Raw genomic sequence first — 57,671 nt, 5'->3', positions numbered from 1 at the left:
ATTAAACATATACTATGTAGCCGCTGGAGAAACTATGCGCTCAGGTCTTTTGCCTAAAATTTTTGCTTATACAGGCTCGATTTCTATTGATAGAACATGGCGAAATGCTGGGAAAAATGTTAATAGACAAGTAAAAATGTCTGATATTTCTAATATTGGAAAAGCTCTTGATGATGGTTGGGTGGTTACTTTTCCACAGGGTACTACTACTGCCTTTAAACCTATTCGAAGAGGTACTGCTCATATTATAAAAACATTTAAACCTATTGTTGTTCCGATTGTAATTGATGGTTTTAGAAGATCTTTTGATAAAAAGGGCTTACAAATAAAAAAGCGAAATGTTTTACAATCTATGATTGTTAAAGGCCCTTTAGATATCGATTATGAAAATGACAATATTGATGATATTGTAGAGAAAATTCAATATGCAATTGAACAGCATCCTTCTTTCCTAAAAGTACTTACTCCTCAACAAATTAAAGAGCAGGAAGAATTAAATGAAAAACGTAAGTTTTGGAGTTAATATCTTAACAATTCAAGGATAATTTATATAATCATACATAAAAAATATGGCTTCAACATCAATTTTAAATCAGAAATCATTAGATTTTTTAGAAAAATACTTAAACAATGCAGCTCCTACCGGATATGAGTGGGAAGGTCAGAAAATATGGATGAATTATCTCGAACCTTATGTAGATGAGTTTATTACTGACACTTATGGTAGCGCTGTTGGCGTTATCAACCCAGAAGCACCCTACAAGGTTGTAATTGAAGGACATGCTGATGAAATTTCTTGGTATGTAAATTACATCTCTGATAATGGACTTATTTATGTTATTAGAAACGGAGGTAGTGATCATCAAATAGCTCCTAGTAAAATAGTTCATATTCATACTAAAAACGGCATTGTGAAAGGTGTTTTTGGTTGGCCAGCAATTCATACGCGTAGTAAAACAAAAGAAGAACCTCCTAAACCAGATAATATTTTTATTGATTGTGGCTGTTCTACCAAAGAAGAAGTTGAAAAACTAGGTGTTCATGTAGGTTGTGTTATCACCTACCCTGATGAGTTTCACATACTAAACGAAAACAAGTTTGTGTGTAGAGCATTAGATAATCGTATGGGTGGTTTTATGATTGCGGAAGTGGCTCGTTTGTTATTTGAAAACAAAAAGAAGTTACCTTTCGGTTTATACATTACCAATTCTGTGCAGGAAGAAATTGGATTACGCGGTGCTGAGATGATTACACATACTATTAAACCCAACGTAGCCATTGTTACTGATGTAACACATGACACAACAACACCAATGATCGAAAAGAAAAAAGAAGGTCATTTAGAAATGGGAAAAGGACCAGTGGTTGCTTACGCTCCTGCGGTACAGCAGAAATTGCGCGATTTAATTATTGATGCAGCAGAAGCTAACAAAATTCCTTTTCAGCGCTCAGCATTATCTCGAGCAACTGGCACTGATACAGATGCCTTTGCCTATAGCAATGGTGGCGTTGCTTCTGCTTTAATTTCACTTCCACTACGTTATATGCACACTACTGTTGAAATGGTTCATAGAGATGATGTAGAAAATGTGATCAAAATGATTTATGAAAGTTTATTAAAAATAGAAAACGGAGACGATTTCTCTTATTTCAAATAATTGATGGAAACATCGTTATAAACTAAGGCTTCTTTATCGAAAGTTTAATCTTATTCTTTGTTTATAATGATGTTTCTTCACTTGAAAAATTCTATGTCAAGATTTATATAAAGGAATCGTTTCTTATAAACTACTTAGAGTATCACTATTCGGGTAAAATACTACTTAAATGAAAGACCATCAGTTTTTAGGGCTTAGAACAACCATTTATAAGGTGAGTAACCTACTAGAAGCAAAACAGTGGTACACGGAAGTTTTTAACACCAAACCTTATTTTGATGAGGGTTTCTATGTCGGATATACTATTGGTGGATATGAATTAGGCCTACAATCCGATGATGGAATCATCAAAGACAAAGCGGAAAGTGTTGTTTCCTATTGGGGCGTTGAAAATATTTACGAAACATACAAACAAATGATTGCTTTAGGAGCAACAGAACATGAAAAACCTTATAATGTTGGCGGTGGAATCATAACGGCAACCGTAAAAGATCCTTTTGGAAATAGTATTGGTTTAATCTATAATCCTAATTTTAATCTGACAAAATAAGAGGGAAATCTAACAAAATGGATGAACTTATAGATATTCTCGATGAAAATGGTACATATACAGGTAAAACTTGTTTAAAGTCTGTAGCTCATCGATATGGTTACTTCCACCCTACAGTTCATATTTGGTTATACACTACAAATCATGAAATTTTACTTCAGAAAAGAGCATTAACAAAGACTGTATTTCCGGGCTTATGGGATATTTCTGTAGCTGGGCATATAGCAGCAGGTGAGCCAATACTTAAGGCCGCTGTAAGGGAAATTAAAGAAGAAATAGGCTATGATATTTTCTCTGAAAATTTAATTAAAATAGGCACACGAAAACACCAGATAACACATCCAAACGGAATTATTGACAATGAATTCCACCATGTATTTATAGCAGCGCTAAACACTTCGGTTGAAAGTTTAACACGACAAGAAACAGAAGTTGAAGAATTAGGTCTGTTTGATTTAGAAACTCTCAAAAAAACTCAAAACCTTACTAATGTTTTAATTCCTAAATACCACGATTATTATTGTTTTGTATATGATGAGATTATTAAACGAATCAATACGATAAAAAAAATGTATTGAAACATGAATATTTCAATACATTTTACTCTAGTTTAATACCATTTCTTACACAATAACTCTAGGTAACAAAATTGTTATCTTGGTTCCCTTTCCAAGTTGACTCTCAAAAACGAGTTGGCCATTGTTCTTTTTAATCAATGTTTGACAAAGTAACAAACCAAGTCCAACGCCCTTTGACCTATCAATCTTATCGATGGTGAGATCATTTAAAGCATTTATCTTTTGTAACTTTTCTGCTGATATTCCTACACCCGTATCTTGCACTGTAATGCATGCCTCTGTCTCTGAATAAACACCTGCCTTTATTATTATTTCACCTGATGGATTCATGTATTTAACTGCATTATCTAACAAGTTTCTCAATACAATTTTTAATGACTCCTTATCAGCTTTTACTAATACATTTTCTAATGTACTATGTATACTAATACCCTTAACTTTAACCAATGCAGTATAATCATGCAAAACATGTTGTACCATAGGCTTTATACCATAACTTTTAGTGTCAAATATTAATTGATTACTCTGTTCTAATGACCAATGTAATACATTGTTAAGCAAATGACTTGTACTTTCAGTAACTGCAATGGCTGCTTCGGTAGCATTTTCTATACCAGGGAAGTCACGATTAGCTATATGATTTCTTAGTTCTTCATGTTGAGATCTAATAGCATTTATAGGTGAACGTAAATCATGAGACACCACCGAAAACAAATAATCTTTTGTTTTATTGGCAGCATTCAAATCTTCTTTTTGTTGCGTAATCAGTGCATTTTGTTTTTTTAGTTTTCTATAAAAGAATCCTAAAACAATAATAAATATTATTAAACCAGAGGCACCTAATAACAAACTGTTTTGTACCACTTTTTGACGTTTTAATGTTTCATTTTGTATTGTAATTTCTTGTTGCTTTTCCGCCAATGCTAGCTTTTTATCCCGTTCGGCAAGCTCCCATATTCTATCTCGATTCCAAATAGAATCCTTCCATTTATTATACTCTCTATAATAATCAACACTTTGTTTATACCGTTTTCTATTGCGCTCTACAACAGCCATGTTCAGTGTTGTTTTTTCCTTTAAATCTAGGTCTGAAAAAGAACTAGCTAAGGCATAAGCTTCTTTAAACAAAGGAATCGCGTCTTCATCCAAATATTGATTATAATAAATATTTCCAAGTTCCATTTTCGACCTAATCAACGAAATAGTATCACGTTGTTTAATAAGTTTAAGTCCTTTTAAAAAATAATCTTTTGCCTTATCATATTTTTTAATGTGAATATAACATAGCCCTATGTTATGAAAAGCAATTTTTTGTAATTCTAAACTTACAACCTCACTTTTCTTTTCCCATTTCTCATAATGATCTAATGCTTTATTAAACTTTTTTAAACCTAAATAAATTCGACCAATTTTTTGATGCTTTAAAGACGTAAAATTATCACTTTCCGAGATTTGTAAAATACTCGATAACGCCTTTTTCAGCAGTCTCATTCTTATTGCCGAAGCTCCTTGAATATAATTAAGAATATCTTTTTTTTCAACATTATCATTTTTTAAAACCATTAAAGCCTTTGTACTGTAAGCATAACAAGAATCAAACTTTTTATCCAAGTAAAACTGAAATGCCTTACAAAAGACTTCTTCTTTTTCTTTTGCACAAAAATAACTACCTCTGCTCTTAAGAAAATCAAGGTCTTTAGCTACTTTATTTTGACTAAACCCATTTTTACTAAGTAAGAAAATCAATAAAGTTGTAAAAAAGAAAAGGAATTTTTCTCTACTCACCATCCGCAGGTGCAGTAACTGTACCCCTATCCGTTTCTGGATCATCATCTTGGTCACGAACTAAAATTGCATCTACAGAACCTGCTTCTGGTTCTAGTTCATAGGTAAATTGAACATAGTATAAATCATAGTCTTGAGTTTCTTCTAAACAATTGAATTCTACTCTAAAGTCTCTACATTTCATGGATACAGGGCTCCCATCTTTTAATATATTAACATCAACAGTACCATAATAGTTTAAATAAATTTCAGTACCTGATAATGCTAAACCTGTTCTGTTCTGTGGTTCTAAAGGATTTAATACTTGGTTTGGTAAATAAGCCAATACTGTAACAGTATACGGTTTATTTGTACTAGTTGCTGTTTCGTTTAAAGAAATATTCACCAAGGGTCCTTGGGGCTTATCCTCTTTTTTAATGTTGGTATCAAATTTTTTAAAATCTGACAAACTCAACACCAATCCGTTAACAGTAACGCTAGTCGTAGTTATCTCTGCGTTTTCCATAATTTTTATATCGTTTTGGTTTGACGTATTTACCAAATTTACAATAATATTTGGTATATCAAGTAAAAGTGCTTGTTTGTTTTTAGTTGCTTCGTGACTATAGTTGTTGAACGTATTTATACCTAATTGATTTTCAATGAAAAAACGGTTTTCATAGGTGTTTTTGAGCTTTTGTTTGATGTAACACCTAGAACTTCTTGTAGTTTTTCTAATCGGTATTGAATCTTATCTATTTCTATGCTATTTTTATATATTTTTAATAGGGTCTAATCACTTTTCAATAGTTCTAAAGGTTAGGTTAATTCGGGGTCTCTGCACTATTTTTGTGGGCGGTAATCTATGTAGCCAATGGCTTTGTGTTTCATCTTTCATCACTAATAAAGAACCGTGTTGCAATATAAGTGATACAACTTCTTTGGTTTCTTTATGCTTAAATGCAAACTTTCGCTCAGCGCCAAAAGTTACAGAAGCTATAGCGCCATTTTTTTTTAAATCTTTTTCCCCATCGGCATGCCAAGCCATTCCTTCAGTACCATCGTGGTATAAGTTTAACAGACAGGAATTATAAGTTTCGTTCGTTTCTCTTTCTATGATGGTTTTTAGCGCTATCAATTTTTCAGTAAAAGGCAAAGCTACTTTTGTGATGTTTGAATACGAATATTCAAAAGGTTGCGAAGCGTACCATGCAACCTTTCTTTTGGTAACAATTCGCTTTCCAAAAACAATTGCTTCGTCATTTCTCCATTCTATAGTGTTCAGCAAATAGTTATAATAGTCATCCGACTTCTTTTTATCCAGTATCAATCCATGATACAAAACGGTGCCTTGTTTAGGTAGCAAGTTTCTAGGTGTATCATCTAATTGAGAAAATAAATCCATCTTTTTACTTTTTTTTCAAAGATACTATTATATCACTTGTCAGCGATAATTGTCCATTGTTTACAACTTTCATTTTTCTCAATTAAATTTGTTTGTGAGTTGTTATTGGGTTTTCTATTTTTGTTCTAGTAAACAATTGTAATTAATGGAGCATTTTATAGTATCAGCGCGTAAATATCGTCCTCAAAATTTTGAAGACGTTGTAGGGCAACAGGCCATAACCAATACGTTAGAGAATGCTATAAAAAACAATCATTTAGCTCAAGCTTTATTGTTTACTGGTCCACGTGGAGTTGGTAAAACCTCTTGTGCTCGTATTTTGGCTAAACGAATAAATCAGGAGGATAGTAATGATGCCAACGACGATTTTGCATTTAATATTTTCGAACTAGATGCAGCTTCTAATAATTCTGTAGATGACATTCGTAATTTGACCGATCAAGTTCGAATTCCGCCTCAAACCGGAAAATATAAGGTATATATCATTGACGAGGTGCACATGCTTTCTCAAGCGGCATTCAATGCTTTTTTAAAGACTTTGGAAGAGCCACCTGCGCACGCTATTTTTATTTTAGCAACCACTGAGAAACATAAAATTATACCAACAATTTTATCACGCTGTCAAATATTTGATTTCAAACGCATCGGTGTTAGAGATGCCAAAGAGTATTTAAAAACTATTTGTGCTAAGGAAAATATTACGGCCGATGATGATGCTTTGCATATTATAGCACAAAAAGCGGATGGAGCAATGCGAGATGCACTCTCTATTTTTGATAGGGTAGTTAGTTTTTCGGGTAGTAACTTAACAAGAGAGGCAGTTACCCAGAACTTGAATGTACTAGATTATGACGTGTATTTTCAAATAACTGATTTGTTATTGGAAAATAATATTCCAGAGGTTCTTATGGCCTATAATTCTGTTTTGTCAAAAGGGTTTGAAGGACATCATTTTATTAATGGGTTGGCCAGTCATTTTAGAGATCTATTGGTTGCCAAAGATGCTGCTACTGTTTCCTTGCTAGAAGTTGGCGACAATACTAAAAAGAAATACCTAACACAAGCTACCAAAGCAAATATGCAATTTTTGCTTACTGCGATCGATAAAGCGAATGAGTGTGATTTGAAATATCGAAGTAGTAAAAACCAACGCTTGCTGGTAGAACTTACCCTAATGCAAATAGCCTCTATCACATTTGATGGAGCAAAAAAAAAATCTAGTAACTACATAATACCTGCTACGTTTTTCACCTCTTTATCACCCAAAAAAAGTAGCATTTCTTCTTCTACAAGTCAAGTAGCGGAAAAAATTAATAGACTTGCTTCCGAGACCAAACCAACCGAGCCCTTGGTTTCAAAAACACCCACTGAGCCAGCTCAAAAACCTTTGCTGAAAAACATTAAGCGTCGTACTTCTGCACTTTCTTTAAAGAGTATTCATCAAAAGAAGGAATTTAAAGGATCAAATGAAGAGGAAAATTACGACAATTATCCTAGAACAGCTTTTACTCATGACCTATTAAAGGATACCTGGAAAAAGTACTATTTTAAATTACAAGATATGGGAGAGCGCAGTATGGCGGCCATCATAGCTTCAGATGAACCCCAGTTATTTGAAAACTTTAAAGTAGGCATAACGGTTCCTAATGATTTAATGAAATCACAACTAGAAAAGGGAAAACCCAAACTTTTACGATTTCTACGTGAAAAACTCAACAATTACGGTATTCAATTAATGATCAACGTGAATGAAACCGTAGAAAAAAAGTTTGCCTATACTCCGCATGAAAAATACGAAAAGCTTAAAGAGAAAAACCCGCTTATCGAAAAACTAAGAAGCACCTTTGGACTCGACCTTTAATTCGAAGCAATACAACTATTTTTGTAACACAAACAACTTTACGCTGTCAAATAGATCAGAAATCAATCATTTATGAATTACGTTTTAGCAGTTCTCTTTATTCTTGTTTCAATATTTTTAATCAGTAATATTCTGAAAAAACAACGCTTAAAAAAAACAAGAAAACAGCTATGGAATAATTGGGGGAAGAAAAAAAGCGACGCTTATTTTAACTTCTATGTAATTGGAAAATATTTTCAAAATAATGTACATAAAAAAAACGCCTATCATATCATTAGTGATAAAAGTGCCATTGATCTTGATATCGATGCTGTTTTTCAATTTATTGATCGAACTTCTTCTAAAATAGGACAGCAATATCTATACTATAAGTTAAGAACTATTGGTTCTCTAGACAATTTATTAAAATTTGATGCTCTTACTTCAATCTTTAAAAACGATAAAGAATTGAGTGTTTCTTGTCAATTAGAATTATCAAAATTAAACAGCAACAACTCATATTATTTAGAAGAATTAATTAATGGTAAACAACTTGATCAACCTAAATTATTATGGTTGGTAAAATTAGTATCTGTTGTTTCAATACTATCTTTTATCGTAACATTTTTCTACCCGATAGTAGGGGTGTTTTTGATTCCTATTCTAGCAATCAATATGTTTATTCATTATAAGAACAAAAATAACATTACCTATTACCTCAATGGGGCTTATCAGTTATCTCGGGCATTAAAGGTCAGTAATAACCTAAGGAACAGTCATAAAATTGCCGATCACTTTGAAGATTTTTCTTTCCTAAAAAAAATAAAATCTATACAATTTAAAACTGAATTCATCGCTTTTGAAAAAAATATCGATAATGAGTTTTTATTTGCCTTTTGGTTTGTTGCTGAAATTTTTAAAATATTCTTTAATATTGAATACCTGGCTTTTTATAGTTTTGTGGGAGCTATTTCCAAAGAAAAGAAAAGTATTGAAGATATGTATATTTTTATTGGACGGATAGACGCAGCGATATCGACTGCTTCTTTGAAATCTAGTGACCTGACCATTTGCGCTCCTGTTTTTAATACACAAAACGAATTAAACATAACAGATATTTATCATCCTCTTATTGAAAACTGCATTCCTAATACGGTCAATTTATCGGAAAAAAGTATTCTTTTGACAGGCTCTAATATGTCTGGAAAAACAACCTTTATAAGAACAGTCGCTTTAAATAGTATTATTGCTCAAACGCTACATTTCTGTTTTGCTAAAGCATATCTAGCGCCATTTTATAAGCTATACTCATCCATCAGAATATCCGATGACCTTTTAGATAATACCAGTTACTACTTACAAGAAGTTTTAACTATTAAAGAATTGATTGAGGCATCAAAAAGCGAAACACCGTGCTTATTTGTTTTAGATGAAATTTTTAAAGGAACCAACACTATTGAACGAGTTTCTGGAGGAAAGGCTATCTTAACTTTTTTAAACAAAATTCAACATACTGTTATTGTATCTACCCATGATATTGAATTAACAGAATTATTAACCGAAGATGGGTATCAACTATTTCATTTTACGGAGCAAATTATCAATGAACAACTTATTTTTGATCATACGCTAAAATCAGGCAAACTAACCACTAGAAATGCTATCAAAATTTTGGGGTTGTATAACTATCCTTCTGAAATAATTGAAGATGCAAAAGAAGTAGAAAGTTCTTTTTTTAATTAAAAGCTAACCTTTTTTCCTAAATAAATAATACTATCACTTCCATTTATTAAAGTTATGTCTACTTCAGGAATTACTTCTATACTGTCTTTTTTCTTTACAAAAAGAGGGATTGCTTTTAATTCAGCATCGATTTTGGCTAATTTGTTTTTGAAATCATCGGAAGAATTTACTTTTATCTCATTTATCAATGGATAATCTCGTGCGCTTTCATTTAAATTAATATAATCGTCATTCGGCGTAAACAACATATCTTCATTCTCTATATTCTTCTCCTTCACTTCATTAAGAGTTGCCAATCTGTAGCTTCCTTTTTCTCCATATATTCCGGAAAACTGATTTACGGCATACATATTCACTTCATCACTCCCTGTCATGGCTATTAAATAACCCACATCATTAAGTTCTGCATCATCATCTAACGTATCATTATAAATATCTATATCAAAAGCCTCAATACCATTGTTTCTGGCCTCTTCAATATAACTCTTATTTTGATCTAATAACACCACTCTTCTTCCATTACCCATTAAATATTTAGCAATTACCCTAGCTGCGTCTGAAGCTCCAATTATGACAATTGCTTCAGAGCTTTTCAAAAATACACCTACCATTTTTGCAAACATTCTAGCAGTAGTAGCATTTAGTAAAACCGTGCCCAATACAATCATAAAAACCAAAGGGGTTATATATTCAGCACCCTCTACTCCATCTTTCATCAACTTTGTACCAAATAAAGAAGCTATCCCTGCTGCAACAATACCTCTTGGACCTACCCAACTAATAAACAGTTTTTCGTTTAACTTCAGCGTGGATTGGTAGGCACTTAAAAATACGGCTAAAGGCCTTACGATAAAAATAACAATGGCAAAAAGATATACTGCTTTCCAATTAAAAATAAGAAGCAATTCATCTATATTCATATTCGCTGCTAACAATATGAATAATATTGATATTAACAATACTGATAAAGACTCTTTAAAGTACAATAATTCATCTAAACTTTTAAGGTTACTATTGGCTATTACCATTCCCATAACGACTACTGATAATAAACCAGATTCATGTGCAAACAAATCCGAAAGAACAAAGACGAACAATACAATTGACAAAGACACCACATTTAATAAATAGTGTGGTACCAGCTTTTTATTTATAATAAAAATAAGCGCATGTGCAAATGTGAATCCGAAGGTAAAGCCGAATAACAAAATTTTACCAAACTCTATCAAGGCCGTTTTCGTAAAGCCACTACCTCCACCAACACTAATAAATTCAAAAACTAAAACAGCTACCAAAGCACCAATAGGATCAATTAAAATCCCTTCCCATTTCAATACGGCTGCTACATCTTTTTTCAAAGGTATATTTCTTAGTATAGGAGAAATCACCGTTGGTCCTGTCACTATAATTAAAGCAGAAAACAACATAGAAATTTCCCAACCTAAATCAAGCAAATAATGCGCTGCAACCGCAGAAATTATAAAAGTCACACCCGCTCCTAACGTAATAAGTTTCGTTATAACAGGTCCCACATTGGCAATTTCATTTTTCCTAAGCGTTAAACCTCCTTCAAAAAGAATAATACTTATTGCTAATGAAACGAAATAAAACAACCCATCACCTGGAAATAATCCGTTTTGTCCATTCCATACTGGTTCAATCCATTTACTACCGTCAGCACTAAAAAACTCTGCTGCAATTGGCCCTACCAATAAGCCAATCAAAATTAAAGGTAAAATAGCTGGTATTTTGAATTTCCATGCAAACCATTGTGCCAAAATCCCTAAAATAATAATGCCTGCTAACTCAATCATATTTTTTTTATCATAGTTCGTTTCTTAAAACTACAATAAAATTTTATATTCGAAGTCTAAAATTAAATATTTTGATTAACAAAATTATTATTGGAATTGCTTTTTCACCAAATTTAAGGGCCAATTTATTCGAAGTAATACGGTTAGCTGGTATTTTTAACGCAGAGCTAGTCGGTGTTCACGTCGGAAAAAAATCTATTCAGAAAGAAAATCAATTGCAAGATTTACTAAATGATACTCCAAAACTTGATAAAAACTTTAACGTAATATGGCAAGAAGGAGATCCTGTAAAGGTAATTTTGAATACTGCCATTGAACAACAAGCAGATTTACTCATCTTAGGTGCCATGCAAAAAGAGAACTTATATAAATACTACGTTGGTTCCATTGCTCGTAAATTGACACGACAAGCTCCTTGCTCGGTATTACTTTTAATACGACCTTCTATAGAGCGTGTTCCTTGTAAACATATAGTTGTCAACGGATTGCAAGAAGAAGATACAGAAAGAACAATATTGACAGCGTTCCATGTTTCGAACAGTTTAGGTTGTAAACGAATTACTATCGTTGAAGAAATTAGTCAAAACGAATTAAATGTAAAAGTAAATGATGACAAAACGCTTCGAAAAGCGACAGTTGTAAAAGAACGTTTAAAAAACAGAGAAGACTTGCGTGTAAAAAACATACTAAAAAAAGTACCCATAAATGATATAATCGTTAAAACTCAGAGTATATTTGGCAAAAGAGGATACTGTATTGGTCATTATGCCAAAGTTAAAAGAGCCGACTTACTAGTGATGAATGCACCAAAAAAAATAGGGCTATTGGATAGAATTTTCCCTCATGACCTCGAATACATATTATCAGAATTACCAACAGATGTTTTAATTGTAAAATAAATGGCAAATATTATTACTAAAAAATTCTTAGGAGAGATTCCTCAAAATATTTTTTCAGGATTTGTAGTTTCGTTAATTGCGTTGCCCTTGGGCTTAGGACTGGCATTAGCATCAGGAGCTCCACCAATATCAGGAATAATTGCCGCTGTAGTTGGCGGGTCTTTTGTTGCCTTTTTAGGAGGATCTAACGTTACCATAACTGGTCCTGGTAATGGGTTGGTAGTCGTTATTCTTGCAGCGATATCTACTTTAGGAGCTGGAGATATGCAGCAAGGGTTTCTATACACATTAGCTGCCATTATATTTTCTGGTATCATAATGATTATTTTAGGTTTCCTTAGACTAGGATCGTTAGGTGATTTCTTTCCTTCATCTGCCATTCAAGGAATGTTGGCCGCCATTGGTATTGGCATTTTTGCCAAACAAATACATGTTATGCTTGGTAATTTAAATGCTAAAGGAAGCATTATAGATTTGTTAGTACAAATACCTGAAGGTATCTTAAACTTTATAAACACCGACAGCTTAAGCGTTTTATATGCTGGGTCTGTAGGTATTATTAGTTTACTCATTATGGTCTTTTATAGTAAAATTAGAAACAAGTACTTTCAACTAATTCCAGCTCCTATGTGGATTGTTGTTTTAAGTGTTTGTATGTATTATTATTTTGATGCTTTCTTGGGTTCACCGTATCCTATAGATAAAAAATTATTGATAGAGTTGCCTGATGATGTTGTTTCAAATTTTATGTTTCCTAATTTTGAAAAGGTATATGATTGGGATTTTATCAATGCTGTTATTGCTATCACACTCATATCTAGTATAGAAAGTTTATTAAGTATCAAAGCTGTAGATAAACTTGATCCTTTAAAAAGAAGATCTAATGTTAATAAAGATATTAAAGCTTTAGGACTTGCCACTGTAATTAGTGGTTTCTTAGGAGGTCTTAATGTAGTAACGGTAATTGCTCGTAGTTCGGTTAATGTAAATAATAAGGGTACCAATCGTTCTGCTAATTTTTTTCACGCTTCTTTTTTAGTAGTGTTTATTTTACTTTTTGCATCAGAACTTCGTAAAATTCCTTTACCTGCATTAGCGGCAATTCTAGTATATACAGGCTATAAACTAGCCTCACCAGAAAATATTAGAAAAGTGTTTAGAATTGGTCAAGAGCAGCTTGTCATATTTTTAATAACCTTATTTACTACGATCGCTACCAACTTAATCACTGGTATTTTAGTAGGAATTATTGCCACTTTTATCATTCATGTATTCATTAACAAAAATTTCATGCTTTTTGCTAGAAACATCTTAAAACCAAATGTGTTAATGTTTAAAGAAGACGGCAAATATTATGTGTCTGTTGAAAACTTCGCAAGTTTTTTAAATTATACAAAACTGAAGGAAAAACTAGATCAAATCCCTGAATATGCAGATGCTATTGTTGATTTTTCTTTATGTGATTTCGTAGACCATTCTGTTATGGAAAACATGAACAATTATGCAGAAACGTTTAAAAGAAAAGGCGGTTATTTCGAAATTATTGGTTTAGATGGTTATAAAACAGGTAGTGAACACCCTTTTGCTTTGCGTAAAAACACTCCTATAGAAGCACTTCAATTTGAAAAAGATACAGTTTTAACAAAACGTCAGAAATCTTTATCTAAAATTAGTAATGAATTAAGGTGGTCTTATAAAACAATGCCTATAGAAGTTACAGAAATCCCTGAATTTGGTTATTTTAAAACTCGACAAATTAAAAAAGTATCTAACATCTTATCCAATGAAAATTGTACTTTATTTGATATTGAGTTCTCAGAAGGTGAACTTTTTGCAAAGCAGGTTATCAAGGCTACCATGTTGTACATTAATGTAGACAACAAGATTCCTGAATTTACTTTAGATCGGGAGGGTATTTTTGAATACATTTATCATTTTGCTGGCTTTAAAGATATTGATATTAAAAACCATCCTGACTTTTCTAGGCGTTTTTATTTGTCTGGAAAAAGCCCAGAAGAAATTAGATCTTTTTTTACAGACGAATTAATTTTATTTTTTGAAAGTAACAACTATTATCATATTGAAGGTAGTAAAAAAGGATTGTTAATTATTGGTAAAGAACGCTTAGCTGGGGTGCAAGAAATAAAGGCTCTTGCTAGCTTTGGTGTTCGTTTAAGGGATGTGATTTGTAAAGAGGAAACTATTGTATTTCAATAATTCTGGTTTCAGAATTACCAAAATCATCAATTACAGTAATTTTATGTTTTCCTTTTTCAGATTTTAGTTGTTGTTCATGATATTGCGTTGTAGCTCCAATGAAGTGATCATTTAAATACCAATAAACTTTTGCTGCTGTATTTGTATGTGTTAGCTTGAGTACAATGGCGTTTAATTCACCATTATTTCCTTTTGTTAATGATAATTTGGAATAGTGTTTTGTAGGAAACACAAAGTCCATCGTGTTACCTTCTAAAATAACACAATCTTTTCTATAACGTGGTAAGGGTTTGTAATCCGCATTTTTTTGCTGATAATAATGAGCCATCAATGGTGGTAACGTAAACCATGATTTCGTTTTCATATTAACCACTGATTCGCAATCACTATGTACTCTATATTTTTCAAAGACATCAACAGTTATCTGTTTGTGATAGGGACAAGACTTAGAACGTGTCCCATTTCTTTGAATACGTTTCACAACAGACTTACATATTGGCAATGCTAAATATCCACTTTGTTCACAAATACTTTCTTCTACCAAATCTTCATAGGGTTCCAAAAACCAATTAGACACAGGTAGTACATCAAAAACATCAAACATTATAGGTGCTGCACTACCCACACCTGTTAATTCTGATCTGCCTTCACCATCTGAATTGCCTACCCAAACACCAACAACATACTTCGGTGTCACTCCTATTGCCCAAGCATCTTTATTTCCGAAACTAGTACCTGTTTTCCATCCAATTTTTTGAGAGGAATCAAAATATTTCCAAGCTTGATCAGTATAAGGTCTATTAACCTCTACCAGGGTGTTTAGCGTTAAAAAAGCAGAACCCGCATCAATATTATTATTACTTTCTTTTACCTCTCCAAAATCAACATTTTCTGACTCTACAAAGCTCGGTTCTACAAATTCATTTTGATAATACTTATGCTTTAATATTTCATAATGACTTGCGATGCCGGCGTAGCCCGCAAATGTTTTACACAAATCCCACAGGCTCGCCTCTCCTCCACCTAAAATTAACGATAACCCATAATAATCAGCCGACTTATTTATATGTTTAAAACCATACCCCTTTAAATCTTCTCGAAACTTTTCTAATCCATACGACTGTAGCATCCTTACTGCAGGAATGTTTAAAGACCGAGTTAAAGCTTCATTAACCGGCACTGCCCCATCATATGATAAATCAAAATTTTTAGGAGAATACCCCGCAATTTCCGTTGGTACGTCAGCCACTAATTGTGAAGGTAATAAATCACCTGTTTGCAACATTTGTGCATATAAAAATGGTTTTAAAGTGCTCCCTGTACTTCGTGGAGCTATTACATTATTAACATGTTTTTGATGTTGGTTTTCCGTAGGAGAATTTCCTATATAACTCAACACCTTTCGGGTTTCAACATCTAACACCAGTACCGCCAAATTATGCACTTCGTTTTGCTGCTGTATTTCATAGTGATTTTTAACTATAGCATTCACCTGTCTTTGTAAATGAATATCTATCGAGCTGCGCACTCGTTCTCCCTTTCTATGTTTCGTTACCTCCTGAACAAAATGCGATGCTATAGTAGGTAGTCTATAAGGTTTCTGAGGTAACTGTTCTTCAATAGCTAACTCATAGGTAACTTGATCTATTATGGTTTCTAGGTATAATTTTTTTAACAGTCTATTTCTTTTCTCTTTTAGTTGCTGTTGATTTTTCCCTGGATATATTAAAGATGGTGCATTGGGTAATACAGCTAATGTAGCAGTCTCAGCCCATGACAACTGATAAGGTTTTAATCCAAAATAGCGCCATGCAGCGATTTCCAAACCTACCACATTTCCACCAAAAGGGGCATGAGAAGCATATAGTTTAAGGATTTTTCTTTTAGAACACCTGAACTCTAATCGAGTAGCTAAAACAAGTTCTTTTATTTTTTCCAAATAAGAGCGTCTTTTATTTTTTCGTGCTAACCGAATGACCTGTTGGGTAATCGTGCTACCTCCTCTAACGATTTTTTTCGCTTTGATATTTTCTCTTACCGCTTTTGCCATCGAAAGCGGATTGAATCCAAAGTGCTTATAAAAATAGGCATCTTCAAACTGTAAAATACATTGTTCAAACTTATAGGGTACTGAATCAAGTTCAGGAAACCTCCATTGCCCATCATCTGCAATTACAGCTCCCAATAGAGCATCATTTTTGGCTGTTACTACGGTGGCATTCGGACTTATAAATAATTTTTCAGGCAAACAGAAGTAATACACAACTAGAAGTATAGCTATAGTAAGAATTTTTAGTTTATTCCTTTTAAGAAGATTTAGATTTAGCTTTATTTTCATTACAATTTATGATCCTACAAACAAATTTAAGTAATTCCCTTTATACTGCATTTAAAACTTAAAAAGTTCTGGCTAAAATATTCTCCTAATATTGATTCCTGCCATTCACACATCTTCACTTTAATATCTTTAAACCAGCATAGTATTTCCATCCAATCAACATTAATACAAACTTTGCACATTAACCGCATTATGTCTTAGAAAATTTAATACAAGCTGAAAACACTACAAAATCAAACACTTCGTTATCCTTTTCAATGTTACTCATATCCGTACTATGCTGAAATTAATAAAGCGCATGCTTTAATGGAGTTTTCAACTCTCATTACGAATCTCTAATGTATGATTCGGGTTTATAAATTACCACATTAAAAAGTATAAAATTTACTGATCAATATGAAGAATAAGTCCATTATATTTGCAGCTTACCATATACTATGAGTTTTACCCTACTTTCGTCACCATTACAAGGATTTACCGATTTTCGTTTTAGAAATGCACAGCATAAATACTTTGGAGGTATTGACACCTATTACGCACCTTATATCCGTTTAAATGGGAAGTTTAAGATAAAAGCAAGTTATCAGCGTGATTTATTACCTGAAAACAATACTACTTTAACCGTGATTCCCCAGGTAATCACCAATAATGCAGACGAATTTTTATTTGTAGCTAAATATGTAAAAAGCCTTGGATACGAAGAATTAAACTGGAATTTAGGTTGCCCATACCCTATGGTAACGAAATCTGGAATGGGATCAGGTTTAATTTGTAACCCCACAAGAATTGACGAAGTTTTAGATAAAGTTCATAATGAAGTAGATATTTTAGTTTCTATGAAAATGAGAATGGGGTACGAAAATAGTGACGAGATATTGCATACTTTTCCTATTTTAGAAAAGTATCCATTGAAAAACATTGCTATTCATGCCAGAATTGGCAAACAACTGTACAAAGGAGGTGTTGATTTAGATGCTTTTCAACGATGTGTTGATATTGCTAAACACCCATTATACTATAATGGAGACATTACCACAGTTGCTGGTTTTAAAGCTATGAAAGAACGTTTTCCTAGTATCAATCACTTTATGATTGGTCGTGGTTTAATTGCCGATCCGTTTTTACCTCAAATGATTAAAGATAACACCAGCGAATACCCTAAAGATAGATGGCGAATTTTTGAAGCCTTCCACAATGAAATTTATGAGCAATACGATGCTGCCCTATCTGGACCAACGCCCATAAAAATGAAAATGTTAGGTTTTTGGGATTATTTCTCTAGGTCTTTTTCAAACCCACAGAAAACTTATAAAAAAATCAAAAAAGCTGGTAATCAAAAAAAATATCACATCGCTGTTAAAGAAATTTTGGCTAGTGAAAAGTAATATCGCTGATAACATAAAATTACTGAATACGATTAATACTTATCATACAATGTTTTACCAGTTTTAAAATAATTGATTGCATGTTCTATTGATCTAGACTTTGCCTTTAATAATGTTTTGGTAAAATCAAATAGAAATACAGAGCTTTCACCGATAGAAATAAACTCCATTATTTGCTTTTTCTTTATTAGATCATACACAACTACCTTTGCGTTCACTATGCAATATTCTACAGAGGTGTGATGACCTCCAATACCTCCACCAAAATTATTTGGTATTCCAGGTGAGTATGATGCCTCTACTCTATTGGTAATTTCGAAGTTGGTGAAATTTATCAGGTAGTCTCCTTTTGTTACCAATAACAATGAATCTATATTACTTCCTTCATTTATATTAATACCCGTGTCTAAAGAGTCCCATTTATTAATATCGTTCATGTAAACCTCCTGAAAAATGTTAGCGTTTTTAACTTCTCTATCAAATTCCTCAATATAACTTTTTACAAAATATTTATTTTCTTTAAAGTTCTTCTTAAAAGTTTTCGTGAAATTATTTAGTCTAATATTATCAGAACCTGTCACGATAATAGTCTTAGATTTAGGATTTATTACCTCCCCACTTTTTAGTATTTGACTAACATAATGTTTGTAATTTACGCATGACGTAAATAACAAAACAATTAGCCATAATACAGCATATAATGTTGCTTTTGTCTTCATAGAATTTTCTTTAATCAATTGCCAACAAAACTACCATTATTTCGTTTAGCAAAAAATAAATACTTTTCCTATTGTTTTAATAATCTATTGAAATTTGATTGTGACAATTAAAAATCAGATGTTTCTATATTTTAATCGTTAAGGCAGTTCCTTCAGGCATTTATCTCGCTTCAACTATTAGTATTTCCTATTTAACATTACCTAAATAATAGCTAGCATTAAACAGGATTTATTCAAGTAAATTCTCGCTATGCCTTTTTTAGGCAATAGAAATTCGTACTTTTTTATTTTTTAAACGTGTGTTGTTTAAACTTTCTACTAACTGCTTGGCTTCGGCAACAGGTACGGCAATAAATGCACAATCTTGTTTTAATTCAATCACTCCTAATTGATCTTTGGTCAAGTTTCCTTTTTTAAAGAACAAACCAGCAATATCTCCTTTAGATATTTTATCTTTCCTTCCACCAGAAATAAATAATGTTTCCCAATAACAAGGTTTTAAATTTTCTTTCTGTGAAATATCAGCCGTCGCAATATTTTTAAGAAATTCTGGTAAGCTTTCTTTCTGCCATTTCAAAACATAAGCTGTTCCTTTAGCATTTACTCTAGCTGTTCTACCATTTCTATGCGTAAACTCCTCTGTTCTCTGAGGTAACTCATAGTGAATGATGTATTTCATTTCAGGAATATCAATTCCTCTGGCCGCTAAATCAGTAGCTACCAATATTTGACTCGTCCCATTTCTAAATTTAATCAATGAGCGTTCACGGTCTCTTTGCTCCATACCACCAGAAAAACAACTATGCGCTATTTTATGTTTCTTTAGAAACTCACTCACCTGTTGTATACTATCTTTTAAATTACAAAAAATAATTCCAGATTGGTTTCCAATATGTTGTAACAACTCTAATAAGGTCTGGTTTTTATTTTTTGATGAAGAAATAACTGTTTTTACGGTTAATTTTTTTGACTTTTTACCGGTTAAGTAATTTAATACCGTTGGGTTATCAAATCGAACAAAATCAGGAACTTCTGTTTCTTGCGTAGCTGATGTTAATATGCGTTTATTAATATTTGGTAACTGATTAATAATGCCTCTCATCTCATATTCAAATCCCACTTCTAAAGATTTATCAAACTCATCTAAAATCAAAGTCTTAATACTATCTTTAGAAAAACGATCATTTGCAAAATGATCAGAAATTCTACCGGGTGTACCTATTAAAATACTAGGTGTATGTTTTAATTCAATTTTGTCTTTAGCCATTGATCGACCACCGTATACGGCATTTACTTTTAAACCTGTTCCCATCTCACGAATCACTTGTTCTATCTGAATAGCTAGCTCTCTCGATGGTACTAAAATTAACACTTGTACTTCTTTACTTTTGGGATCTATTAGTTTTAATATAGGTAATAAAAAACTTAAGGTTTTTCCAGTTCCTGTAGGAGAAAGAATAACTGTATTTGTGGTAGTCTCAATTACTGAAATGGCTTTATTTTGCATTTCATTCAATTCATAGATATTCAATTTTGCTAAAATATCTTCTTGTGTTTTTACCGTATTTGCCATAATATATCTATGAAACTTTTCTATTTATAATTATGGCAAAGATAGGTAGTCTTACTTTTATAAAACCTACGTATTCTAGTAAAATAACATCTTGATTTTGATCACTACAAAACAACAGGTACTTCAAATTACTATTTAACACCAATTCTTAGGTATAAGAATTGGTGTTAAAAATAAAATGTAACCAATGAATGCACCGTATAAATAGTGTTTTTCACCAAAATCATCAATAAGAATAAGGTCTTGACTGGGCGTGCCCTGACGTCGAGAAATAGATTTAAATAATTCTACTTGACAACCTTAATCCACCTTCCCTTGTTACGAGCTATATAATCGTTATCATACATAGCCTCAACTTGGGTTCCTGGCAAATAATACTCTCCTAAATACGACGCATTCAACAACACTCTAAATGTTTTTATTTCATATTTATTTAAAGAGAAATAATTGCTGATACTAGCATCTCGTATATCAGTATACTCAACTTTTGAAGAAGTAGTACTGTTTCCAAAATCTGTAAAACGGGTATTGATAATTTCCCAACCAGAAGGTATGAACTGTGTTAATGCTACGTTCTCAATTTTCTCATTTGTTTTATTATTTACGGTTATCTCAGCAATAAAATTTGTTCCTTGTAATACATTGTCTGGCACAATCTTACTTCCTTCTTTTGTTTTATAAACCGTAGTTACTTCTAAATTCTTTTGAAAAACTTTTTCTTCTCCTACCGGCAATATTCCTTGGTTAAACACTCTAACATATACGACCCCATTATTTTTATTAGAAACTTTAAACGTATTTTCTTTATCTCTTAGGTCTAAATCTTTCGTATATAGCGCTTTTGATGTCTGTATACCTCCTGTTTTACCATTTAAAGAATACGTAGCATTAATTCCTGTGCTTTCTCCATTTTGCAATGCGTATTGACTCATGGCCAATAAACTATAGGCCGTTGTTTGGGTGCTCATCCAATGTTCACTAGACAATATCTCTGCTATTTCTTTTGCCAATTTAATCGCTTTAACCTCATCATTTAATAACGTATAAGTTTCTAAAGACATGGCTTTATTTCTGGTTTCCGACCCATAATTAGTGTAGTACCTCTTACTATATTTATGTATAGTGATTTGATTTAAAATTGATTTAGCTATTGAAGTTTTACCTATTAATGCATAGGCAGATGCCAACCTCATTTTTGCTTCGTTTGATATGTCTTTGGTTTCTCGTAAACGGTTCATAGAAGCCAAATCTGGGCTATTAGCCAAGCTCAAAGTATACAATCGATATGCTTGGGTTAAGGAATTATTGTAATAGCTATTATTATTACGCCAATTACGAGCTTGTTCTTTTTGATACCCAATCCATTTTGATCTAAACCCAATAGGTAAAACATATCCTTTTTTAGCGGCTTCCATCATAAAATGCCCTGCGTACGATGTACCCCAACTATTCGATTTTCTACCACCTTGCCAATACGATAAGCCTCCATCTGATACTTGGAAATCCGATAAGCGTTGAATGGTCGCTTTGATATTTCTCTCGATAGATTTCCTTTTCTCTTGCTCAAGCTCAAAAATCTCAGGTAAATATAGTTGTGGAAAAGCACTTGATGTAGTTTGTTCCACACAACCGTGTGGGTATTGAATCAGATACCCTAAACGTTTGGTAAAATTCATTGGGGGTAGTGTTGAAAGCTCAATGGTCGCTGCATTCGTTCCTTGTGTTCCAAAGGTGGTAAAATTAATTTCACTTTTCTCATTTGACTTTAAAATCAAATCTTTTACTTCTGTAGTTACTGGGTTTGGATTTAACACATCTATTTCTACCTCATACGATGCTTTTTCCCTTCCTGAGCTAGCTTCTATTTTTACTTTTCCTATTCCTTTAAAATCATTAACCTTTAACGTAAAATAGGCCATTTTTTCATCTGGCTGCGCAAACGAAACTGTTTGTGTTTTCTTACCTATTATCGCATATGATTCATTAGGTTGTACCGTAACGGTTACTTTTTTAATCTCTGGTTTCATAGCAAAAACAGTCACTGGTAAAGTAACCGTTTCTTGCGGTGTTATTTTACGAGGTAATGATGCTAAAATCATAACTGGTTTTCGTACAAAGGCTGTTTTCTCATCGCTACCATAGGCTTCCTTTTCTGTATTCGTAGCTACAACCATAGCACGCACAGACCCCACATATTTTGGAATCTTAATGGTATGTGTTTTTATATCTCCTCTATCTAAATTAAAAGGTCCTAAATACCTAACCATCGGTTTAAAGCGGTTTGCTTTCTTATTTTTACTTCCTGCCTCAGCCTCATCTCCCCCAATACTTAATATCTGATGGACTTTCCCTCCATAGGCCCCTATAACATCATCAAAAACATCCCAAGTTCTCACTCCTAAGGATTGTCGTGCATAAAACGTGTTCCATGCATTAGGTGTTTTAAATCGGGTTAAATCAAGTAACCCTTCATCAACTATCGCAATTGTATAAGTCATTGGTTTTCCATTTCTCTCTTTTACTCGGATACTGGCGGTAGATTCAGGACGTAATTCATCTGCTAATTGAATTTCAGGTTCTAATTTCGTAGCTGGGTCATGCACCAACATAGGAATCGAGCCATACATACGCATAGGCAAATCATTGATAGTTTGATTGTGTTTTTGCAACAAAGAAATATGTACATATACATTCGGTGTATAATTTGCGAGCACAGGGAAATCAAAAACAGTTTGCTTTGTTTGCGTTTCTACCCAAAAATGATCTAGTACTTCAGTACCATTTTCAATAGTAATTAAGGCACGTCCTCCTTCAGAAGAAGGGAACTTTACGGTTGCTTTCTCCCCTACCTCATACGTTTCCTTATCTGTACTGAACACTAACATCGACGCATTAGTTTTATCTTGTTTCCCTTTTTTTCTACCGTACCACGATGGCCAATCAAAATATACTACTGAAGAGCTAACATGCTTACTGTTTTTATCCGTAACCTTTACCAAATAGCGCCCCCAATCATTTTCGTCTACTTTTAATTTAAACTTCGCTTTTCCATCACTATTGGTTTTTACCTGTAATGATTTATAAGGTCGGTGGTAACGAGTTCCATCGTAACTAGACAATCCGTTATCAGCAGTACTCCACCACCAGCGCCATGACAATTTATATACATCAACTTCTAATGTATTGGTTACTCCATATCCTTCCTCATTCACTGAAGCTACATTAAAGGTATAATCTTGATCGGTAAACAAGTAATTTTTTGATTCTGATTCTTCGGCTTCCTGTAAACCTACATAGGTACTATAGGGTGATATTTTTTTTGAGAATACATCCGTACTAAAATCTCCTCCATTCTCATAAACTTTAGTGATAAAGCTGACTTTTAACATCCCTGGAGCTTTCGTGTCGAGTTCAGGTTTTACGGAAAAGGTTGTTTTCCCTTCATTATTTAAATGCCCTTTTAATACCTGAAATTCTTCGGTACCAAACCTACGGGTCATATCATCAAACCTATAATTTTTAAACTTAGAAAACACTGTTTTAGTTTGTGAGAACTTTCCATTAATATCCAACTTCAAACCTCTTGCAATAGCTCCATGCAACCACTTTACCTCAACATCACCTGAAATAGGTGTATTTGCTTTTATAAAATCTAATGGAGTTTGTAATTTAATTTTTAAACGGTTCGGTTTAATCGTTTCAATCTTAAGCCCCTTATTAAAAACAGCTCCACCAACACTTACTCGCAATTTCCAGTTTCCTGTAATGGCATCCTGATTTGTTTGTGGCGTATACGGATATACATTCTCCGCTGTTTTATACGCTATTTTTCTATCAATAATTTTACCTTGTGGATTTATCAGTTCAAACTTAATAGGATGTTTCTCTGGTATCGGGTTTCCTTTATCATTTAGCACAAAAGTTAAGAATAACCGATCTCCGGGTCTCCAAACACCTCTTTCTCCATAAATATAACCTTTAATTCCCTTTTGAAGTTTGGCTCCGGCAACATCAAATTTACTCATAGATAACGCATTTCCGTCATTTAACTTCATATACGTAGTATTGTTATTTTTAGCAGCTACCGCAAAAAATGCATTTCCAATTTCATCAAAAACAGCCACACCATCTTTATTTGTATCAGCAGTTAAAACAGGTTGCTGTTGCAAATTATATAAAGTCACCTTGGCTCCTTCAACAGGTTCTGTTGTCAATAGATTCGTTACTGCCACAAAAGTATTACCGTTACTTCCTTTTTTTACGATAATTCCTAGGTCTGTTGCTAAAATATTTGTGCTTATCTTTTTATTGTAGTAGTACGAAGTTGTGCATGGATTTTCACGATCACGCCAGTTATAATCATAATAATAATCATTGTAATAATTAAGGTTTTCATATGCTCTTTCACTTACTTCTTTTTTGCCATAAACAATGGTATTTGTTGTCGTTGTTTCATCACAGAAATAATTAGAATATTCTTTGTTAAAAGATAGCTCAACTCTATACATTGCTCCATTTTCAACAGAAATGATCTCGGCTAAATCAATAGCAAAGGCATTTTCCTTATTCAAATCAACCCCCTGCGAGGTAAGGTTTACCGTGTATTTTGCAACAGGCCTACCCACATACCTTAGGTTTCCTTGATTTCCTAAGTTATTATACTGTAAAAACTGTAGTACATTATCCTTGTATATTTTATATACCGTTGCGTCTACTGCTTTAAGGTTTACCGCCTTAAAGTTTATTTTCAAATTAGTTGAATTCGGTAAGATTGTTCCACTCTTTATAAAGCTTACCGATGGTTTTAATTCTTCAAAATGTAATGTTTTAGTAAATCCTTCCTTTAAAGCATAACCCTGGGTGTTTTTTATTCCTTTAAAGATTTGCAGGTCTACTTTCTTCTTAAAAGAGGATGTAGGATATATGCTCACTACATTATTTTTTACTTTATAGGTAAACCTTCTTTTTTGAGCATTTACGAACTGAATAAGCCCTTTTAAATCTTGAGACTTTTTTATAGGATCAGAAAAACTAATTTCAATATGTTGTTTCTCCATATCGACCACCTCAACATTTAAAACTTTAAAATTATTCTTTCCTGTAATAACTAATTCTCTTTCTCCTTTTGAAGTTGATTTAACAGGAGCACCTGACCAAACAACCTTTAATTTTTTATCATCTACAAAACGAGATAAGCTATCAATTTTAAAATATACTTTAGAAGCAAACTCTTCAGTAGTATCAAATTTTAATTGTTTCGCTTTTCCGTTGTAATTAGCTGATAGGATTTCCGAAAGTTTTGTGTTTTCTATTACATCACTTGCTGTTAACATTCCCTCTACGTAATATACATCTTTACTATACACTTTAGGTGACTGTAATGAAACATTGAATAACAATTCTTTTGTTTTTACTTTTATCATTAAATTCTTCAACTCTCCTTCTAAGCCATCGTACAATTTAGATAAATGAAGTGTTATGGTATATTCCTGATTACTTTTTAATTTTTTAGCAGGAGCGAAGATTAACATATTATCCGTTAAGCTAACCTCTCCTTTTATCTTCGGTGTTATCGTTAGCACATCATTATTTACCTCGCTTACGTTTGGTGTTTGTTTCAATAAGAACTGTAAACTCGATGTAGTAGAGATTAACTTATCGGGAAATACGCTCACGTATTCATTAAATTTATCGATTTCGCTTTCATTAGTTGGTGTTTTACATGAGTTTATAAACACAATGAGAAACACTAACGCAAAAAGCTGGAAAATTCTTGCGAGGAATGGTGTTGAATATACTTTCATCTTAATAGAGGTATTTAAATAGGAATATTGAATATTATACTAATTTTAAAGTGTTAAATTTAACTTTTTTTAATTTGAATTAAAATTACTTAAAAAGAAAAATGTCACTACAATAAATTTAGAATTCGTAGGTATCTAATGAGTATTCGTGATTTTTTCATAACAATTCACATTTTCTATAGCGGTTTTAATCATTTTTTTAGGTCAACTTTCGGTAACACTATGTGACAAAGCTAGTTAATTTTCAATAATTTGTAATACAATTAGCCCTAATATTTTTTACTTTTACACCCTCAAATGTAAATTATGCTTGGATTAAAATTCGATACTGAAACGTCTTGGGTGGATGTTGCAAAAAATGGCTTACAACAACTATTAACAGATCATGCTTTTGCAGAGCAAAAAGCTGCTTCTAATGCTGTTTCAATTATCATCAATTATTCTGAAGAAACGGCGTTGGTAAAAGATATGAGTGATATTGCCATTGAAGAAATGGAACATTTCAGAATGGTTCATAATTTAATGATTGACCGTGGTATGGTATTAGGACAAGCTACTAAAAATGATTATGCTTTAAAACTACAAAAGTTCTTTTCTCATACTGGAAATCGTACGGAAGCTCTAGTACATCGATTATTAGTTGCCGCCTTAATTGAAGCTAGAAGCTGCGAACGTTTTAAAGTTTTTGCTGATAATATGCAAGATGAAGAACTTTCTAAATTTTATTTGGATTTAATGATTTCTGAAGCCAATCATTATACCTTGTTTTTAGGATACGCCAGAACCTATATGGATAGAGAAATCGTTGATAAGAAGTGGAATGATCTGCTAGCTTTTGAAGCTGATATGATGAAAAATAGAGGTACTACGGCAAAAGTCCACGGATAAGTGAGTAATTATCAATGTTGCGTGAAGAATTACCATTGGACAATTATCAATTTACTCTAGACAATTTCCATAATCAACTAACACGGAATTGGAATCACCGAAAACCGATTACAGACAACTGAAAACCGATAGCTGATAAAATGTTTAGCAAAGAAGAATCCGCACGTTTAAGAAAAGAATTCTGGACAAGTTTTGGAAAATCGTTTCCTAGAAAATGGGTGTTATATAACACTAAAATTAAAGGATTTGCCTTTAAATTTCAGGCTGACAGGAAAAAAGCTGCTGTATGTTTAGATTTTGAACATCCTGAAGATATTGCTAATGAATTGTTATACGATCAGCTACTATCGTTAAAAAACATTTTAGAAACGGACTATTTACCAGAAGTTATTTACGATGAACACTTCGAATTAGATAATCGAAAGATCATTAGACGTATCTATGTTCCTTTTGATAAAAAATTCAGTATTCACAATAAAAATACTTGGAGAGATTGCTATGAGTTTTTTGTACATACTATGACCCAATTTGAGCTTTTCTTTTACGAGTATGAAGATTTTATTAAGCAAGCCATATAGTGTCAAATTATGCATTCTAAGACCGATGGAAATTTGAAATTCCCTCTTCAATACTTGCTTTGATCTCATTACAATACTACTAATACCATTTACTAGTTGAATTTACTGTAAAAGAAATGTATCACATTACCCTACAAAAACTTGATGCTAAAAGGATAGTTAGGCGCTTCGTTATTGCTGGCTTTGATAGCATTAAGTATTGGAAAGATTAGATAGAATACTCCTATAATAATAAACCCTAACAAACCTAAACCAAAAAAAAGGATTAGTGGAATACAACCCAACACATACAAAAACATAGTGATTCTAAAATTTAGTATTGACTTACCGTGCTCATCCATATGCAGTATTTCATCCTTCTTCACAACCCAGATAATAAGTGGCACAATAAAACCTCCGATTACTGTGACAAAATCTAATAACTGACTTAAATGGGTTAATGCTAATAGCTGATTATTTCTTTTCATAAAACATAAAATTGGTTATATAATTAAGACGGTCAATTCTCCAATTTGTTACAAAATCTGAATTTAAAACTCTTTTTTACTACGTATATTTGCAGCATGATACAAAACGATACTATTATAGCCTTAGCAACACCTTCGGGAGTTGGTGCCATTTCTGTTATCAGACTTTCCGGAGACAAATCTATTGAACTTGTTGATGCCTTTTTTGCATCTGTAAAAAAAGGAAAATCGCTTTCTAAGCAAAAGTCTCACACCCTTCACTTAGGTCATATAGTGTATAATGATATTGTTATTGACGAAGTGTTAGTATCTATTTTTAAGAACCCAAACTCGTATACAGGTGAAAATGTTGTAGAAATTTCGTGTCATGGGTCTAGCTTTATTCAGCAAGAAATCATTCAATTGTTTCTTCAGAATGGTTGTCGAATGGCTGACAACGGCGAATTTACCATGCGTGCATTTTTAAATGGTAAGATGGATTTGAGTCAGGCTGAGGCGGTGGCAGATGTTATTGCTTCTAATTCAGCGGCATCTCATCAAATGGCCATTCAACAGATGCGAGGTGGTATTACCAATGAATTGAAAGAACTCCGTACGCAGTTGTTAGATTTTGCTGCTTTGATTGAATTAGAACTCGATTTTTCTGGGGAAGATGTTGAGTTTGCCGACAGAACTAAATTTAAACAGTTAGTAGCTACGATATCAAGTGTTTTAAAACGACTTATAGATTCTTTTGCTTTCGGAAATGCCATGAAAAACGGTATTCCTGTTGCGATCATCGGAGAACCTAATGTTGGAAAATCGACCTTACTAAATGCTTTATTAAACGAAGAAAAAGCCATCGTTTCTGAAATCGCAGGGACCACTCGTGATGCCATTGAAGATGAGGTAATTATTGAGGGCGTTGCGTTTCGTTTTATAGATACTGCAGGCATCCGAAAAACAGAAGATATCGTTGAAAATATCGGAATCAAAAAAGCGTATGAAAAAGCGGAAAACGCACAGCTTATCATCTTTTTAATTAATGCTGAAAAATTTGTCGCTACTCCGAATGAATTTTTAACGGAAATTGAAACTATTAAACAACGCTTTCCTAATAAGCGTTTTTTGACAATAACCAATAAAATTGACAAAATTACCGAAGATCAAAAATCAACATTGACGGTGCAAATACCAAACCTTATGTTGTTATCAGCAAAGCAGCAGATTGGTATTGATGCCCTAAAACAAGAACTAACTTCTTTGGTAAACACAGGAGCTTTAAGTAATAATGAAACCATTGTTACCAATTCACGTCATTTTGAAGCCCTAAATAATGCGTTAATAGCTATTACTTCTGTGCAACAAGGTATTGATTTAGAAATCTCTACCGATTTATTTTCTATTGATATTCGTGAGTGTTTACGTCATTTAGGAAATATTACTGGCGAATATGATGTGGATAAAGATATTCTGGGACATATCTTTGGAAATTTCTGTATTGGAAAGTAATTTGTTAAAATCCGGCTTCCGCTATGGTTAGTACGGAATTAAAAAAGCGATTAATTCCCGATTAAGTACTTAACCAAATCTTTTTATTTTGTTTTAATTGTTCATTTTTAAAGTCAAATCAAAAGATTTGGCTGACTTTATAAAAATACACTAAACTTTGAGTTTAGTACCCAAACCCGCATTAATTATAGTCAATGTGATCTGCTGGCTTTATTCAATTTCTTATCATTTATCTTTCCATTGCTATATTTTCCAATTCGTATCAAAATCAGAACAATAGCAACTACTGCTGAAAACCAAGCTATATTATAAACTCTGGGTTTAATGATTTTAATCTTGCTAATCCTGAATTAAAACAATATGATTATCTGGACATTATATGTTAAATTTGATTATTGAAAATAACAGTTTATATGTCTTTAACCAAGTTTAATTTCAATTAAAACCACTACATTGCATCAATATTAATATTTTTGATGCAAACTATGAGTACAATACGAAAATCTATAACATTTACACAACAGCAAGATAACTGGATAAAATTTCAAATTGAAGAAGGTCTTTATACAAATGACAGTGAGTATATAAGAGATTTAATTAGGAAAGACCAAGAAAGTAAACAACGACTGAGTGAACTAAAACTGGCTATTCAAGAAGGAATTGATAGTTGTGTGAGTAATCGAACAATTGAAGATATTTGGAAAGAAGCTGAAGAAAGACATGCCAATAAGTAAGAATACTTATAAACTCAGCAATAAAGCCGAGGAAGACTTATTATCAATTGCTTACTACACTATTGATAAATTTGAATTAAATCAAGCCAGAATCTATAGAGACCGTCTCATAAAAACGCTTGAATTTTTAGTTTTAAATCCGCATTTAGGGAGAGTGCTGTTTTTGGAAAATGATACTATAAAAAGGCATCATTATAAATCTCATATGATTTTTTTTAAAGAAACCGAATATGGTATTCTAATCGTTAAAATTTTGGTTGGAAATATGTATTTTAAGAAACACCTATAATAGTCTAAATATACCCTCTCTTATCTCATTCGAGGTTAGGAAAATATTTGGTAATTTCATATTGAGTTGTATGTCTAAAATATTTTTTTTTATGAAAACTAAACGATTTCAAGAATGCTCTAAACTTGAAAAAGCATGGCGTTATAGATGGTATTTAGCCATTCCTTTTCAGTACCTCTATTTTATTTTTATTAGATCTTTTAAGGTTTTTGAGGATAAAATCGAGAATGATAAAATTATTCATACTGATAATTACGAAATAATGAAAGGAAAAGCTTTATGGGGTTACTTATTGGGAATACTCAAATTAAAATGAAATGGTATTATAGTTCAGAAGAAGTTTTTAGTAGAATAAAAAGTAAATACAAAGAAGAGTAAACATACTTAAAATCAAAATCTACCTACCTCATTTTGTTAAGTTTATTTGATATATATTTGCGATACTATCAAATGATACTATCATAAATGAAACCACCTTATCATATAAACGATAAAATTCTAAAATTAGTAGTTGCTATTTCTGAACGATTAGGAGAAATAAAAGCTACACATTTATATAAACCTCCAACTGAACTAAGAAAAAGGAATCGAATTAAAACCATACAATCTTCATTAGAAATTGAAGGTAATACACTTACTGAAGAACAGATTACAGCACTTTTAAACAATAAACGAGTAATTGCACCACAAAAAGATATTTTAGAGGTTCAGAATGCTATAAAAGTGTATGAGCAACTGCAAGAGTTTAACTCTAATAACTTAAAGGATTTAGAAAAAGCACACGCAATCCTAATGAAAGGATTGATTGAAGATGCTGGAAAGCTACGTACTAAAAATGTTGGTATTATAAAAGGTTCAAAAGTTGAACACCTTGCTCCTACTGGTTCATTGGTGAAAGGGTTAATGAACGATTTGTTTCAATATTTAAAAACAGATAATGATGTTTTACTTATAAAAAGTTGTGTATTTCATTACGAGTTTGAATTTATTCATCCTTTTTTAGATGGCAATGGTCGTATGGGGAGATTATGGCAAACCTTAATTTTAATGAAACAATATCCAGTATTTGAGTTTCTACCAGTAGAAAGTTTAATTAAGGAAAACCAACAAGAATACTACAAAGTTTTAAGTTTATCAGACAAATCGGGACATTCTACACCTTTTATAGAGTTTATGTTGAACATTATACTCCGTTCTTTAGAAAATCTCTTAAACACGCAAAACAGGACACTTACAACACAAGATAGAATCGAATTATATAAGGATATTATAAAAAATTCTCCTTTCAGTAGAAAAGATTATTTACTAAATTTTAAAGATATTAGTCAAGCAACAGCAAGTAGAGATTTGAAATGGGCTGTAGAACAACAAATTTTGACTAAGACAGGAGATAAACGATTAACTAAATACTTGTATAGTTGATTTCTTAATTAAAAAACCAACCAAAAGAAAACAAAATCTTACACCACTACTCCACCCTAAAACGCCGTAAGCATTGATTTTACTAGGCTTATGACTTTCTGTATCGGAAAGTAATTTGTTAAAATCCGGCTTCCGCTATGGTTAGTACGGAATTAAAAAAGCAATTAATTTCCGATTAAGTACTTAACCAAATCTTTTTATTTTGTTTTAATTTTTCATTTTTAAAGTCAAATCAAAAGATTTGGCGGATTTTATAGAAATACACTAAACTTTGAGTTTAGTACCCAAACCCGCATTAATTATAGTCAATGTGACTAGTTTATCCACCAATAAGTTCGGAGTGTTCTTTTAAATTTCAAACTAATATATTTGAGATATGAAATACAAGAAATGGAGTTTAGCTCAGAAGTTGGAAATACTATCTAGTTCAGAAGAGATAGGTATAGTAGAAACTTGTCGTAAGTATGGAGTTAGTACAGGTACTTTTTATAGTTGGAGAAAGAAGTTTGACCACCAAGGAGAAGCAGGTTTAAAAGTTACTTATGAGACTAAGAGTAAAGAATTAAGAACAGTAGAAAACTTTGCTGAGCTTTATGAATACGGTATCTATAAATTTGGTGTATTTTAAGCTCAAAAATATGCTAATCAACTACACGAAACTTTAGAATCCTTATTGCAGAGACCGAGCTGTGGAGGAAATGATTTTATCTTAAAGCTGGTCTTTATACGTACATCTATCAATCTCATATTCCATTTTTCGTTAATGATGACGATAAACTACTGTTAGTTAAAAACTTATAAGGACATAGGAATTTTAAAAGGCATTTAAAAAAACTACCAAAAGACAATAAAACCTTGCACCACTGCTCTGCTTGATTAAGCTATAACCCTTAATTTACAATACATATTACTCTCTGTATTCGTAAATAAACAAAGTATATGCTCTAAAAATTTAAAACCCTTTTATTTTCATTATGTCGTAAGGTTAAAATAAAATACTTTTGCGTTTTATATAAAAGCATGATGACATTAGAAGACTTAGTTGGTAGTTACTCTATTATTGGAACCAATCAAGATGCTGCAGAGCATACCTATAAAGGAACACTAGACTTATCTTTAGATGCTAATAACCGAGTTCTAGCCAAATGGCTCATTAATAATCAACAAGAGCAATACGGATCTGGTTTTTTTAAAAATAACATTTTAGTTATTAATTTTAGGTACGAAGGAATCGATAAGACTGTATATAAAGGTGTAGCCGTATACAAGTGTATCACTCCCAATATTTTAGATGGTTTCTGGTCAGAAAAACATGGCAATCCATTATTTCTTGGGGAAGAACGCTGCTTTCGAATCAACAACGAAAGAGAATTTATAAATTAAAGCAATAAGTATGCAATGTCCTTGTAATCCAAAGAAAAAATATGCCGATTGTTGTCAAAAAGCACATGACAATATTCATTCTGTATACACTGCTGAAACTCTTATGCGCTCGCGATACAGTGCTTTTGTTTTAGCAAACATAACATACTTACAAAAAAGTCATTATAGTGCTACGAGACCTTCAAAAAAAGAAAAAAAGGAATTGTTAAAATGGACTACATCCGTCACTTGGATTAAATTAGAGGTATTACACTCAAATAAAGGTTCAGTAAATGACTCTTCTGGTACTGTTGAGTTCAAAGCGTATTTCATGGAAAATGGCGTCGTAGACATTATTCATGAAATTTCGTTTTTTTGTAAAGAGAATGGACACTGGGTGTATAGAAATGCCCAATAATTTTATTGGATTTCTCACTTTCTTACTTCCTGCATTTATGATACAGGTTTGTGAAAAAAAATATAAAAGCGCCTCTCTTTTACTATAAGTTGTCAAAAGCTCGGTATATATTCATGCAATAAATTTTACTGTTTATATCATAAATATTACCATTTGTTACAATTTAGAAAATTCCTTTTTATTTATTCTAGAAATTTGTAGTGTCAAAAGGCCCAGTAGGCAATCTTGGCAACTCTGGAAAAGTTTCTCATCATCAATAATTTGTTTCCCCTTAAATGAATTCCAGGTTGCCAAGATATATAGTCCAGTTAAAGAAGAGGTATTTAATTAAGTAGCTACTACCATTTTTTTGATTGCAAAGCCGAAATCTGAGAAAAATGAATGATCAAAATAAGAAATACCGTATGGAATTTAAGCAATGATTCCTATTGGTCTTTACTATTACACATCATTTATAAGTAATTATCAATCAGATATATAAATCATATTAATTGACATCTTTTGATAAAACACGCTCAATATAAATATTATCAAACTGATTGATATTTTATTGGCAAAAAGAAAGTTTAATTATAATAACTAAATTAAAATGGCATATACATTTACAAAAGCGGATGACAACAACGCAATTGAAGAACGCGAATATGGAATTGCAAAGGAAATTAAATTCACTATGTTCACATCTTGTGTAGGAGTTTTAGCAAAAACAAAATCGAATGATGTTCTTGGAGTACATCTATCTTTTACAGATAAAGACAGTAACAAGTTTGACGATAATGCAGCAGACGCAATTCATAAACTTATAACTGACAATGAGGCAACGGATGTTAAAATTATTGGAACCATAGCTGCATGGGAAAATGAGGTTAATGGAGTAAAAGACGCGTTTGAAAAGCTAAAGGATCTGATAAAACCAGAAGAATATAGATTAAAAAATGCTATTTACGGTGGTAAAATAGATGATGGTGATCTTGAAATAACCTATTAATAGGTATCTAGATGTATCCTATAAATTTTAGCTAAAATTGTTTTAAAATCCAGAGATTCTATTCTCTGGATTTTTCAGTTTTATACATGATAATACCATTCTTCTTTACTATAAATTTACATTATACGATTTTAATTTACCGTAATAAAACGCCCTTTTTACCTTTCTATTTCAATATAAAAAAAATCATAGCTACTGGTATTAGTGTATACACATATTGAATATATAAGACAAAAGACGATTTTAAGCAATCAATTCAACACGAATTATGTAATAAAAAATCTACTATAAGATAAACCCACTCTATAATCAACCACTTCGTTGTTCTTTTAAATTTAACCATAGCGATGTTATCCTAAAATTAACAAAGCACGTGCTTTTATTCCGTTTATTCTTCTCGTGACGAATTTCTATTCCAAAATTCAGGCTCAACAATTAATGAATAGGTTGTTTAATTCTCTTTTTGTTACTAACTGCTTTATGAAAACATCATCAATATATCAAATTGGTGAAATACTATTTTATGAGTTCATCATGGTATTTACCTATCATATTTTTAGGGTTTTCATCTATTTCATAGTAGCTATAAATGACAGACATTTGTATCTCTTAGGATATACTCTAAGTTCTGTTCTGTTTTTCATATGCAATTTTCCCGTTCAAAATAAACATTGAACGGGACTTTTATTTTAAAAAACAACTTTTTAATTTTGGTTTTATTGTTAATTTATATCTCCATGAATTTCATAGACACCCAAACTTCTCTTAGTTTATGGGGTATTTAGGCTTGTTTTCAATTTTTAAATAGATAAAATATCTATATTAAAAATCATATGTTACTTCTCCTGTATTATTCTTTTTTTGCAATCATTCAATTACCCATATCAATCCTAACTTACAATCACTTTCCTCTACATAATATTTTCTTCCAAAATTCCAATATAACTTAATCTAACACCACATAAATAAAACCTGTATCCATATTTGTAACTTCTCTAATGGTTTCTACCAGTTTTAGAGTAGTTGTTTTACCTATTTCAATTCATCTAACTGTTAGTTATATTTGTATAGTATTTGTTGCAAATAATCACGAATATTATTCAATTCTAAATTTATATGTCCCCCCGTATTTAGAGTTTTTAAAAGGGCTTCCTCAAGGAAGCCCTTTTGTCTTTCAATACTCTTATTGTATTTTTTTATTTAACCAGAATACGTAGTATCGTTATAGGCCGCTATTTGAAGGAAAAAAAGTTGCTTTGATTATATAATGATTAAGAGGTCATTCTTATTCAACCATTTCTTTTATTAGTTTAACTAGTAATTACTTTTCATCTACATTTAATCTATACTCCTCGTCAATTTCTGTCATAAAATCTAATAATTCTAATTTATCTCCCTATTCCTTATATATTTACACTAAGTTCCACTTCATTACAAATTACCATATCAAAAAGTAGTTTTTAGTGAAGACTTGTTTTCCCTTGAAATATGAGCTCCTCTCGGAGCTCTATTTCTGTAATTACCTCATATTGTTTCTCTACATAATTCCATTTCTTTTTATCTTCTAATTTGTTGTTTTTTTTAGAGAACTATTAAACTACCCAATACAGAATTAATCGGTTCTTTAGTATATCTGACATACCTATTTACAATCCATCTTAAAATGTGACTTTTCATGATGTTTTGTTTCTAATTAATTAAAGAGTAATATTAGTTTTTAGAAGGGTTTAATCATTATTCTTTTTGAAAGGAGCTGAATTAGCTCCTTTCTTTTTTATTATCAGGTTTTCCTTCTTTATTTCAAAGGCATAAATAGTCTCTTTCATCGTTAAGTAATGAAATTAATCCCCTAAACACTTACCATATTTTCTATATAATGATCACTCCAGGTTTTTGATGAAATATGTTTTCTCTATTGTTTTATAGTATATATTTCTATTTTTTTTAACCTACTAGATACTCTATAAAATTAAAAATTAGTTTAATTACCTTCTATTAGTTTGATATTTATTGGTTCATGATGATAACAATTAACTTTTATCATGCATATTGTGTATTCAAACTATTTTATGAGATATTTTAACTTCCCACTAATGACAACCTATCCAGCACTACAACAAAACGAAACTAATGGTTTTCCTTATGTCTTTTTAATGGTTTTCCCTAGTTAGTTTTCATGGTTTTCCCCTATTGCTTAATAACTTATATTGCCATAATATTGGTACGTATTTGTGACGGGAATCTCAAATATCATTTTGTTTTCTTGAGAATAAAAGTATGCTCACCAAAGAGCATACTTTTTTTATTTTCAACCAGTTACTCTTTCTAACTATTATTCCTATTTATAAAGATTTTTCACAAATAACATTGATACAAAAGCCATCTGATTTAACAGGGTTTATCATTCATTGTAAGTAGTTCATTTATTTATTTTACTAAACTGCTGAGTTGATTCAATTGTATTAATTCATGGCCCCTTAATACTATCATTTAATACAACTACTACTAGAATTTAATTCTTTATTAAGAACAATTACACTCTACTTTTTTACCCTAGACTTTTGAGTTTAGCCGATAGTATATAATGACTACTAGTCATTATATTTCAAAATAGATTTAAAAATAGTCTAACCAAATTCGAAGGCATAGTAATGGTTTATACTTAATTGATTGTCAGTAGTTTTACCTGTTTCAGGCTCAATTTATATGTTCTATATTGCAGTATAATTCAATAAATCGAAATTTTCCCCTTAATTAAGTTAGATTTAGAAAGCTCCCTCGGGAGCTTTCTTTTTATTTATAATTACTATAGTACCCGAGAACATGTTTATGTTTATGTTTATGTTTCTTTCACTTTACGTTTTAGGTTTCTTGGTGTATTTTATGGCCTAAGCATGTATTGTTTAAAACAACTAAATATTATTTTAATTCCTTTTTACTTTTCTTTTACAAAAACATATTTATTTAATTCTTATTCTGTGCGCGATTTTCGATTTACATGAACTTTATATATTCTGAAATTTTAAGTACCTTCATAAGTGTAATCGGAAAAACAAATTGGCTAGCTTGTCATTTTTTGTTAGAAGCAAAAAATATTAATATAATGTAACATTATAGGGACATGGTCTACTAACTGTTTAAGAATAATATTAATTTAAATTTTGAAGGGGTTTAAATCATTATTCTTTTAGGAAAGGAGCGAATCTTGCTCCTTTCTCTTATTATACTATTCATCTGTATTTTATTCTTCTATGGATTCATCATTTTCATCTGTTTGTTTCTTCACTTAATCTAATATTAATGAATAAGCTCAAATTCTTTCGTTATCTTTGAATACAGCTAACTTTTTTAGTTGTTTCATTATTTGAAAAGAAGTACTCTTTTTAAAGGCTACTTCTTTTCTTTTTTGTCATGTGGTGTTTTATTATTCTTCAGAAACTTGATCCTTGCGTTTTTTTATTTTCTTTACCTTGCAGCCAATTTTAATACGTTTGTTTAAATCTAAAAAAAAGCCCTAAAATATTAACATATATTTATTTTAGCAAAGAATGGACCTTCCTCCTACAGTAAGGATGAATTACTTGGAATTGAATTTTACTGAATATAAGCTTCTAATGCACTTCCCTTGATCAGTTGCAGCTATAACATGTTCTATTTTCCAAGGATAATTAAACTTTATTTTCCATAAATCATGATCTCTATAGTATACATAACATTTTTATTGATTGTTTCGATTGCATCTCTTAATGGTTTTTACCTATCTTACTTTTAGGGTATTTACCTATTTTCATTTCTGTTTAAATTCTCTACATTTACTATGTATTATTTGCTAAAGTAATCAGATGATACTTCTTTATAATATAGTGTATGTATGCTCCTTCGGGAGCATTCTTTTTTTGCTGAGTATTGATTATTGATTGATCAAACGCTAAGAAGTTACGATCTCTACGAATATTCTAAAACTCACTCGGATTTTGAAAATTCTATTTCTGTATATACTTTTACTTCCTAAAATTAAAAGGTAAATACTCTGGTTTAAGCTTTAATTATCCAGAGCTCATTCTTAATTTAGAGCTTTAAATCAACTGTTTGGGTATCCAGAATAGACAATCTCCAATACTAGTACTATGTGCAACTAATGGTTAATACCTAATTGATTTTCAACGCTTTTACCTATTTCATATCCTTTGTAAATAAGCTATCTTTAAATTGTACATTTTTTGTAATAGTTTTTATTTTCATAGTAAGTGCCCGCTCAACCTGAGCGGGTTTCTATTTTAACGCAAGAAGTAAAATTTTATCCAATGGCAACATATAGTAAAAAACAAAAAAAGGAACCATACTGATTCCTTTCATTCTAGTTTTTAAGATTAAAGCCCCCCAGCTTAATTCTATCGACTAATCATTACTATAACAAACAACTCAAATAATCCCCCCTTAAAAAAAAGTTAAAATCAAAAACCATATTGATTAAAATAGAAAACAAAAAAAGGAACCATATTGATTCCTTTCATCCTAGTTTTTAAGATTAAAGCCCCCCAGCTTAATTCTATCGACTAATCATTACTATAACAAACAACTCAAATAATCCCCCCTTAAAAAAAAGTTAAAATCAAAAGCCATATTGATTAAAATAGAAAACAAAAAAAGGAACCATATTGATTCCTTTCATCCTAGTTTTTAAGATTAAAGCCCCCCAGCTTAATTCTATCGACTAATCATTACTATAACAAACAACTCAAATAATCCCCCCTTAAAAAAAAGTTAAAATCAAAAACCATATTGATTAAAATAGAAAACAAAAAAAGGAACCATATTGATTCCTTTCATCCTAGTTTTTAAGATTAAAGCCCCCCAGCTTAATTCTATCGACTAATCATTACTATAACAAACAACTCAAATAATCCCCCCTTAAAAAAAAACTAAACTAACTTGTCCGAAATAAATGTATTGGAAAATACATAATAAAACCATTATACTATCTCAATACATCAAATGAAAATTGGGTAACAAGTACATCAGAACCTGAATATGACTTTATCAAAATTAATCAAATGAGCTTAATTATTCATTTCAAAAAATCTAGACATTCCATTCACTAGGACCCATCAAAAACAGAAATTAAATCAGTCCTATAATTTCATTATAATGATCTGTTTTACCTTTACAACTATATTAAGAGTACTTTTAATTTATTGTTCGAATAATTAATGGTTTGACACCATTTCCAATATTAATTTACCGAGCATAATTTTTATAGCAAATACTAATCTATATGAAAAACACAAACATAACTGCAAGGAAATGATGGAATAATACGATTTATAAATAAATATTTCGAATATCTATTATTTCTTTTGTAGCTATTTTTGCGTTATAAAACTTAACCATAGCTTGGCTATGCTAAAGTTTTATGCCTTAAACTAACTTAAAATAATACAATACCTGTATACGAAATATGTATCTGTAAATCGTATAACTTTACCTAAGAATCGGTATTATAATGTAAAGTATAAAGTGTAGTAAAAAGAAAGCTCCCGAAGGAGCTTTCTAAATATTAAGGTATTTGCGTTCCCTACAAACAATAAATACAGTTCAAAAATATAAAACAACTGAGATATATAAAATAGGTGAAAACCATGAAAATTATATAAGTAAAAACCATTAGAAAAATCTCTGTATTGCCTATTTGTATGTACAATTTAGAATAATAATTGCAAAATATAGGTTTACTAAAAACACAACTACAACTTCATATATCATCAAGATCGATAGGTATAATTTTCACATAAGAAAAGCTCTCAAGTATATTTATATTACTAGTAGTAGTAATTAAATTATGAGAGCTTTAAAATTGAGGGTTTAAAAATCACTCAAATGTAAATAGAACCTCTATAGGTCTATTACGACATTAGATGAACAGCAGATTTCTGTCGACTAAATACGTTTTACTGTCGATTAATGAAAAGTTATAAAAAAAGCTCTTAGGGTTAATTCACATGAATATGCGCAAACCTTAAGAGCTCATTTTAATTATGATGAGCAGTAAAGTAAATGATTCTATACCTGAATTAGGTTTCTAATTAGATGATTGCGGGTTAATTAGCGATAGACTTTACAAAAGCATCGATAAGGAGAAGCATTCACTAAATTAAAACTATATTATAACAATTGATTTCGTTCACTAATGGTTTAGTAATCAACAATACTAAAAGTAAACACTTTAAAACAGATCACTTTACAATAATCATCACCATAAATTGTCAAATTAATTATTTAAATTCTCATCCTTTTAACTAATTATACTTATCAAAAACGTATTTAAAAAGAAATAAAAATAATAAAGAACAATTACCCAATAAAAAAGAATGCCGTTAAAATGAACATTCTTCAAACACAGAAAATAGTTGCAGTAATATTTTATACTAAAAACAATCCGTATTATACGAAAATATTATTTTCATAGGTATCAGAAAACAAGTAGTAATTCTGTTTCTTTCACAAGGAAATACGCTGAATAAATAACATTTATCTTACAAAATAAATCTGCTCATCTATCTAAACTCGCAGTTAACCGAACAATAATAGTTCAATCATAATTTTTTGAGACTTTTAGAAAAGCAAAAAAATAATGATTATGACAGAATCAAAAAATAATATAGAAATAATTGTTTTAGACGCATTCTTAAACTTTGACAACAATACAGTGCCTTTTATTGCAAAATTTACTGGAGTTGAAAAATCAATAGTACATAAAATCATCAACAAATACATCAAATCACTGAATGTCGAACACTAGCCTTATAAATATCATTCATTGCTTCTAGTAGCATTAAGAAACATGCTCAATTCATATGAAACTTACAATCAATTACACCGTGAAGTTTTCACTCAGAACTGATGTTAAACTTTCTATATCTGAATATAGTTTTTAATAATATTATTTCTAAAAGTAATAAAGAAATATATACAATAAACGATATCAGACAATACATGACAACTTGTTTTAACTAAACAGTATAGGGTGAAAACCCTTAAAAAACAACCAGAAAACACCTTAAACCACTTAAAAACAAGTGATTAATTTAGATAAAACATAAAAAAAACGTATATTTAGGGTATGAAAACTAAAAAGAAACAACCACATTTTATACTAAACATGTTAAGAACTTTAAAACAGTTTATCAATACATATACCGTACTAAAGATTGAATAAGTAATACGTTTACTTACCACAACGGTAGTAACAAATATATTTAATATATGTAAATTTTGTTTTGAGACATACGCTCATTTCAAACAAAATAATACAACGATTAAATTATTTCATTGTATAAAAACACCGAGAAGTTCAACTTTATAACGGAATTTGAACGTTCTCTAGATAACCATGCTATACTTGCCTTTTAACAGAGTTTATATAGGCGAATGTTAATCTCTTGTTTTTTGTAAAACTTAGTATATCTTCTATCGATAAAATTTTAAGGACCTCTCAGTTTTGTTCAATATGGTAATCCTATTTTTTCGTTACCTCTTTTCAATTATTAAGAATTTAACCTTCCATTAATAACTAAAACTGTTCTTGTATATTTCTTTATATAATTCCTATATCTAAAGTACAATTATTAAACTTATTTTAAAAATTTGTTTTATTTATCTATTTTTTTTGATTACTCCTAGTTTTTTCTCTTATTTATAGTCAAAATATTTCTAACTGCGTATTTTAATGTATCCTTTCGCTTTATAGCATGACAAACGCAGTTAGTTTTTTCAAGTTTATATAACTCTTAGCTTTTTAACTTTCCTTTATTTATATTTCCATCCCTATTTTATTACTTTTTAACGATTTAATTGTATTGTCAGAAATACAAGCAACCTTAAACACATAAGACCGCTTAGTTCTCCAATAATCTTTCTAATGGTTTTCCCTAGTACAATTTCAGAGATTGTATTTATTTCATGTTTTCTGTTTTTTTTGTGAAATTTGCAGTGCTTAGGAGACGTCCGAAGTTCTTTTTCATAGCAATTTTCTCACTCAATCTTTGAGTGTTTTTTTTATTAAGCATGTTTAGGACTTCAATGTATCATCTTCGAGTTACTATATTTTTATAAGCCCTATACAATCACTAACTAAGAAGATTATTTTAATTACCTTACAAGAACCGCACAATTTTCTCACTATAATTCGGTAATATTCCGAAACCCTTTCTTTTAATTTATCATGCCCAATCATTACATCTACATAGTTATCAAGATATTAGACCAATGAATTTTGAAATGTTATAAAATATTTTCTTTTTATTTTAATTCTTATGTGACTTTTAATCACTAATTGTTTCAAACTGATAGTCAAAATGAAAAGCTGGGGGGCTTCTATTTAAGGCTAAAAGAAAAAAGGAACTATAATAGTTCCTTTTTTCTTTTAACTACTATTAATTTAGTTTATATCACCCTTTAACTATAATTTACAAAATCATCATTGAATACTACCAATCATCATACTTAATAATTAATCTCTTCTAACGACGTATTTCAATTAAACATTCTTTACATGTTATGGCGTAGGTGATTTCTACCATTTACCATTTGAATTTAACGTAATAAAACGTCCTTTTTCCCTTTCTATTTCAATATAAAAAGAAATCATAGCTAATGCTATTATTGATTTATCTATCTTATATAAAGAAAAAACACTCATTTTATTCTACACTGAATTCAAAAAATAACTGGTATTGTTCCACGTAATTTATTCACTTATTTTATCAATTATTACTATCTTAGTTCAAAAATTGATCTATGTTTAAAAATTCTTTCTCTTTTAATGGAAGGATAAGAAGGACCGAGTTTGGTATATCTTATCTAATTTACATGTTAGTTGCTTATATTATTGAATTTCTTGCCGAATTTTTTGCGCATAATATAATCCTAATTTTATTTTTACCCTTACTTTGGTTTTTTTTTGCTCAAAGCGCGAAAAGATGTCATGATCGAGGAAATTCTGGATGGTATCAAATGATTCCTTTTTATGTTTTTTGGATGATTTTTGCCGATGGCCAAATTGGAAATAATCAATACGGTCCAAACCCAAAAGGAGAAGGAAACATATATGAAATTGAAAATATTGGAAAAACTGAACATCATTGACTTATACCATTTACAATTTGAATTTAACGTAATAAAACGTCCTTTTCCCCTTTCTATTTCAATATAAAAAGAAATCATAGCTACTGCTATTATTGATTTTCTATCTTATATAAAGAAAAAACACTCATTTTATTCTACACTGAATTCAAAAAATAACTGGTATTAAATCTATATATTAAAGTCAAAAAAGAACGAAGATTATAAGTACGTTCAAAATTTGATTTTATTTAAATATACTTTTCATTATTTAACAGAATACAGCAGTTACCGTTGCTAGACAGATTCCTGACATTTAGTTTCAGGATTTTTTCCTGTTTATTTTTATTCATTTTTTTAAAAATTAATTGCTCTGTTTGACTCAAGGGTAAGGTCTTATACGATTTACAGAGTTTGTCAATAATAGTTAATATGCATGCTCCTTTGGGAGCATACTTTAAATAGCTTTATTTTATAGTATTTTTTAAATTTGCTTGAAGTCGACTTCTTCTAAATATTCTTCTTTTTATTTGACTGATCATGTCAATCAATTCATTCTTTATAAGAATTAAATATGCTCGCTGTAACTTTTAAGCAAATCTATGTCGGCTAAAAAAACTACAATTCATTTAAACCCGAATTATGCAATAGAGAATCTATTACAAGCCCCCCCCTTCGGAAGGTGTTTTTTTGTGCTGTTTTCGCTACAGTTACATTCATTCGATTTAAATACCTTTAACAATAATCTAAAAAACTTACTGCTTTTTATGGTAATTATGACCTCAAACCTATTCATTAACTACATTAAATGTGTCAAATTTCGACATCTACCCTGCTAACTATCATATAAAATTTTATGTAAAGTATTCAAAACTAACTTCTTCTTTTAAAACTGTGTTTATTAACGATAATTTCAGGATTTTTCCTGTTATATTTATTTCTATAATAATTTAATTTTGTCGCAATTGGACTTTATATTTCAATTAGTATAGTTATTAATCCCTAACTGCGTATTTCAAAATATTTTTCATTCTCTATTAAGAAATTCGCAGTTAGTTTTATTTTGCTAATTACTTACATTTAATTTGAAAAAAGCTATTTGTATGATCGTCATTTTGTATGATATCATAGTTTTTAGTCTTTTTCAAACTATAATTATAACTGTTTTGGTATACACACAAGGATTATATTCACCCAATCCTGCTTTCTCAGTATGGTATGTTCACTTAACTCGTCTACTCTTTATTTTAGCATTTTAAATATTTTTTTTTACGATTATCCTTACCCAAGGTTTATGTTTTCTAGGACTATAGATTAGGGATTTTTCCTGTTTTATACAACTTCTTGTTTATTATATTTATATAGTTTAAAGTTTATAGGAACTTTTTAACCAACTTATTCGGATTTAATTATAAGTAAGCTCCCTAGGGAGCTTACTTTATTTATTTCCTATTTCAAAAAATAGTCGAAATTTATTTTAATGACCTTAAAATGACCTTTTCGATAATACAATGAAGCATGCCAATTCCATCTATAAATATAAATAAAACGGATACATATAACAGTTTTAATACAAATGTTATTCTCTTTTTATTTATTATGTAATTTTAGTCTTTCTAGAATCATTAAACTCCAACTGTTTGTTAATTTTTAACAAGTATAAATTAGTGATTTTTTTAAGAATTTTTATTTATTTCAGGTGACTTTTTATTTATTTCTGTTTCATAAAAATAGTCAGAATGAAAAGCTGGGGGGCTACATTTAGGGCTAAATAAAAGGGAACTATTATAGTTCCCTTTTTTGTACCACACTCTTGTTATCTATAGAAAAAAAACAATTCCTATCCACCTAGAAAAATGCCTAATTTATGATCAACGGACTCCTCTAATATTTTCATTATATAATTATTTCTGTATTGGAATTTTCACTTCTAATTCTAAGTTTTTGTAAGGCATTTCCAACTGATTTTATGACAATACTTAGAAATTTAATGTAAAAGGTCTACATGCGCTATTCAAAAATTACCGATAGAATCTGTACTATCAAAACTAATGATTTAATAAAGGAAACTTGTATTTTTGACACCAACATAAACAAGTATTTTATTTCTGCTCATTTCGGTAACAATCAATAAAAACCCAAAGCCTATTGACCAATTTTACTGGAAGTACCTCTTTAAAAATGCTACAATTCTTGCCCAATAATTAGCAGATACTTATCCATTTACTTTAAAATCTGCCCACCAGCTATGATATTCCTATTTCTCAAAGAATCTTCTGAACTAAAAGTAGCTACTACAAATGAAAGACTTATATTTTTATTGAAAACTAACCCCAGTTTGAGTTGACCGAATGAGAAATTACTGTTTTCAATTCCTAAATTTTCTATATATGAATCTGTCCCATAAATCTTATTCATGTTGTAGTTGACATAAAACCTTATATTATTGTTACTAGTTGCAACATCTGCATATATATCTAATCCAAATGATCCGCTACCGGCCCAATCGTCTGTCTTAGTTCCAAATTCGGCAAAATCAGCAGTTCCTTTACCAATTAAACGCGAAATTATATTCCATTGATTATTGCTTGCATGAGAGTATAATAATGGGTATTCAAACTTTAACACTGTATTACCACCAGTTGTAACTAATCGTTGATAAGCCTCATCTATCGTTGCTGTTTCTATATCATCATTTGAACTGCTAGAGATTAAAGTCCCTAAACTTACTCTGAAAATATAAAGTTGACCACTTACCAATTCTGTGTAGACAGAACCCGAATTATTTCCAATATTAAATCCGGCGTTATTAATTAAATTAAAAGTCTTACCTCCTGTGTCATAAAGTATTTCTGAAAATGCCTGAGCTCTTTCATTCCAAAAACCTAAGGTAAATTTGCTGTAATTTAAATATTCTTTAACGTACTCATTTCTATAGAATTTTCTGCGCTTTTTTAATTCTCTAATTTCGGTTTTAATAGCATCTAATTTCTCTTGTTCACTACTAATAGTAGCATCTGATAAATTAGCCGTTCCAAAATCAATATTATTTAATGCTTGCTGATATTCTTTCTCTCTTGCTATTATTTCTTCATCAAGCTTGCCGACAGCTTTGTAGTTTAACGTTTCATATCCGCCTTCATCATTTTCCTTGTAATTTTTCCCTAAGGTTGGATTATCAAAAATCTTAAAAGATTGTGCATTACAACAAATGCTAATTATACATAAAACTAGTGTGATTTTAATTTTCATTATTTGTGTTTTTGGTTAGTCTGTGTTTGTAGTTAGGTTCAACTATGTAAGTGCCAATTTTAATACCACTTATGCATTGTCAAGTATATTTATTGTTCATTAGTAACTTTATAAATCAGTATTTCATCATTCGCTAAGGCAACATCATATCCGCGCCTGTAGCACAAGTCTAAAATAATCAAAAAATAAGTATCGTATATTATACGAGTCCAAAAAGTCTATCTCTAGCAAAATATTTTGATTTTTTGAATCCTCCTTTATTTTATAATGGAGTTTTTAGTTCCCAAAACCTACTGTTTTAATACTAAATCGCTTCACATTTAATAAAAGAATGCATCCTCTTATATATTTCTTTTATCAAGGCTTCTGTCATTAAGCCGTGTTCTTTCTCAGTTACACCTTCAACAAATACGCCGTTAACATCTGTTCCTATAAATTTGTATTTTCACTTTTCTTTGTTTTTTTTCGTAGCGAAATAACTACTATTATTTTATAATTCGTTTACTAAATCTTGGACATAAAAAAACACCTTAATTAAGGTGTTTGTGGTAAGTGTATTATATGTTTTTGTTATGTATGCAACAATCATATAGCGTTAGCCTATCGGCACGCCATATGCTTAGTTATTGTAGGTAGTTTTTATCCTATTATTTCTTTATGTCTATTATTTAAGTTTTTCCAATTCATGTTGGTTGTTGGATACTTAAAGTTCTTATAAGCAGTTGACATTTGTCTAGCTGCCTCTTTTGGAGTCATTCTTCCAGTCGCTGTCCCCATTCCAGGACAAAGTACCTTTTCTATTCTTGCCTTGCCTACCTTGTTATGATTAGCTACAGAAGTAAGCATTGCAAAAAATGCATTATAAACATTGTCTGTCTTTGAAATATCCGTTGGAACCCGCATAGTTGGAGTATGAGCTAAGAATGGATGATACTCATTTTCAGTAAATACAATAATCGAAGTTCCGATAGGTTGTTCTCCATAAAATTCTTTTTGAATTCTTTTTTGGACATTATATTGGATCTTCATACCAAAGTAGTTTCGTATTGCTAAATCAATTCCTCCATCCATTAAACCAAATGAATTTGCTGGACTGACCAAGCAGTCAAATTCTCTTTCTAGTTCAAATTTTCCATTTACTACGTTAACTTCAGAAAACCCTTCAAAAGATTTCTGCCACTCTTCACATAATTCATTTTCAATATCTATTAATGTTATTTCAAATAATTTTGGAGATATAGACATTACTTTGTTTTTTCAATTACCTAATAGAGTAGAGCCTGATAGCTATCTCTATATTTTTGTATTACTTGTTTTACCAAATATACAAAAACAGCACAAAATTATCGTTTTACCCCTTACTGTCAACGGATAAGTCAACAAGGCATATAGCATTAGCCTATCGGCACGCCATATGCTTAGTTATTATTGGCAATAGTTTTATTCAATTAATTCCCACATTTGTTTCGATTCAGAATCATAAAATTTTAATATTCCACCAGGAATTGCTCTAGTTACGAATGGAATTTTAAGATTACTAAAGTCATAATTTATGGTGTCGTATGATATTTCAAATACATCTCTGTAGTTTTTATTTTTAAAATTATATTCTTCATAGTAATCAACAATACATCTTTCAGTTGTATGGCTAGATTTTTCTTCAAGGTTTATTCTCAAATTATATATACTTTCATCTACTTTTCCAGTAAGAGATATTCTTAAATAATCAAGATAAGAATCGTCTTGATTTGTTTGTTCTGAAATAATATAATTCCTTTGTTTATCTGTTGTTAATTTCATTGTACCAGTTCCATTTGATAGACTTGATTCTCTACTTTGTGCCTCAATGACATTAAAACTTATAGTATCTAAACCGTTTGTATATTTAATAATATCACCTTTATTGTGGTCTAATAACTCATTATGGTCAAATGCCATTCCAGATTCAATTTCAAATAATGCACAGCTCATTGCTGTTAAACTAAAAATTAATATTAGTGAAAAACTTTTTTTCATGTTCATAGGTTTAATTATTGCCAACTTGAGTCTGTGTAATAACTCCTATTAGTTTGGTGAAAATAAAAAAGAAATATTATTTCTATTGTTAAAAAGATAAAAATTGAACTTAATTTCTGAAAATGAGTTTTTTAGAGGTAAAAAAGTCTTTATTTCGACGAAATAAAGACCAAAATGAGCTTTTAACTTGCTTATTATCGTTTTAAAGTCATAAATAGACATAAGTCTCCTAAGATTGTAAGTGGTAAATGCCAAATAAACCTCACCCATTACTTTTTCTTTCCCTCTTGTTAACACGTAATCAAAGTGCCATTGCCGTTTTAAGGTCCCAAATTGATGCTCTATAATTTGTTGCCTTGTGCGGTAGTAACTTGGATTTGCTTTTACTCTTTCATTATTCTCTGTTATGTATTGTTGGTATTCTGTTCTTTCAATAGTTCTTCCTAATTTATTGGTAGTGCACTGTGATTTTAAAACACAACCTTTACAGGCTTTGGTTTTATAGTGTTTTACTTGATATGATTTTCTCCCATTTTTAAGTTTTTTATGGTAATATCTTCCGTTGGTTTGTAGTACTTCGTCTGCCGGACAAGTATAGGTGTCTTCGTGCTGGTTGTAATCAAAAGCTTCCATAGCATAGGCAGGGTTTTTCTTGGCTGAACTAGATGATTTTGGAGACACATAAGTATCTACACCTAAAGCTTTACAGGCTTTTAACTCTCTTCCCGAATGATACCCTTTATCGGCTAATACCGCCTTCACTGCTCCTATATTCTCAATGGATTTTTCAACCATAGAAGTTAGTGCCTTAGTATCATTTACATCGCCTGTTTCTGCTGCTTCGTAGCTTTTGACTGGGAATTTGCTACTTCTCGACACCTCATCAATGGTTCACTTTCGTTCATCTCCTTTATAAATACCTGCTAACCTCGTGGATTAGATTCTCCTAAACGCTCAGTACCCGGCTCTTTACCAAAGCACCTTTAGGTGGTTTAAAGCCATCGCTTGTACAACGACTTTGGTGGGTCGCTCTTAAAAAGAATTCCACCATCTTATTTAAAGCATATAATAGCTATTTATTGCCAACTATTACTTCTTGGCACACTATGGTTAGTAGCGTTGGCTTGGTCTAAATTAGTAAAAGATAACGAACCAGAGGAAATTCCTTCGGAATTTCCAAGTAGGCTAGAACTGGCAATTAATTATACACGTTATTGTGCGTTCGTTTTATTTTTCGACCTTTTGTCAAAAGCCAAATCATAAAGATTAATTCTCCGAAAAAGGTAAAGAATAGAAAATCTAGGTTTACCGTTGGTATGATAAAGGCCCCTAATGTATGAATCAAATACCCTAAACCTGCTATTAAAATTAAAACGCCAATAACCTTAGGGACATAACTTGATTTAATAACTAAATAGCCCAAAAGAATTAAATAAATCGCAAAAATAATAAGTCCAAAAGACCATTCCAATCTGAATGAATCAATATAAAAATTCACATTTTCAAATTGTTGATTTCTGTTCGTTAAATTTGAAGACCCAATTAAGCTTAATATTTTAATAAGATTGACTAGCGCAACCAAGTAAACTGCAGTATATATTAATCTAAACCAAGCTATTAATAATGAAAACTCCTTATTAACAGGCTTTAAAAAAATATAAAGCGCCCAAGCTACAATGATATCAGCAATGAGAGTGGTGAAATGTAGAAAAATGCTAGTAGTGAATAACATTCTGTCATTAATAATATTGTTAGTAGTATTAGCAATATCATCCGTAATGAGTTTAGGAAAAATATAGAATTCCGCGAATGGAACTGTTAAAGCCATAATTAGAAGTCCAAAACCTGCAATCATTGCAGCTTTTGACAATGTAAATTCCTTTTCCATAAATAGAGTTGTTTAGTTTGACCTTTTATAAGTTAACTAATTAATAAGACGAGTCGAGTGGACTTTTGTTACTTCTGGTCAATTTTTCAAATGAAGCAGTAGAGTAGAGCCTGATAGCTATCTCTATATTTTTGTATTACTTGTTTTACCAAATATACAAAAACAAAATAGCTATCAGTGCCCCCTTCATCAAACCGTACATGAAGTTTTCCCTCATACGGCTTACCGAATAGAGTTCTTCATTCCGCTTTCGAGAGTGTCTTTAAGCGAGCATACTTTTCTATGTCTAGAAGATTATACAATCTAACTAATGTCTCATAGGGACGCTGGCGAAGCTTCCGATGTGCTTTTCGACCTTTTCTTTTCATCCATTTAAACAGTTGGTAATCCAATTGTTTCTTTATAACCTTGATCGTTTCCCAAATATGGGTCGTTTTACTTATTGAGTAATAATTCAACCAACCTAGAATTACCTTATTTAGTTTCCATACAATCCAGGGTATAGTCCAATGCCGTCGTTTATATAATGTATCCCGAAGCTTTCGGAATAGTTTACTCCGTGACTTATTACTAGGACGAATATTGGTATACTTCTTTTTGTTCCAACTAAATTTCGAGCGTATACTCCTAATTTCAAATCCTAGAAAGTAGAGACTGCTCTTGCTCGTATGTAATAACTTGGTTTTATTCGGGTTTAATCTTAATCCCATATTCGATACTATTTTACCTAGATAACTTAGTATATCTTTACTGAAATACCATTTCCCCATTAGAAGAAAATCATCTGCAAAACGTACTATACGAATTTGTGAGTGGGCAAATTTACCTTTTGGATTTGTTACTATTTTGTCTAATTCATGCAAGTAGATGTTTGATAGTAGTGGAGAGATTACCCCTCCTTGTGGGCTTCCTTGTTTACTCTTTAATAACTCCTTTGTTTCTAATTGAATAGGAGCTCTTACCCATTGGTGAATTAATCCAAGTATCGAAGTATCTGAAATCTTTCGCTTTAAGCAAATAAACAGGCGGTCATGAGGGATACTATCAAAGTACTTCGATAAATCGGCATCCAGTACAAATTGATACCCTTCGTAGATATTTGTCTTTACCTGCTTTATTGCGTCTTTGGCACTTCGCTTGGGCCTGAACCCATAAGACGTAGCTATAAATTCAGTTTCCCATAGCGGTTCTATGGCCATTTTTACTGCCATTTGAACTATCCTATCTTTTATGGTAGGTATTCCTAATGACCGAAAAGATCCTTTCTCTTCTTTTGGTATCAAAACTCGTTTAATTAAATTGCTTCGGTACCGTTTCTCCCTTAATTCATTTTGTAAGTTTGTTAAGTAAGTCTGTAGACCTGATTGCTCGATACTAGCAATACTAACACCATCTACTCCCATTCCTTTTGTGTAGTTTTGTTTAACTCGATAGAATGCAGTGATTAGAAAATAGTCTAAACATATTTTATCATACAAACTATGTGCTACAAAACTGCTATCTCTCTTGGCTGTAATGTATAGCTTCCTTTGAAAAACACGAACTTTCTCATCGCATTGCGATGGACTTACTAATAGATTTTCATCAATATAGGTCGTTCTGTTTTTCATATAAGCTTCTCTAAAGTAGAGCCCCTTTCCTAAATAGGGTTATGTTGTCCCTATAATTATCGGTACTATGAGCTCCTCCGACTTCTCTTATAACCATTGCTGGATTTCGTAATACTTATACCAGCATGTTTTGCCTTGCCAATGCTTATTATAAGAGACCTCCCACGTTCCGTATAAATCCATCTATAATCACGCCATCCCTATGACTCCGGCAATTCTTCCATAGTCTCGCGACTGTTTATCCTATGGAAGTGACAGGGTTCGAAGACCGTCAAAACTCTCCCCAAATTGCGAGTACACCTATCGAAGCTACTATGGGTTCACGTATTACACATTACGGCTTGATTATTTGTCCTCTAGAGCTTCAGCAAAACCCTCACGAGTCTAACTGTCTAGATTCCTTCAGAGTGAACAGCCAATTACTCTGGTGGGATTTACACCCACTGGATTTACACAACTTCGTGGCACACCAACGTGTTTGTATAAGATTAGTTGCGTGTTTCAAGCACTAAAGTTAGTAAATAAAACGTAGATTTAAAGCTTGCGATAACTTTCGTAAATAAACAATTACGAGCAATTAATTTTATACGGTGTTGCCATTTCGTTGTTTTCCAGAGTTAGTTTTACTCGGCTTCATTTCATAAATTTTTCAATTCCGTTTATGTGAGAAATCACGCAAGAATGATTTCTGCTTTCAGTTAGGTTTTGCTTTCAAATTATGTAAATTTATGAAAACTAAACTATTTTCCTTATTTTTTTAATTGTCCAGCTTTTAAAATTACGAGAACCCCATAAGCTGCTAAAATAACACCAACTATTGTAAAAGATAGATACAGTATTGCTGAACTTTTTATTGCTAATAATGTCATTCCAATTATTGTAAAAAATACTCCAATACTTGAAATCAAACTTCCTTTGTTTTCCTTTTTTTTAATCATAATCTACTGTTTTTTTTCTGTTTTGAGTACGTTTTCCAGTGAATGGCAAAGTGCTTTTGTAAGTTTAGTTACGTATTTTGAGCAGTAAAGTTACTAAATAAAAACCCAATTAAATATCTGTAAGGATTTTCTTAAACAATACATAATTAACAATTAATTTTGTACTGCCACTAATCTTGTAAATTCCCTTGTTTACAAATCCTTGGTAAAACTTTACAAGGATTGATTATTTATAAAAATAAATGAAATAATAGTTGAAGTTTTAATAGAAGAAATATAGCGTATTGGGTTTTTGGAGGGAAAAAATTAGATATACAGATTAAAATATAGTTAAGTTAATCAAAATTGATTAACTTAACTATATAGGTTTGCTTTATAAATTTAATCACAAGCAGGTTTTTCCAAACTGAATATCATTATCTATAAATCTAACATTCACCAGCATCTCTCCTAGATTTTTCTCCTAATGCTGTACCTATCATCCAACCCATTGTAAAACATGCTATATAAAAACCTCCAACTGCTAGAGCTGTAAGAATTATACCTCCATCAGTTTCCTTAATTTCTTTTGCATTTAACTCCCTAACACCAAAATTTTGTAAATTATTCATAAAAATACGTTTTTAAAAATTATTAATTTATTTTATAATTGTAAGTTTTTTACAATCTTTATATAACACTACTGTTTGCAACCAATATTGTTTTAAAACAACTAATGTAATTTTGTTCCCTGCAAAAACATTGCAGTTAAGTATTTTTTTTAAAATAATTATCCCATTTCCTTAAGTAATTACCTTTAGTGAAATATTTAATGCTAAAATCATTCAAGACACCAGTAATATTTGAAATTAGTATTAAAATTTTTGCTAGGTTTCTCACCAATGAATGGCAACTATTGTATATGCACAATTACGCATATCTACCTTTCAAATATAACTAAATAGGGCTGAGATTAAAAGTGTTTTTAGGGTTGATTGTATATCTAGTTTTAAGTTTAACATCTAATTACTGAAATTTCATTGATTTCCCCTGTGTTTATACTTCTATATGAAATAAGCATGAATATCATCCCATAGAATTTATCATGTTAAAAGATAATAATATGTTTACAAATAACCGTTCTATAAACGCTTATTGTAATTTACTTACCACAATTATGTCAAAGAACTTTTCCGATTTTAAGGTGTCGGAGAACCAACTGTTTTACTTTATTTTGTTTTTACTACTTTTACTTCATGGAACACAGCTATGAACAACTTAATATCGAATTTGTGGAACCAAGAAAAGTTTCTCTTTTTACTAAACTGGTTTCAATCGCATTATCTTTAACTTTTATATCAATTTCTCTAGTTGAAATAATACCTAGTCTTAATTATATTTACAACATTTACACCTTTTGTATTTATGGTTATGGTTGCATGGTATTCAGCAACCCTTACTGTTTTCCTTTCTTCTAAAAACCTACTGTTTAATTTTATTTCGTAACATTTTTCTTATTTTATTTAATAATAGTTAAACTTGAATTATGAAACCTGAAAAAGAAAAAAGAATTTCCGATTACGACACTTGTGGTAATCTTGGTGTTAATGAAATGTTTGGTGCTATTTTCTATATGCTACTAGGAGGATTAAAGAAAAAGTATGAATATTATCACCAAATAAAATTCCAAAGGAAAAATATCATTACAGGTTATTTTTTAACTATTATCATTGTTTTCGGCTCTATTGCTTTAGCTTTTTACTTGTTCACATAACCACTGTTATCTTATAATTCGTTTACGTAAATCTTGGACATAAAAAAACACCTTAATTAAGGTGTTTTTGGTAAGTGTATTATATGTTTTGTTTATGTGTACAACAATCATATAGCGTTAGCCTATCGGCATGACATATACTTAGCTATTGTGCCTTTTTTCGAGTACAAGAATCTGACCGTTTATGATATGAATATTTCCTTTCGTGTCATTTTCGAAAATTTCCTTTTGTTTATTTCTCATTTTTGAAGTGTCAAAAAGCTAAGTAGATAATTTTGGTAACTAGGGGAAACCACTAATTATTAAAAACCACAAAATACCCTAAATGTAAAACCAAGTTACAAAAGTAATTTTAAAACGTAATCAAAAAAGAAGTATTCGATTGAGTAGCTACTATCATTTTTTTATTACAAAGGCGGAACCTGAAAAGCCTATATTGAATAGAGTAGGAACTAAATGATTAAATTAGAATGATAAATTTTGATAGAAATTGGGTACTTAATAATAATAATGAATTTAATGCGGACCAATATTCCATAATTAATATAACCAACGCATTAGTAAAAGAGATTTTGGATAATGGAACTCAGTTGGGTAATGATCGACAACTTTTACTGGAATTTGCAAACGAAGTAGAAGCTAGCGATAAAATAGTGACTGTTACAAAAGGGATGCATCAGGCTGAAAAGTATAAAGGCAAAACTTATTGTCACTATACTATTAGGGATACTACTAATAAAGCATTTCACATTTATGTATTGACAGAAGAAGGTAATTATGGAAACTATATAGAAAATGCAGTAGCTATATCCGAATTTGATGTAATTGACGGGAGATTAAAATGGCTTTAGTCATTTACCTCACCACAGTCAATAATTTATATCTGAAACTAAAAAAGGAACCCCATTATTGGTCTAGCTAAGCTAGACCAATAATATTACTCTAAATATTTTGTCTCTAATAATTCACTATTAAAGTAGGATATTTTACACCAACCAATTTCAATTGGGCAGTAGCGTAGAGCCTGATAGCTATCTCAATATTTTTTTTTGTATTACTTGTTTTACCAAATATACAAAAACAAAATAGCTATCAGTACCCCTTCATCAAACCGTACATGAAGTTTTCCCTCATACAGCTTACCGAATAGAGTTCTTCTTTCCGCTTTCGAGAGTGTCTTTAAGCGAGCATATTTTTCTATGTCCAGAAGATTATACAATCTAACTAATGTTTTTCCTGTTCAGGCTAACACAAATTTTTACGTAAACGACAACAATTATTCTTGATCCGTTTTAAACTCATTCATACCTTTAATACGAACTTGTTTCCCATCTGGATATTTTTCTTTGAATAATGGGTCACGAAAACGATATTGAATAAACCAATTCTTTTAAAGCAACTCTTTTCCTCCAGTTTTCCAATTTGAAGGTGTTACAGCTGGATATGAAGCAGAGCACCCGTTAAGTAATCTTAATGTTTTTTTTGGATTAGATTTTTTTTTCATGGTGGTTTGTTTCGTAAAAAATGGTGACGACACCTAAAAAACAAACCTTGCAAGGCTATAGAAAATAAAAAAGCCCCTTTAAATAAAGGGGCTTGGTGTTTGGGTGGAAGATCGGGTTCGAACCGACGACCTCCGGAACCACAATCCGGCGCTCTAACCAACTGAGCTACAACCACCATTTGACTTGCGGGTGCAAATATACAAGGTTTTTTGTTTTCCTACAAAATTTTTTCCTAAATTAATTTACTTAAATTTTCAACCGCCATGTAACGTTCTGATGTAAAGCCTTCTGCTGCATCAACACCTATAAGTCTTCCTAAATCTCTTGCTCTATACCCAATGCTATCTGTAAAATTTTTACTTGTAATCGGGGTTTCTGGCTCTGAACTTTTAGGATCATAAAACTGAGAACCATACGCCATTACCGAGGCAACTTTTGTATCAATAAACCCAGTTACATCAACTACAAAATCAGGATCAATAGGTTTCCATTGTATATAATGATATACCTGCCTAGGTCTCCATTTTTCTTGTGACACCCCTTCTAGTAATGTTGTTATTTTTAACAAACCACTTAAAAAACACGCATCCGAAACCAAACTACTTCCTTTTGGGTGGTCAATATGCCGGTCATCAATCGCATTGCACAAAACAATTTCTGGTTGG

Annotated in this window: 43 protein-coding genes and 1 tRNA gene (2 of these 44 cut by a window edge); 24 read left to right on the top strand and 20 right to left on the bottom strand. The window is 31.1% G+C overall.

The window, feature by feature from the left end:
- The 4 genes from AC2TDS_RS00495 to AC2TDS_RS00480 form a co-directional block, all read left to right on the top strand.
- Nucleotides 1–523: the 3' portion of a lysophospholipid acyltransferase family protein gene (locus AC2TDS_RS00495; protein WP_484737173.1), read on the top strand. Its footprint begins 281 nt before the window's first position; the window shows 523 of its 804 coding nt (coding positions 282–804); its start codon lies off the left edge, out of view; it ends in the stop codon at nucleotides 521–523.
- 46 nt (nucleotides 524–569) lie between these two features.
- The gene (locus tag AC2TDS_RS00490; protein ID WP_484737172.1) at nucleotides 570–1,658 is read left to right on the top strand and encodes a M42 family metallopeptidase; all 1,089 of its coding nucleotides are present in this window, start codon (nucleotides 570–572) and stop codon (nucleotides 1,656–1,658) included.
- A gap of 169 nt (nucleotides 1,659–1,827) precedes the next feature.
- Entirely contained in the window at nucleotides 1,828–2,208 is a 381-nt protein-coding gene (locus AC2TDS_RS00485) for a VOC family protein (protein ID WP_484737171.1), read from the top strand.
- Between the two features lie 17 nt (nucleotides 2,209–2,225).
- Entirely contained in the window at nucleotides 2,226–2,786 is a 561-nt protein-coding gene (locus tag AC2TDS_RS00480; RefSeq protein WP_484737170.1) for an NUDIX hydrolase, read from the top strand.
- 45 nt (nucleotides 2,787–2,831) lie between these two features.
- Here the strand turns inward: AC2TDS_RS00480 and AC2TDS_RS00475 are convergent, their stop codons facing one another.
- From AC2TDS_RS00475 to AC2TDS_RS00465, 3 genes are all read right to left on the bottom strand, one after another.
- The gene (locus AC2TDS_RS00475; RefSeq protein WP_484737169.1) at nucleotides 2,832–4,574 is read right to left on the bottom strand and encodes a tetratricopeptide repeat-containing sensor histidine kinase; all 1,743 of its coding nucleotides are present in this window, start codon (nucleotides 4,572–4,574) and stop codon (nucleotides 2,832–2,834) included.
- Complete coding sequence (locus AC2TDS_RS00470) at nucleotides 4,564–5,076, bottom strand: hypothetical protein (protein WP_484737168.1); 513 nt, start codon at nucleotides 5,074–5,076, stop codon at nucleotides 4,564–4,566. Before AC2TDS_RS00470 ends, AC2TDS_RS00475 begins: the two co-directional genes overlap by 11 nt.
- A 270-nt stretch (nucleotides 5,077–5,346) precedes the next feature.
- A complete protein-coding gene (locus AC2TDS_RS00465) occupies nucleotides 5,347–5,955 on the bottom strand; it encodes an alpha-ketoglutarate-dependent dioxygenase AlkB family protein (RefSeq protein WP_484737167.1) in 609 nt (202 codons plus the stop codon).
- Nucleotides 5,956–6,100: 145 nt separating this feature from the next.
- Here AC2TDS_RS00465 and AC2TDS_RS00460 point away from each other — a divergent pair, with 145 nt between their 5' ends.
- Both AC2TDS_RS00460 and AC2TDS_RS00455 read left to right on the top strand, forming a co-directional pair.
- Nucleotides 6,101–7,816, top strand: a complete 1,716-nt coding sequence (locus AC2TDS_RS00460) for a DNA polymerase III subunit gamma/tau (protein ID WP_484737166.1) — start codon at nucleotides 6,101–6,103, stop codon at nucleotides 7,814–7,816.
- A 72-nt stretch (nucleotides 7,817–7,888) separates the two neighbouring features.
- A complete protein-coding gene (locus AC2TDS_RS00455; protein WP_484737165.1) occupies nucleotides 7,889–9,538 on the top strand; it encodes a MutS-related protein in 1,650 nt (549 codons plus the stop codon).
- On the opposite strand, the gene AC2TDS_RS00450 is transcribed toward AC2TDS_RS00455, so the two are convergent.
- A complete protein-coding gene (locus tag AC2TDS_RS00450; protein WP_484737164.1) occupies nucleotides 9,535–11,352 on the bottom strand; it encodes a cation:proton antiporter in 1,818 nt (605 codons plus the stop codon). The two genes, AC2TDS_RS00455 and AC2TDS_RS00450, sit on opposite strands and share 4 nt — an antisense overlap.
- Nucleotides 11,353–11,423: 71 nt before the next feature.
- On the opposite strand from AC2TDS_RS00450, the gene AC2TDS_RS00445 reads away from it, so the two are divergent.
- Both AC2TDS_RS00445 and AC2TDS_RS00440 read left to right on the top strand, forming a co-directional pair.
- Entirely contained in the window at nucleotides 11,424–12,251 is an 828-nt protein-coding gene (locus AC2TDS_RS00445) for a universal stress protein (RefSeq protein WP_484737163.1), read from the top strand.
- Nucleotides 12,252–14,468: a SulP family inorganic anion transporter gene (locus AC2TDS_RS00440; RefSeq protein ID WP_484737162.1), complete on the top strand. Its 2,217-nt coding sequence runs from the start codon at nucleotides 12,252–12,254 to the stop codon at nucleotides 14,466–14,468. It abuts the gene before it with no gap.
- Here AC2TDS_RS00440 and pbpC read toward each other — a convergent pair.
- Nucleotides 14,452–16,806: a penicillin-binding protein 1C gene (gene pbpC, locus AC2TDS_RS00435; RefSeq protein ID WP_484737161.1), complete on the bottom strand. Its 2,355-nt coding sequence runs from the start codon at nucleotides 16,804–16,806 to the stop codon at nucleotides 14,452–14,454. The genes AC2TDS_RS00440 and pbpC overlap by 17 nt on opposite strands.
- Nucleotides 16,807–17,243: 437 nt before the next feature.
- On the opposite strand from pbpC, the gene AC2TDS_RS00430 reads away from it, so the two are divergent.
- Nucleotides 17,244–18,191: a tRNA dihydrouridine synthase gene (locus AC2TDS_RS00430; RefSeq protein WP_484737160.1), complete on the top strand. Its 948-nt coding sequence runs from the start codon at nucleotides 17,244–17,246 to the stop codon at nucleotides 18,189–18,191.
- A 32-nt stretch (nucleotides 18,192–18,223) separates the two neighbouring features.
- On the opposite strand, the gene AC2TDS_RS00425 is transcribed toward AC2TDS_RS00430, so the two are convergent.
- The 3 genes from AC2TDS_RS00425 to AC2TDS_RS00415 all read right to left on the bottom strand — a co-directional run bounded on the left by AC2TDS_RS00425 (nucleotide 18,224) and on the right by AC2TDS_RS00415 (nucleotide 26,287).
- Nucleotides 18,224–18,910: a hypothetical protein gene (locus tag AC2TDS_RS00425; RefSeq protein WP_484737159.1), complete on the bottom strand. Its 687-nt coding sequence runs from the start codon at nucleotides 18,908–18,910 to the stop codon at nucleotides 18,224–18,226.
- A 259-nt stretch (nucleotides 18,911–19,169) separates the two neighbouring features.
- Nucleotides 19,170–20,483: a DEAD/DEAH box helicase gene (locus AC2TDS_RS00420; RefSeq protein ID WP_484737158.1), complete on the bottom strand. Its 1,314-nt coding sequence runs from the start codon at nucleotides 20,481–20,483 to the stop codon at nucleotides 19,170–19,172.
- A gap of 287 nt (nucleotides 20,484–20,770) precedes the next feature.
- Nucleotides 20,771–26,287 carry an alpha-2-macroglobulin family protein gene (locus AC2TDS_RS00415; RefSeq protein WP_484737157.1) on the bottom strand — a complete coding sequence of 1,839 codons (5,517 nt, stop codon included), beginning with the start codon at nucleotides 26,285–26,287 and terminating at the stop codon, nucleotides 20,771–20,773.
- Between the two features lie 306 nt (nucleotides 26,288–26,593).
- Here AC2TDS_RS00415 and AC2TDS_RS00410 point away from each other — a divergent pair, with 306 nt between their 5' ends.
- Nucleotides 26,594–27,175, top strand: a complete 582-nt coding sequence (locus tag AC2TDS_RS00410) for a MiaE family protein (RefSeq protein WP_484737156.1) — start codon at nucleotides 26,594–26,596, stop codon at nucleotides 27,173–27,175.
- 140 nt (nucleotides 27,176–27,315) lie between these two features.
- Entirely contained in the window at nucleotides 27,316–27,753 is a 438-nt protein-coding gene (locus tag AC2TDS_RS00405) for a DUF4268 domain-containing protein (RefSeq protein WP_484737155.1), read from the top strand.
- A 131-nt stretch (nucleotides 27,754–27,884) separates the two neighbouring features.
- On the opposite strand, the gene AC2TDS_RS00400 is transcribed toward AC2TDS_RS00405, so the two are convergent.
- Nucleotides 27,885–28,220 carry a DUF4870 domain-containing protein gene (locus AC2TDS_RS00400; protein WP_484737154.1) on the bottom strand — a complete coding sequence of 112 codons (336 nt, stop codon included), beginning with the start codon at nucleotides 28,218–28,220 and terminating at the stop codon, nucleotides 27,885–27,887.
- A 96-nt stretch (nucleotides 28,221–28,316) separates the two neighbouring features.
- On the opposite strand from AC2TDS_RS00400, the gene mnmE reads away from it, so the two are divergent.
- The 10 genes from mnmE (at nucleotide 28,317) to AC2TDS_RS00350 (ending at nucleotide 41,723) form a co-directional block, all read left to right on the top strand.
- Nucleotides 28,317–29,711, top strand: a complete 1,395-nt coding sequence (gene mnmE, locus AC2TDS_RS00395; RefSeq protein ID WP_484737153.1) for a tRNA uridine-5-carboxymethylaminomethyl(34) synthesis GTPase MnmE — start codon at nucleotides 28,317–28,319, stop codon at nucleotides 29,709–29,711.
- 485 nt (nucleotides 29,712–30,196) lie between these two features.
- The gene (locus AC2TDS_RS00390; RefSeq protein WP_484737152.1) at nucleotides 30,197–30,445 is read left to right on the top strand and encodes a type II toxin-antitoxin system ParD family antitoxin; all 249 of its coding nucleotides are present in this window, start codon (nucleotides 30,197–30,199) and stop codon (nucleotides 30,443–30,445) included.
- Nucleotides 30,432–30,734: a type II toxin-antitoxin system RelE/ParE family toxin gene (locus AC2TDS_RS00385; RefSeq protein ID WP_484737151.1), complete on the top strand. Its 303-nt coding sequence runs from the start codon at nucleotides 30,432–30,434 to the stop codon at nucleotides 30,732–30,734. Before AC2TDS_RS00390 ends, AC2TDS_RS00385 begins: the two co-directional genes overlap by 14 nt.
- A 91-nt stretch (nucleotides 30,735–30,825) precedes the next feature.
- The gene (locus AC2TDS_RS00380) at nucleotides 30,826–31,050 is read left to right on the top strand and encodes a hypothetical protein (protein ID WP_484737150.1); all 225 of its coding nucleotides are present in this window, start codon (nucleotides 30,826–30,828) and stop codon (nucleotides 31,048–31,050) included.
- A gap of 149 nt (nucleotides 31,051–31,199) precedes the next feature.
- Nucleotides 31,200–32,156, top strand: a complete 957-nt coding sequence (locus tag AC2TDS_RS00375) for a Fic family protein (RefSeq protein WP_484737149.1) — start codon at nucleotides 31,200–31,202, stop codon at nucleotides 32,154–32,156.
- Nucleotides 32,157–32,532: 376 nt separating this feature from the next.
- A complete protein-coding gene (locus AC2TDS_RS00370; protein ID WP_484737148.1) occupies nucleotides 32,533–32,784 on the top strand; it encodes a helix-turn-helix domain-containing protein in 252 nt (83 codons plus the stop codon).
- A 395-nt stretch (nucleotides 32,785–33,179) separates the two neighbouring features.
- Nucleotides 33,180–33,539: a hypothetical protein gene (locus AC2TDS_RS00365; RefSeq protein ID WP_484738980.1), complete on the top strand. Its 360-nt coding sequence runs from the start codon at nucleotides 33,180–33,182 to the stop codon at nucleotides 33,537–33,539.
- Nucleotides 33,540–33,549: 10 nt separating this feature from the next.
- Nucleotides 33,550–33,936: a YchJ family protein gene (locus AC2TDS_RS00360; protein WP_484737147.1), complete on the top strand. Its 387-nt coding sequence runs from the start codon at nucleotides 33,550–33,552 to the stop codon at nucleotides 33,934–33,936.
- Between the two features lie 589 nt (nucleotides 33,937–34,525).
- Nucleotides 34,526–34,924 (top strand): hypothetical protein, encoded by a 399-nt coding sequence (locus AC2TDS_RS00355; RefSeq protein WP_484737146.1) that lies wholly within the window; start codon nucleotides 34,526–34,528, stop codon nucleotides 34,922–34,924.
- A gap of 6,637 nt (nucleotides 34,925–41,561) precedes the next feature.
- Nucleotides 41,562–41,723, top strand: coding sequence for a hypothetical protein (locus AC2TDS_RS00350; RefSeq protein WP_484737145.1), 162 nt, complete (start codon nucleotides 41,562–41,564; stop codon nucleotides 41,721–41,723).
- A 1,773-nt stretch (nucleotides 41,724–43,496) separates the two neighbouring features.
- Here AC2TDS_RS00350 and AC2TDS_RS00345 read toward each other — a convergent pair.
- Nucleotides 43,497–43,622, bottom strand: a complete 126-nt coding sequence (locus AC2TDS_RS00345; RefSeq protein ID WP_484737144.1) for a hypothetical protein — start codon at nucleotides 43,620–43,622, stop codon at nucleotides 43,497–43,499.
- Between the two features lie 98 nt (nucleotides 43,623–43,720).
- On the opposite strand from AC2TDS_RS00345, the gene AC2TDS_RS00340 reads away from it, so the two are divergent.
- On the top strand, nucleotides 43,721–44,068 hold the full coding sequence (locus AC2TDS_RS00340) for a DUF805 domain-containing protein (RefSeq protein ID WP_484737143.1): 348 nt from the start codon (nucleotides 43,721–43,723) through the stop codon (nucleotides 44,066–44,068).
- A 2,199-nt stretch (nucleotides 44,069–46,267) separates the two neighbouring features.
- Here the strand turns inward: AC2TDS_RS00340 and AC2TDS_RS00335 are convergent.
- From AC2TDS_RS00335 to AC2TDS_RS00300, 8 genes are all read right to left on the bottom strand, one after another.
- Nucleotides 46,268–47,296, bottom strand: coding sequence for a hypothetical protein (locus tag AC2TDS_RS00335; protein ID WP_484737142.1), 1,029 nt, complete (start codon nucleotides 47,294–47,296; stop codon nucleotides 46,268–46,270).
- A 639-nt stretch (nucleotides 47,297–47,935) separates the two neighbouring features.
- The gene (locus AC2TDS_RS00330) at nucleotides 47,936–48,541 is read right to left on the bottom strand and encodes a macro domain-containing protein (protein ID WP_484737141.1); all 606 of its coding nucleotides are present in this window, start codon (nucleotides 48,539–48,541) and stop codon (nucleotides 47,936–47,938) included.
- 195 nt (nucleotides 48,542–48,736) lie between these two features.
- A complete protein-coding gene (locus tag AC2TDS_RS00325) occupies nucleotides 48,737–49,318 on the bottom strand; it encodes a hypothetical protein (protein WP_484737140.1) in 582 nt (193 codons plus the stop codon).
- A 42-nt stretch (nucleotides 49,319–49,360) separates the two neighbouring features.
- Nucleotides 49,361–50,191 (bottom strand): transposase, encoded by an 831-nt coding sequence (locus tag AC2TDS_RS00320; RefSeq protein WP_484737139.1) that lies wholly within the window; start codon nucleotides 50,189–50,191, stop codon nucleotides 49,361–49,363.
- Between the two features lie 319 nt (nucleotides 50,192–50,510).
- Entirely contained in the window at nucleotides 50,511–51,200 is a 690-nt protein-coding gene (locus AC2TDS_RS00315) for a DUF4386 domain-containing protein (RefSeq protein WP_484737138.1), read from the bottom strand.
- Nucleotides 51,201–51,439: 239 nt separating this feature from the next.
- Nucleotides 51,440–52,810, bottom strand: coding sequence for a group II intron reverse transcriptase/maturase (gene ltrA / locus AC2TDS_RS00310; protein ID WP_484736656.1), 1,371 nt, complete (start codon nucleotides 52,808–52,810; stop codon nucleotides 51,440–51,442).
- Nucleotides 52,811–53,559: 749 nt separating this feature from the next.
- Nucleotides 53,560–53,748, bottom strand: a complete 189-nt coding sequence (locus AC2TDS_RS00305; RefSeq protein ID WP_484737137.1) for a hypothetical protein — start codon at nucleotides 53,746–53,748, stop codon at nucleotides 53,560–53,562.
- Between the two features lie 428 nt (nucleotides 53,749–54,176).
- Entirely contained in the window at nucleotides 54,177–54,359 is a 183-nt protein-coding gene (locus AC2TDS_RS00300) for a class IIb bacteriocin, lactobin A/cerein 7B family (protein ID WP_484737136.1), read from the bottom strand.
- Nucleotides 54,360–55,273: 914 nt separating this feature from the next.
- Here AC2TDS_RS00300 and AC2TDS_RS00295 point away from each other — a divergent pair.
- On the top strand, nucleotides 55,274–55,501 hold the full coding sequence (locus AC2TDS_RS00295; RefSeq protein WP_484737135.1) for a hypothetical protein: 228 nt from the start codon (nucleotides 55,274–55,276) through the stop codon (nucleotides 55,499–55,501).
- Between the two features lie 470 nt (nucleotides 55,502–55,971).
- Nucleotides 55,972–56,352, top strand: coding sequence for a hypothetical protein (locus AC2TDS_RS00290; RefSeq protein WP_484737134.1), 381 nt, complete (start codon nucleotides 55,972–55,974; stop codon nucleotides 56,350–56,352).
- A 754-nt stretch (nucleotides 56,353–57,106) separates the two neighbouring features.
- On the opposite strand, the gene AC2TDS_RS00285 is transcribed toward AC2TDS_RS00290, so the two are convergent.
- A tRNA-His gene (locus tag AC2TDS_RS00285) sits at nucleotides 57,107–57,182 on the bottom strand.
- A 56-nt stretch (nucleotides 57,183–57,238) separates the two neighbouring features.
- On the bottom strand, nucleotides 57,239–57,671 hold the 3' portion of the coding sequence (gene bshB1 / locus AC2TDS_RS00280; protein ID WP_484737133.1) for a bacillithiol biosynthesis deacetylase BshB1. 284 nt of this gene lie beyond the right edge of the window; the window shows 433 of its 717 coding nt (coding positions 285–717); the start codon falls outside the window, past its right edge; its stop codon occupies nucleotides 57,239–57,241.

It is taken from the genome of Tenacibaculum profundicola, assembly GCF_057220795.1.
This window is presented reverse-complemented; position numbering and strand designations above follow the sequence as displayed.

Excerpts from the sequence above, each read along its gene's own strand:
- AC2TDS_RS00375 (WP_484737149.1), top strand. The coding sequence starts at position 31,200 with ATGAAACCACCTTATCATATAAACGATAAAATTCTAAAATTAGTAGTT.
- AC2TDS_RS00290 (WP_484737134.1), top strand. The coding sequence starts at position 55,972 with ATGATAAATTTTGATAGAAATTGGGTACTTAATAATAATAATGAATTT.
- AC2TDS_RS00380 (WP_484737150.1), top strand. The coding sequence starts at position 30,826 with ATGAAAACTAAACGATTTCAAGAATGCTCTAAACTTGAAAAAGCATGG.
- AC2TDS_RS00475 (WP_484737169.1), bottom strand. The coding sequence starts at position 4,574 with ATGGTGAGTAGAGAAAAATTCCTTTTCTTTTTTACAACTTTATTGATT.
- AC2TDS_RS00460 (WP_484737166.1), top strand. The coding sequence starts at position 6,101 with ATGGAGCATTTTATAGTATCAGCGCGTAAATATCGTCCTCAAAATTTT.
- AC2TDS_RS00340 (WP_484737143.1), top strand. The coding sequence starts at position 43,721 with ATGTTTAAAAATTCTTTCTCTTTTAATGGAAGGATAAGAAGGACCGAG.
- AC2TDS_RS00390 (WP_484737152.1), top strand. The coding sequence starts at position 30,197 with ATGAGTACAATACGAAAATCTATAACATTTACACAACAGCAAGATAAC.
- AC2TDS_RS00355 (WP_484737146.1), top strand. The coding sequence starts at position 34,526 with ATGGCATATACATTTACAAAAGCGGATGACAACAACGCAATTGAAGAA.
- AC2TDS_RS00480 (WP_484737170.1), top strand. The coding sequence starts at position 2,226 with ATGGATGAACTTATAGATATTCTCGATGAAAATGGTACATATACAGGT.
- AC2TDS_RS00360 (WP_484737147.1), top strand. The coding sequence starts at position 33,550 with ATGCAATGTCCTTGTAATCCAAAGAAAAAATATGCCGATTGTTGTCAA.
- AC2TDS_RS00345 (WP_484737144.1), bottom strand. The coding sequence starts at position 43,622 with ATGAGTGTTTTTTCTTTATATAAGATAGATAAATCAATAATAGCATTA.
- AC2TDS_RS00425 (WP_484737159.1), bottom strand. The coding sequence starts at position 18,910 with ATGAAGACAAAAGCAACATTATATGCTGTATTATGGCTAATTGTTTTG.
- AC2TDS_RS00300 (WP_484737136.1), bottom strand. The coding sequence starts at position 54,359 with ATGAATAATTTACAAAATTTTGGTGTTAGGGAGTTAAATGCAAAAGAA.
- AC2TDS_RS00440 (WP_484737162.1), top strand. The coding sequence starts at position 12,252 with ATGGCAAATATTATTACTAAAAAATTCTTAGGAGAGATTCCTCAAAAT.
- AC2TDS_RS00335 (WP_484737142.1), bottom strand. The coding sequence starts at position 47,296 with ATGAAAATTAAAATCACACTAGTTTTATGTATAATTAGCATTTGTTGT.
- mnmE (WP_484737153.1), top strand. The coding sequence starts at position 28,317 with ATGATACAAAACGATACTATTATAGCCTTAGCAACACCTTCGGGAGTT.
- AC2TDS_RS00450 (WP_484737164.1), bottom strand. The coding sequence starts at position 11,352 with ATGATTGAGTTAGCAGGCATTATTATTTTAGGGATTTTGGCACAATGG.
- AC2TDS_RS00370 (WP_484737148.1), top strand. The coding sequence starts at position 32,533 with ATGAAATACAAGAAATGGAGTTTAGCTCAGAAGTTGGAAATACTATCT.
- AC2TDS_RS00410 (WP_484737156.1), top strand. The coding sequence starts at position 26,594 with ATGCTTGGATTAAAATTCGATACTGAAACGTCTTGGGTGGATGTTGCA.
- AC2TDS_RS00485 (WP_484737171.1), top strand. The coding sequence starts at position 1,828 with ATGAAAGACCATCAGTTTTTAGGGCTTAGAACAACCATTTATAAGGTG.
- AC2TDS_RS00305 (WP_484737137.1), bottom strand. The coding sequence starts at position 53,748 with ATGATTAAAAAAAAGGAAAACAAAGGAAGTTTGATTTCAAGTATTGGA.
- AC2TDS_RS00295 (WP_484737135.1), top strand. The coding sequence starts at position 55,274 with ATGAAACCTGAAAAAGAAAAAAGAATTTCCGATTACGACACTTGTGGT.
- AC2TDS_RS00325 (WP_484737140.1), bottom strand. The coding sequence starts at position 49,318 with ATGAACATGAAAAAAAGTTTTTCACTAATATTAATTTTTAGTTTAACA.
- AC2TDS_RS00405 (WP_484737155.1), top strand. The coding sequence starts at position 27,316 with ATGTTTAGCAAAGAAGAATCCGCACGTTTAAGAAAAGAATTCTGGACA.
- AC2TDS_RS00385 (WP_484737151.1), top strand. The coding sequence starts at position 30,432 with ATGCCAATAAGTAAGAATACTTATAAACTCAGCAATAAAGCCGAGGAA.
- AC2TDS_RS00330 (WP_484737141.1), bottom strand. The coding sequence starts at position 48,541 with ATGTCTATATCTCCAAAATTATTTGAAATAACATTAATAGATATTGAA.
- AC2TDS_RS00315 (WP_484737138.1), bottom strand. The coding sequence starts at position 51,200 with ATGGAAAAGGAATTTACATTGTCAAAAGCTGCAATGATTGCAGGTTTT.
- pbpC (WP_484737161.1), bottom strand. The coding sequence starts at position 16,806 with ATGAAAATAAAGCTAAATCTAAATCTTCTTAAAAGGAATAAACTAAAA.
- ltrA (WP_484736656.1), bottom strand. The coding sequence starts at position 52,810 with ATGAAAAACAGAACGACCTATATTGATGAAAATCTATTAGTAAGTCCA.
- AC2TDS_RS00415 (WP_484737157.1), bottom strand. The coding sequence starts at position 26,287 with ATGAAAGTATATTCAACACCATTCCTCGCAAGAATTTTCCAGCTTTTT.
- AC2TDS_RS00465 (WP_484737167.1), bottom strand. The coding sequence starts at position 5,955 with ATGGATTTATTTTCTCAATTAGATGATACACCTAGAAACTTGCTACCT.
- AC2TDS_RS00365 (WP_484738980.1), top strand. The coding sequence starts at position 33,180 with ATGACATTAGAAGACTTAGTTGGTAGTTACTCTATTATTGGAACCAAT.
- AC2TDS_RS00490 (WP_484737172.1), top strand. The coding sequence starts at position 570 with ATGGCTTCAACATCAATTTTAAATCAGAAATCATTAGATTTTTTAGAA.
- AC2TDS_RS00455 (WP_484737165.1), top strand. The coding sequence starts at position 7,889 with ATGAATTACGTTTTAGCAGTTCTCTTTATTCTTGTTTCAATATTTTTA.
- AC2TDS_RS00350 (WP_484737145.1), top strand. The coding sequence starts at position 41,562 with ATGACAGAATCAAAAAATAATATAGAAATAATTGTTTTAGACGCATTC.
- AC2TDS_RS00470 (WP_484737168.1), bottom strand. The coding sequence starts at position 5,076 with ATGGAAAACGCAGAGATAACTACGACTAGCGTTACTGTTAACGGATTG.
- AC2TDS_RS00400 (WP_484737154.1), bottom strand. The coding sequence starts at position 28,220 with ATGAAAAGAAATAATCAGCTATTAGCATTAACCCATTTAAGTCAGTTA.
- AC2TDS_RS00420 (WP_484737158.1), bottom strand. The coding sequence starts at position 20,483 with ATGGCAAATACGGTAAAAACACAAGAAGATATTTTAGCAAAATTGAAT.
- AC2TDS_RS00430 (WP_484737160.1), top strand. The coding sequence starts at position 17,244 with ATGAGTTTTACCCTACTTTCGTCACCATTACAAGGATTTACCGATTTT.